The organism is Streptomyces sp. TSRI0281, assembly GCF_001905125.1.
Classification (GTDB): Bacteria; Actinomycetota; Actinomycetes; order Streptomycetales; family Streptomycetaceae; genus Streptomyces.
In genome coordinates this window covers 230687-288357 of sequence record NZ_LWLE01000023.1, presented here as the reverse complement: position 1 = coordinate 288357, position 57671 = coordinate 230687, and the positions used below count along the sequence as shown (strand labels likewise).

General features: G+C 71.2%; 50 protein-coding genes and 2 pseudogenes (1 of these 52 cut by a window edge). 27 read left to right on the top strand and 25 right to left on the bottom strand.

From position 1 onward, the window contains the following. Positions 1-28: 28 nt before the first annotated feature. The 7 genes from A6A29_RS26285 to A6A29_RS26255 form a co-directional block, all read right to left on the bottom strand. A complete protein-coding gene (locus tag A6A29_RS26285) occupies positions 29-361 on the bottom strand; it encodes a hypothetical protein (protein ID WP_073723446.1) in 333 nt (110 codons plus the stop codon). Positions 362-486: 125 nt separating this feature from the next. Further along, positions 487-1905 (bottom strand): DUF6177 family protein, encoded by a 1419-nt coding sequence (locus tag A6A29_RS26280; RefSeq protein ID WP_073723444.1) that lies wholly within the window; start codon positions 1903-1905, stop codon positions 487-489. Positions 1906-1954: 49 nt separating this feature from the next. Next, the gene (eccCa, locus tag A6A29_RS26275) at positions 1955-5962 is read right to left on the bottom strand and encodes a type VII secretion protein EccCa (protein ID WP_073723442.1); all 4008 of its coding nucleotides are present in this window, start codon (positions 5960-5962) and stop codon (positions 1955-1957) included. A gap of 79 nt (positions 5963-6041) precedes the next feature. After that, positions 6042-6944 (bottom strand): MinD/ParA family ATP-binding protein, encoded by a 903-nt coding sequence (locus tag A6A29_RS26270; RefSeq protein WP_198953254.1) that lies wholly within the window; start codon positions 6942-6944, stop codon positions 6042-6044. Between the two features lie 355 nt (positions 6945-7299). Continuing rightward, complete coding sequence (eccD, locus tag A6A29_RS26265; RefSeq protein ID WP_073723440.1) at positions 7300-8640, bottom strand: type VII secretion integral membrane protein EccD; 1341 nt, start codon at positions 8638-8640, stop codon at positions 7300-7302. 162 nt (positions 8641-8802) lie between these two features. Further along, on the bottom strand, positions 8803-9093 hold the full coding sequence (locus A6A29_RS26260) for a hypothetical protein (protein WP_073723439.1): 291 nt from the start codon (positions 9091-9093) through the stop codon (positions 8803-8805). 101 nt (positions 9094-9194) lie between these two features. After that, entirely contained in the window at positions 9195-10697 is a 1503-nt protein-coding gene (locus A6A29_RS26255; RefSeq protein WP_073723438.1) for a PucR family transcriptional regulator, read from the bottom strand. 124 nt (positions 10698-10821) lie between these two features. Here A6A29_RS26255 and A6A29_RS26250 point away from each other — a divergent pair, with 124 nt between their 5' ends. The 3 genes from A6A29_RS26250 to A6A29_RS26240 all read left to right on the top strand — a co-directional run bounded on the left by A6A29_RS26250 (position 10822) and on the right by A6A29_RS26240 (position 14034). Further along, the gene (locus A6A29_RS26250) at positions 10822-11025 is read left to right on the top strand and encodes a hypothetical protein (RefSeq protein ID WP_073723437.1); all 204 of its coding nucleotides are present in this window, start codon (positions 10822-10824) and stop codon (positions 11023-11025) included. Between the two features lie 343 nt (positions 11026-11368). After that, positions 11369-12355: an agmatinase gene (gene speB / locus A6A29_RS26245; RefSeq protein WP_073723436.1), complete on the top strand. Its 987-nt coding sequence runs from the start codon at positions 11369-11371 to the stop codon at positions 12353-12355. Continuing rightward, complete coding sequence (locus A6A29_RS26240; RefSeq protein ID WP_073723435.1) at positions 12352-14034, top strand: thiamine pyrophosphate-binding protein; 1683 nt, start codon at positions 12352-12354, stop codon at positions 14032-14034. The genes speB and A6A29_RS26240 overlap by 4 nt, the downstream gene beginning before the upstream one ends. A gap of 86 nt (positions 14035-14120) precedes the next feature. Here A6A29_RS26240 and A6A29_RS26235 read toward each other — a convergent pair whose 3' ends face one another. Beyond that, positions 14121-14486, bottom strand: coding sequence for a hypothetical protein (locus A6A29_RS26235; RefSeq protein ID WP_073723434.1), 366 nt, complete (start codon positions 14484-14486; stop codon positions 14121-14123). 189 nt (positions 14487-14675) lie between these two features. Between A6A29_RS26235 and A6A29_RS26230 the strand changes: the two genes are divergently transcribed. The 4 genes from A6A29_RS26230 (at position 14676) to A6A29_RS26215 (ending at position 21670) form a co-directional block, all read left to right on the top strand. Further along, the gene (locus A6A29_RS26230; protein WP_073723433.1) at positions 14676-15635 is read left to right on the top strand and encodes a serine hydrolase; all 960 of its coding nucleotides are present in this window, start codon (positions 14676-14678) and stop codon (positions 15633-15635) included. Between the two features lie 179 nt (positions 15636-15814). Beyond that, positions 15815-19534, top strand: a complete 3720-nt coding sequence (locus A6A29_RS26225; RefSeq protein WP_073723432.1) for an ABC transporter ATP-binding protein — start codon at positions 15815-15817, stop codon at positions 19532-19534. A gap of 175 nt (positions 19535-19709) precedes the next feature. Beyond that, a complete protein-coding gene (locus A6A29_RS26220; RefSeq protein ID WP_073723431.1) occupies positions 19710-20081 on the top strand; it encodes a hypothetical protein in 372 nt (123 codons plus the stop codon). Positions 20082-20185: 104 nt separating this feature from the next. Beyond that, positions 20186-21670 carry a S28 family serine protease gene (locus A6A29_RS26215; protein ID WP_073723430.1) on the top strand — a complete coding sequence of 495 codons (1485 nt, stop codon included), beginning with the start codon at positions 20186-20188 and terminating at the stop codon, positions 21668-21670. 48 nt (positions 21671-21718) lie between these two features. Here the strand turns inward: A6A29_RS26215 and A6A29_RS26210 are convergent, their stop codons facing one another. The 3 genes from A6A29_RS26210 to A6A29_RS26200 form a co-directional block, all read right to left on the bottom strand. Continuing rightward, positions 21719-22333, bottom strand: coding sequence for a hypothetical protein (locus tag A6A29_RS26210; RefSeq protein WP_073723429.1), 615 nt, complete (start codon positions 22331-22333; stop codon positions 21719-21721). 329 nt (positions 22334-22662) lie between these two features. Further along, complete coding sequence (locus A6A29_RS26205; RefSeq protein ID WP_073723428.1) at positions 22663-24489, bottom strand: glycoside hydrolase family 3 protein; 1827 nt, start codon at positions 24487-24489, stop codon at positions 22663-22665. A gap of 123 nt (positions 24490-24612) precedes the next feature. Further along, the gene (locus tag A6A29_RS26200) at positions 24613-25545 is read right to left on the bottom strand and encodes a LysR family transcriptional regulator (RefSeq protein ID WP_073723931.1); all 933 of its coding nucleotides are present in this window, start codon (positions 25543-25545) and stop codon (positions 24613-24615) included. 102 nt (positions 25546-25647) lie between these two features. On the opposite strand from A6A29_RS26200, the gene A6A29_RS26195 reads away from it, so the two are divergent. Continuing rightward, positions 25648-26775, top strand: coding sequence for an EamA family transporter (locus tag A6A29_RS26195; RefSeq protein ID WP_079183042.1), 1128 nt, complete (start codon positions 25648-25650; stop codon positions 26773-26775). 23 nt (positions 26776-26798) lie between these two features. Here the strand turns inward: A6A29_RS26195 and A6A29_RS26190 are convergent, their stop codons facing one another. Both A6A29_RS26190 and A6A29_RS26185 read right to left on the bottom strand, forming a co-directional pair. Beyond that, complete coding sequence (locus A6A29_RS26190) at positions 26799-27587, bottom strand: sugar phosphate isomerase/epimerase family protein (RefSeq protein WP_073723427.1); 789 nt, start codon at positions 27585-27587, stop codon at positions 26799-26801. A gap of 251 nt (positions 27588-27838) precedes the next feature. Then, the gene (locus A6A29_RS26185) at positions 27839-28903 is read right to left on the bottom strand and encodes a LacI family DNA-binding transcriptional regulator (RefSeq protein WP_073723426.1); all 1065 of its coding nucleotides are present in this window, start codon (positions 28901-28903) and stop codon (positions 27839-27841) included. Positions 28904-29035: 132 nt separating this feature from the next. Between A6A29_RS26185 and A6A29_RS26180 the strand changes: the two genes are divergently transcribed. From A6A29_RS26180 to A6A29_RS26155, 5 genes are all read left to right on the top strand, one after another. Then, on the top strand, positions 29036-30187 hold the full coding sequence (locus A6A29_RS26180; RefSeq protein ID WP_073723425.1) for a Gfo/Idh/MocA family protein: 1152 nt from the start codon (positions 29036-29038) through the stop codon (positions 30185-30187). Between the two features lie 127 nt (positions 30188-30314). Further along, positions 30315-31463: a dihydrodipicolinate synthase family protein gene (locus A6A29_RS26175; RefSeq protein WP_073723424.1), complete on the top strand. Its 1149-nt coding sequence runs from the start codon at positions 30315-30317 to the stop codon at positions 31461-31463. Continuing rightward, positions 31460-32293: a sugar phosphate isomerase/epimerase family protein gene (locus A6A29_RS26170; protein WP_073723423.1), complete on the top strand. Its 834-nt coding sequence runs from the start codon at positions 31460-31462 to the stop codon at positions 32291-32293. The genes A6A29_RS26175 and A6A29_RS26170 overlap by 4 nt, the downstream gene beginning before the upstream one ends. Before the next feature lie 314 nt (positions 32294-32607). Further along, positions 32608-34008: an AAA family ATPase gene (locus A6A29_RS26160; RefSeq protein WP_079183018.1), complete on the top strand. Its 1401-nt coding sequence runs from the start codon at positions 32608-32610 to the stop codon at positions 34006-34008. After that, positions 34005-34763, top strand: coding sequence for an HNH endonuclease (locus A6A29_RS26155; protein WP_241838655.1), 759 nt, complete (start codon positions 34005-34007; stop codon positions 34761-34763). Before A6A29_RS26160 ends, A6A29_RS26155 begins: the two co-directional genes overlap by 4 nt. A 31-nt stretch (positions 34764-34794) precedes the next feature. Here the strand turns inward: A6A29_RS26155 and A6A29_RS26150 are convergent, their stop codons facing one another. Next, positions 34795-35019, bottom strand: coding sequence for a DUF397 domain-containing protein (locus A6A29_RS26150; RefSeq protein ID WP_073723422.1), 225 nt, complete (start codon positions 35017-35019; stop codon positions 34795-34797). Further along, positions 35006-35830, bottom strand: coding sequence for a helix-turn-helix domain-containing protein (locus tag A6A29_RS26145; protein ID WP_073723421.1), 825 nt, complete (start codon positions 35828-35830; stop codon positions 35006-35008). The genes A6A29_RS26150 and A6A29_RS26145 overlap by 14 nt, the downstream gene beginning before the upstream one ends. Before the next feature lie 183 nt (positions 35831-36013). Between A6A29_RS26145 and A6A29_RS26140 the strand changes: the two genes are divergently transcribed. Both A6A29_RS26140 and A6A29_RS26135 read left to right on the top strand, forming a co-directional pair. Beyond that, positions 36014-36355, top strand: coding sequence for a hypothetical protein (locus A6A29_RS26140; protein WP_073723420.1), 342 nt, complete (start codon positions 36014-36016; stop codon positions 36353-36355). After that, positions 36352-36711, top strand: coding sequence for a hypothetical protein (locus A6A29_RS26135; RefSeq protein ID WP_073723419.1), 360 nt, complete (start codon positions 36352-36354; stop codon positions 36709-36711). Before A6A29_RS26140 ends, A6A29_RS26135 begins: the two co-directional genes overlap by 4 nt. Before the next feature lie 84 nt (positions 36712-36795). Here A6A29_RS26135 and A6A29_RS26130 read toward each other — a convergent pair whose 3' ends face one another. Next, complete coding sequence (locus tag A6A29_RS26130; RefSeq protein WP_073723418.1) at positions 36796-38037, bottom strand: DUF2254 family protein; 1242 nt, start codon at positions 38035-38037, stop codon at positions 36796-36798. Between the two features lie 312 nt (positions 38038-38349). On the opposite strand from A6A29_RS26130, the gene A6A29_RS26125 reads away from it, so the two are divergent. After that, positions 38350-38535, top strand: a complete 186-nt coding sequence (locus tag A6A29_RS26125) for a hypothetical protein (RefSeq protein WP_073723417.1) — start codon at positions 38350-38352, stop codon at positions 38533-38535. Next, entirely contained in the window at positions 38525-39265 is a 741-nt protein-coding gene (locus A6A29_RS26120) for a hypothetical protein (RefSeq protein ID WP_073723416.1), read from the top strand. The genes A6A29_RS26125 and A6A29_RS26120 overlap by 11 nt, the downstream gene beginning before the upstream one ends. Before the next feature lie 63 nt (positions 39266-39328). Here the strand turns inward: A6A29_RS26120 and A6A29_RS26115 are convergent, their stop codons facing one another. From A6A29_RS26115 to A6A29_RS26095, 5 genes and pseudogenes are all read right to left on the bottom strand, one after another. After that, complete coding sequence (locus tag A6A29_RS26115) at positions 39329-39895, bottom strand: hypothetical protein (protein ID WP_079183017.1); 567 nt, start codon at positions 39893-39895, stop codon at positions 39329-39331. Positions 39896-40049: 154 nt separating this feature from the next. Beyond that, entirely contained in the window at positions 40050-40859 is an 810-nt protein-coding gene (locus A6A29_RS26110) for an SMI1/KNR4 family protein (protein WP_073723415.1), read from the bottom strand. Between the two features lie 27 nt (positions 40860-40886). Beyond that, entirely contained in the window at positions 40887-41594 is a 708-nt protein-coding gene (locus A6A29_RS26105) for a bleomycin resistance protein (protein WP_073723925.1), read from the bottom strand. Between the two features lie 117 nt (positions 41595-41711). Beyond that, positions 41712-41990: pseudogene (locus A6A29_RS26100) on the bottom strand (transcriptional regulator); the annotation flags it as partial. Then, the gene (locus A6A29_RS26095; protein ID WP_073723414.1) at positions 41987-42388 is read right to left on the bottom strand and encodes a hypothetical protein; all 402 of its coding nucleotides are present in this window, start codon (positions 42386-42388) and stop codon (positions 41987-41989) included. The pseudogene A6A29_RS26100 and the gene A6A29_RS26095, both read right to left, overlap by 4 nt. Here A6A29_RS26095 and A6A29_RS26090 point away from each other — a divergent pair. The 3 genes from A6A29_RS26090 to A6A29_RS26080 all read left to right on the top strand — a co-directional run bounded on the left by A6A29_RS26090 (position 42270) and on the right by A6A29_RS26080 (position 46663). After that, positions 42270-42827: a CU044_5270 family protein gene (locus A6A29_RS26090; RefSeq protein WP_241838667.1), complete on the top strand. Its 558-nt coding sequence runs from the start codon at positions 42270-42272 to the stop codon at positions 42825-42827. The genes A6A29_RS26095 and A6A29_RS26090 overlap by 119 nt on opposite strands. 97 nt (positions 42828-42924) lie before the next feature. Continuing rightward, a complete protein-coding gene (recD2, locus tag A6A29_RS26085) occupies positions 42925-45150 on the top strand; it encodes an SF1B family DNA helicase RecD2 (RefSeq protein WP_073723412.1) in 2226 nt (741 codons plus the stop codon). A 214-nt stretch (positions 45151-45364) separates the two neighbouring features. Continuing rightward, complete coding sequence (locus A6A29_RS26080; protein ID WP_073723411.1) at positions 45365-46663, top strand: citrate synthase; 1299 nt, start codon at positions 45365-45367, stop codon at positions 46661-46663. Positions 46664-47317: 654 nt separating this feature from the next. Here the strand turns inward: A6A29_RS26080 and A6A29_RS26075 are convergent. Continuing rightward, a complete protein-coding gene (locus tag A6A29_RS26075; protein ID WP_073723410.1) occupies positions 47318-49684 on the bottom strand; it encodes a heavy metal translocating P-type ATPase in 2367 nt (788 codons plus the stop codon). Positions 49685-49799: 115 nt separating this feature from the next. Further along, positions 49800-50108: a heavy-metal-associated domain-containing protein gene (locus A6A29_RS26070; RefSeq protein ID WP_073723408.1), complete on the bottom strand. Its 309-nt coding sequence runs from the start codon at positions 50106-50108 to the stop codon at positions 49800-49802. A 165-nt stretch (positions 50109-50273) separates the two neighbouring features. Between A6A29_RS26070 and A6A29_RS44325 the strand changes: the two are divergent. Further along, a pseudogene (locus A6A29_RS44325) lies at positions 50274-50504 on the top strand (alcohol dehydrogenase catalytic domain-containing protein); the annotation flags it as partial. Positions 50505-50565: 61 nt separating this feature from the next. Here A6A29_RS44325 and A6A29_RS44320 read toward each other — a convergent pair. Next, positions 50566-50757, bottom strand: coding sequence for a helix-turn-helix transcriptional regulator (locus A6A29_RS44320; RefSeq protein WP_073723923.1), 192 nt, complete (start codon positions 50755-50757; stop codon positions 50566-50568). Positions 50758-51010: 253 nt separating this feature from the next. Between A6A29_RS44320 and A6A29_RS26055 the strand changes: the two genes are divergently transcribed. Then, complete coding sequence (locus A6A29_RS26055; protein ID WP_198953244.1) at positions 51011-51541, top strand: DinB family protein; 531 nt, start codon at positions 51011-51013, stop codon at positions 51539-51541. Positions 51542-51600: 59 nt separating this feature from the next. Here A6A29_RS26055 and A6A29_RS26050 read toward each other — a convergent pair whose 3' ends face one another. Then, on the bottom strand, positions 51601-52527 hold the full coding sequence (locus A6A29_RS26050) for a sugar phosphate isomerase/epimerase family protein (protein ID WP_073723404.1): 927 nt from the start codon (positions 52525-52527) through the stop codon (positions 51601-51603). A 179-nt stretch (positions 52528-52706) separates the two neighbouring features. On the opposite strand from A6A29_RS26050, the gene A6A29_RS26045 reads away from it, so the two are divergent. From A6A29_RS26045 to mmsA, 5 genes are all read left to right on the top strand, one after another. After that, the gene (locus A6A29_RS26045) at positions 52707-53801 is read left to right on the top strand and encodes a 5-dehydro-2-deoxygluconokinase (RefSeq protein WP_079183015.1); all 1095 of its coding nucleotides are present in this window, start codon (positions 52707-52709) and stop codon (positions 53799-53801) included. Continuing rightward, positions 53798-54721: a Cgl0159 family (beta/alpha)8-fold protein gene (locus A6A29_RS26040; protein ID WP_073723402.1), complete on the top strand. Its 924-nt coding sequence runs from the start codon at positions 53798-53800 to the stop codon at positions 54719-54721. Before A6A29_RS26045 ends, A6A29_RS26040 begins: the two co-directional genes overlap by 4 nt. A gap of 72 nt (positions 54722-54793) precedes the next feature. After that, the gene (iolB, locus tag A6A29_RS26035; protein ID WP_073723919.1) at positions 54794-55690 is read left to right on the top strand and encodes a 5-deoxy-glucuronate isomerase; all 897 of its coding nucleotides are present in this window, start codon (positions 54794-54796) and stop codon (positions 55688-55690) included. Continuing rightward, positions 55585-57585 carry a 3D-(3,5/4)-trihydroxycyclohexane-1,2-dione acylhydrolase (decyclizing) gene (iolD, locus tag A6A29_RS26030; protein ID WP_079183013.1) on the top strand — a complete coding sequence of 667 codons (2001 nt, stop codon included), beginning with the start codon at positions 55585-55587 and terminating at the stop codon, positions 57583-57585. The genes iolB and iolD overlap by 106 nt, the downstream gene beginning before the upstream one ends. Positions 57586-57604: 19 nt before the next feature. Further along, positions 57605-57671: the beginning of a CoA-acylating methylmalonate-semialdehyde dehydrogenase gene (gene mmsA / locus A6A29_RS26025; RefSeq protein WP_073723398.1), read on the top strand. Its footprint extends 1436 nt past the window's final position; 67 of the gene's 1503 nt are visible here — the first part of the coding sequence; the start codon lies at positions 57605-57607; its stop codon lies beyond the right edge, outside the window.

Here is a 57671-nt window from a genome sequence, read left to right as displayed (position 1 = left end):
AAAACGAAAACCCGCAGATCGGCCGGTGTCAGCGGCCCGAGAAGCGCGCCGCGTCGAAATTCGCGGACGCCATCTGCGTCCGTGCGTTCTCGCCCTGCTCCTGGTCACCCGAACCGAACGCCGCGTCCATCCCCGACTGACCGCCCAGGATCCCGGAGAGCGAAGCGTTCAACGCCGCCGTGATCTCGTCCGAGCGGTTCTTGAAGTCGTCGAACGCCACCTTGCCCGCGCCGTTGAACTTGCCCTCCAGCGGCTCCGCGGCTGCGATCAGCTGCCGGATCAGGGCGCCGAGGTCCGTACTCGCTCCCTGCGACTGCGACAACAGGTTCGAGAGGACCGACGCCCCCATGTCGAACTTCATCAGTTTGCCCCGCCACGTCGAAAGATCGTCTGCACGTTCATATCTATCAACCTCCGCATCGCTACTGCAATCTGCAATCGGCCAGAGTTGAGCAGTGACCGACTCATGACATCCGGCCGAGTCCTCTAGGCGCCTCTGAGATGGCGCATCAGGCGTTCGAAGTCCTGCCAGCCCGACAGGTCCGAAGGGTCGCCCGGCAACGGGTAGTACAGGGCAGGCCGGGACTTCGGGCCGAGCGGGACGGGCGGTTCGGGCAGGGGCGTGCGGCGTGCGCGGTCTCCGGGCAACTCGCGCACCTCCTCCGAGCCGAGGACGAAGGCCAGCGGAACTCCCGGGCCCTCGAAGCGCGCCGGTACGGACACATCGCGTCGGGCTTTGCGAACTTGTACGAGCATCGACTGAAGGCGGTGCCGGGTGGCAAGCGTCTCGGCGACCCCGGGAAGGGTTTCCACCGGAGGTTCCTCGTCGGTCCCGTAGCCGAACGCCAGCGTGACGTGTTCCTCCACGCCCGCCTCCGTACGGGTGATGCGCACCGTGGCGATGCCCGGCCGGTCTCCGTTGCCGACCACGACCAGCCAAGTGGGCTCCGGAGCCCTTCCGTACGCGAGGTCGGTCAGCCGGCGCGGCGACCACGGCAGGTTCGCCGGCTCGGCCGTGCCCCATCCGGCAGGCGGCTTCCCGGTCAGCTCCCGCCACACCGACTCCAGCCCGCCGCCCAGAACCAGCCGCTCGTCCGCCGGGTGGACCATCCGGAAGGTCAGGGCGAGCTGGCGCTCACCCGTGTCCGCGCCCTCCTGGTAGGTGGCCGCCACCGGGGTGTGCGGATCGTCGTCCGTCGCCGACGGGGAGGCGACCGGCGCGAACATGGCGCCCTGCCAGCGCAGTACGGCACCCGTCAGGCCGTCGTAGTACCCGTCCCGCTCGTCCTGCACGATCCACCGCGACGGCGGGCCACCGAGGCTGTCGCGTACGGCGGGGGAGAGCGTGGTGCCCGCCGGGCTGACGATCTGGAGTCCCAGCCCCGCCCCGGCCGCCGCCCGGAACGCGTCGGAGAGCCAGGCCGTCATCGCGACCACAGGGCGGTCCTGGATGACGACGGCGACCTTCTCGGTGAGTACGTCGATGGCGGGCTGCGCGGCGGCGGGCGACGGGGCCACGCTCACCCCGTCGGTCTTCACCACGGCGAGCGAGTCCGCGGCGTCCGCGGGCCAGGCGGAGCCGCCCACGAGCGCGGCGAGCCGCGCCGCGAACGTGCCCGCGAGCTGTTCCGCCTCCGCGACCCCCGTGGTGGCGCGGGCCTCCGTCCACCAGTACGGCACCGGCGGCGGCGTGGCCCCGAGCAGCCGCTCCGCCTCACCCTCCACGGCCACCAGCAGCGGTGCTTCGACGGAGACGAGCGGGCGCCCCTGCGCATCGCAGAGCTGCACCACGGCCCCTTCGCCCCGCGTGCCGACCAGCTTGTCCGGGCCGCCGGAGAGCAGACCCGCGAGCACGCTCCACGGATCGGGCATGCGGGTGGTGAGTGCGATGACGTCCTTGGTCATGGGGTCGTCCGGTCCTTCGTCGTTCGGCGATGGTGGCTCATCGTGTGCTTCACCCCGGTGAGCGCACGGTCTGGATCAGCCGGTTCGGTTGACCCCTGCGAATGAACACGCCCCGGCCGGGAGCCTGTTGCGACGCGTACACCCCCGGGAACAGCTGGCCCTCGCTGCGGTCGCCCGCCATCAGCAGCGCCGACGCCCCCGACTCCCGCAGCCCCTGCACCAGCGGCTCGTACATGCCGCGCGAGGCACCCGCCACGCGTCGCGTCAGGACGAAGTGGAGGCCGATGTCGACCGCCGAGGGGATATACGGGAGGAACGCGGCCAGCGGCGACTGACCCGCGGTCGTCAGTACGTCGTAGTCGTCGACCAGCACCACGATGCGCGGCCCCTTGCCCCAGCTGCCCGGCTCCAGGTCCTCCAGGCGCGCGTTCTCGTCGGGCAGCCGCTTCTCCAGCTCGGTGGCGATTCCGGCGGAAAGGCCCGCGCACAGCTTGGAGTTGTACGCGTAGCCCCCGTTGAACTCCTCCGGAACCGCCCCGCGCAGGGAGCGCCGGGGGTCCATCACGGCGAACACCAGATCGTCCTCGCCGTAGCGGTCGATGAGGCCGTGCGCGACCGTCCGCAGCAGGTTCGTCTTGCCGCACTCGCTGTCCCCCATCACCAGCAGGTGCTGGTCGTGGTGGAACAGGTCGAGCAGGACGGGCGCCAGCGCGCTCTGGTCGAGTCCGATGGCCACCCGTCGGGGCTCGGCCGCCGGCCCCGGCAGCAGATGCGGCTCCAGGGTGTGCGGCAGCACCCGTACCGGCTGGGCGACGTCACCGTTCCACGTGGCGCGGAGCGTTCGGGCGGTGCGCTCCAGGACCGCACCCAGGTCCGCCGTGTCGGTCACCCCGTCCGTACGGGGAAGGGCCACCTGGGCGAAGAGCTTTCCGTCGGTGAGGACCCGGCCGGGCTCCTCGGGCGACAGCGTCCCGGCGAGCTTGCGGTCGATGCTCGACTCACCGGAATCGTTCAGGCGCAGCTCCATGCGGGTGCCGAAGTTCGACTGGATGGCGATACGGACGTCGTTCCAGCGCAGCATGCCCGCGACGACGTGGATGCCGTATCCGCCGCCGCGCTTGAGGATGTCGCCGATCGCGTCGTCCATTTCCTCGAAGTCGTCGCGAAGCGCGCCGAATCCGTCGATGACGAGCAGGATCTCGGCCGAGGCGAGCTGCGGCAGCCGGCCGGCCGCGTGAAGGGTGCGCAGTTGCTCGACCGAGTCGATCCCGTGCTCGCGGAAGAGGTCCTCGCGCAGCGCGAGCATGGTCCGGACCTCCTCGACGGTGCGCGCCGCCCGCTCCCGGTCGGCACGGCCCGCGATGCCGCCGACGTGCGGCAGGTCCGACAGCGCCTGCAGGCCGCCGCCGACGAGGTCGAGCCCGTAGACGCCGACCTCCTGCGGGGTGTGGGTCAGCGCGAGGGAGAGGACGAGGGTGCGCAGGAGTGTCGTCTTGCCGGACTGCGGGCCGCCGATCACGGCCGCGTGGCCCCCGGCCACCGTGAGGTCCAGGAACCACCGGCCCTGCCACTGCTTGGCCGGGTCGTCCAGCAGACCGAGCGGTACGAGGAGGGGGCCCTGCCGACGGGCACCGGCCCGGCCGCCGTCCGCCCGCGCCCCGGCGAGCCGCATACCGCGCGGGCCGATGTCCAGCGGACCGGCCACCGTGTCCAGGGCGGTGGCCGCGGGCAGCGGGGGCAGCCAGATGCCGCGTACCGGCGGGGCGGCACCGGTCAGCTGCGCGACCATGACGCCGAGTTCGGTCGGCCCGGTCTCGCGACGGCGGGACGCGGGTTCCTGCGGCTGCGCCGCGTCCGGACCGGCCAGGGTGTTGAACGCCTCGTACGCCAGCGCGAGGGGGCCGGTCTCCTCGTCCTCGGAGTGCCGCACGGGGCCGCGGTAGCCGCCGGACACATAGCCCGCCTTGAACCGGGCGTAGTGGCTGGTGTCGACCTTGAGATAGCCGAAGCCGGGCAGTGGCGGCAGGTGGAACGCGTCCGTGGTGTCCAGCACCGTGCGGGACTCGTCGGCGGAGAAGGTCCGCAGACCGAGCCGGTAGGAGAGATAGGTGTCCAGGCCCTTGAGCTTGCCGCCCTCGATGCGCTGGCTGGAGAGCAGCAGGTGGACACCGATGGAGCGCCCGATCCGGCCGATGGACAGGAACAGGTCGATGAAGTCGGGCTTGGCGGTGAGCAGTTCACCGAACTCGTCGATCACCACGAAGAGATGCGGCAGCGGGTCCAGATCCGGCCGCTTCTCGGCGCGCAGAGCCGCGTAGTCCCCGATGTCGGCGACGTTGCCCGCGTCCTTCAGGGCCTGCTGGCGGCGTTTGACCTCACCGGCGAGGGAGGAGTGGACCCGCTCGACGAGGCCCGCCTGGTTCTCCAGGTTGGTGATGACGCCCGACACATGCGGCAGGTCCGCGAACGGGGCGAAGGTCGCACCGCCCTTGTAGTCGACCAGGACCAGCGCGAGGTCCTCGGGCGGATGCGTGGCGACCAGGGCGAGGACGAGGGTCCGCAGCAGCTCCGACTTTCCGGAACCGGTGGCGCCGACGCACAGGCCGTGCGGGCCCATCCCCAGTTCCGAGGACTCCTTGAGGTCCAGGAGCACGGGCTCGTGCGAGTCGCTGATACCGATCGGGACACGCAGGAACGCCCGCTCGCCGCGCGGCGCCCACAGCGCCGGCAGATCCAGTTGTGCCACGTCGTCGATGCCGAGCATCGAGGCGAACTCGACCGGACCGGACAACGGGGCGTCGACCAGGGACTCGGCGGACAGCCGCAGCGGCGCGAGCATCCGTGCCAGGCCCTCGGCGAACGGAATGCCGACCTCGTCCACGGTGCCGCGGGCCTCTATGGGCTCCCCGGCCCGCAGGTCCTCGATGGTCACATCGGGCCCGTCGACGGTGATGCGTACGTTGACGTGCCCCGGTTCCTGCACCCGCTGTTCGAGCAGATGAAGGACGGTGACGCCCATCTCCCGCAGACCGACCGCGTCGTCCGGGCGCGGCAGGTCGACGGCGTCCTCGCCGTGTCCGTCGGTGACCACCAGCAGCCGGGAGTTCATCGACAGCGCGTCCTTGCCGGCCAGGCCGCGCCGGACCTCGGCCGCGTAGGACGCCCGGCGGCGTAGTTCGGCGCCGAGCTGCCGGGCCAGCTGGGGCGCGGACGGAGCGATGCGGCGGGCGGCGACCGGACCGTCGAACCGCTCCGGGTCGAGCAGATGAGGCAGCCACTTGGCCCATTCCCAGTCCGCGATCCGGTCACCCGGCGCCGCGACGGCGAGGGCCACGTCGTCGGGAGCGTGCAGGGCGGCGGCCTGGACCAGCAGGGCGCGGGCCACCCGCAGACAGTCGGCGCGCGGACCGATCACACTGATGTTGCCGACCCGGTCGAGCGGGACGGTGAGCGGCAGTTCGGTGCCGTTGCGGAAGCGGTTCGTCAGCGCCGACGCCTCGTTGAGCATGAAGAGGTCGGGCGGCGTGAGGACCGATGACCCCTGCTCGGCGATCCGCAGGTCCCGTACGGGCATCTCGCCGGTGCCGACCCGCACCCGCAGGAAGTCGTCGTCCGCCCGACGGCGCTCCCAGAGCCGGGCCGGATCGCGCACGATGTCGTACAGGGCGTACGGCGAGGGGTTGAGCACGTCGGCACGCTCGCGCCGCTCCCGCTCCTCGGACGACAGTTCCTCCCGCAGGTCCTCCACGTAGGCGAGGTACGCCTCGCGCTGGGTGCGCCGGGTGCGCTGGGCCTTGCCACGCTGCGAGAAGAGCAGGGCCACGGAGCCGATGATCGTGACCACGAGGATGATCGCGCCGAGTGCCGCGAACTGGCTGTTGCGGACGACCGTCATCATCACGACGGACGACATGACCCCGGCGACGGGCAGCAACGACATCGCGATGTTGCCCGCCTTCCCCTCGGGAAGGTTCGGCGGGGCCTCGATGGTGCGGGGCGCGGACGTGGCGGGCGGGCGGGTGGTCCGGGCGGGGCGGTGGATCAGTCGGGTGCTCATCGGCGTCGTCCGTCGTTCACGTGCAGCTCGTGCAGCTCGTGCAGCTCGTGCGGCTCGTGCGGCTGGGGAGGCATCGGGATCACCGGCGCTTCTGGGAAAGCTGGAACACGTCGGCGGCGAGCCGGGTGGCAGCCAGACGTGTCGGCCGGGAAAGCAACTCGGTGCGCAGCGCCCCACCGGCTGCCAGGTGCCGGTCGTAGGGCAGGACATGGACGCCCGCTCCGGTGGACCTGAGCGTCTCGGCCGCTGCTTCGACGTCGATCCCGGGGCGCGCCATCATGCTGGAGAGGACGACGACCGTACCGGCGATCATGTGCGGGGGCAGTTCCCGCATCCACTGCAGTACGGCGTACGTGCTCGTGACGCCGTCCAGCGTGGCGGGGGCGGCCAGCACCCGGGCCTGGGCGGCGGAGAGCGCGACCCGGGCGACCTCGGCGGGCAGCGTCTCGCAGTCGACCACGGTCACCCCGAAGTAGCGGCGCAGCGCCACCATCACCCGTCCGTACGTCGCCGTGTCCAGCATCGCCCCGATCTGGCCCCGGCTGCCGGGCAGCAGCCAGGCGTTGTCGGGCAGCTGGACGAGATAGCCGGTGACGTCGAGCAGGGACATCTGCGGCTCAACGATGTCCGCCAGATCGGCCGTGGTCCACCGCAGGGTCTCGGCGCCCAGCCGCAGGGGCAGCGATCCGAGCGCCGGGTCGGCCTCCACGAGGAGGACCGGGTCCTGGCGGTAGTGCGCGTACGCCGTGCCGAGCAGGGCGGCCACGGTCGTCTTGCCCGCGCCGCCCCGGATGGAGGTGACGGCGATCTGCCGACCGGTCGTCACCGGCTGCTGGAGCGTCTCGGCGGTCCGGGTGATCTCGGCGACCTCGCGCGCCGCCGACGAGGCGACGATGCGGCACAGCGCGCGCGAGGCACGTGCGGCGAGCGGTTCACCGTGCCGCGGGCGGCGGGCCGTTCCGGCCAGCGCGCTGTCCACCACGGCCCGTGAATCGGGGGCGTGGGAAGGCCGGGTGATCGGTGAGCGCGTGGGGGGTGTGGGCGTGGGGGCGGCCGAAGCCTGCCCCGGTGGTTGTGCTGGTGCAGGCGCCGGTGGTTGTGCTGGTGCCTGCGCCTGTGGGTGCTCCTGTGTCTGTGGCTGCGCCGTCTGTTCGTGAAACCCCGTCCGGGTGGGCGTTGTTGACGCCTGTCCGCCGTGAGCCACCGCGTTCTGCGGGGGCGCGCCCCTCAGGTCGCGCAGTACATCGCCCTGCCAGTTGTCCGCGTGCGGCATGTCTGCCCTTCTTCTCCGCTTCGATGCCCCGCCCGGAGCGCCCGCGCATGTGATGTCAGAGATGTCAGAACTTGTTGAGCAGCTGTCCGTAGATGCCGAACACGCCGATGGCGAGCGGGAAGAGCCCCACCATGCCGATGGACTCGATCAGATCGGCGGTCCGCCGCAGCCGGACCCGTACGTGCTCGGGCGGCTCCACCATCAGGGCGAGCAGGGGCAGCAGCGCCGCCGCGCAGAGTACGGAGATGGGTCCGGCGCCACCGGCCTGTTCCATCCAGAGCATCACGAGCCGGACGAGGAGAACCGCTGCGGCGGCGAACAGTGCCACCACCTCGGCCACCAGCGGGAACGCGCGTGCCCGCGACAGGAGCACCACCGCGACCAGCGAGGGCAGCAGGACGGTCCACACGGTCGGGCGTGCGGCCAGGGTGAGGAGCCAGCCCGCCGCGGCCGCAGACACCGACGTGACGAGCGTCGCGAGGGCGAGGCCGCGGTGCGTTGCGGCCAGCGCGTTGCCCACGTCGTGACGGCTGACGGACACCCCGCCCGAGCGGCGGTCGTCGAGTGCGGTGAGCCCCGACGCCATCAGGGCGAGCCGGGGCAGCGTGCCGAGCAGGACGACGGAGAACACGGCCATGACGGCACCGAGCCGGGCCGGTTCCGACTCGACAGCGGCGACGCCCTCCCACACCGCGGTGACGGCGGCCGTGGCCACGGCGCCGATGAGACCACCGCGGCCGAGCGGGGAGAAGAAACCGAGCAGTGTCATCGACAGGGCCACCGCCGCGGCCACGGCGGCGAGCCGCACAGGCCCGGACCAGTCGTGCGCGTCGGCGGCGGTCCAGGCCGTCAGGACACCGAGCGCGCCGGAGACGGTCAACAGCGCGGTTGCCGGACCGCGGTTGCCCTGCCCGAGCCGGGCGACGAGCGCTCCGGCCACCAGAAGGACGGTGGTGACAGCCGCCAGGACGCCGGCCAGGGCGGCGAGCGGAAACTCGCGGCGGGCCAGCAGCGCCGCGATCACCGCGAAGACCACGGCCGTCGCTCCCGCGCCGACCCGCCGTGCCGCCGGACGCCAGCGCCAGGCCCGCAGGCCGAGGTTGTCGGCCACCTGGTCCGTGACGTCGTGGACCACCGGGGCGGGAGGAGCGGCGTGAGTCCTGACGAGCCGCAGCACGGCGCCGTCGCTGATGCCCGCCGATGCCAGCGTGCTGTCGTGGGGCAGCGCCGAACCGTCGGAGGTGATCAATTGCCGGGTCAGCGGGCGGGATGCGGCCCGGTCGTCCAGCAATTGAAGGATGTCCGGAAGAAGTTGACCGAGGGGAGTGTCGGAGGGAAGAACGATGTCGGCCCGGCGTCGCTCACCGACCAGGGTCACGCGGCTCAGTTCCGCCCGGGAAGTCATTGCTGTGCTCACCACTTACGGAACCTATCATCGCGACTTTCCGAAATTTCGGGCCAATTGGGCACATGTGCGCCGGGTGTTCTTCCGTATTCCTGGGAGCAGGCCACATCTCGCCCGCAACGGAGCCCGTGAATTCCCGGCGGCCCGTCGCTCCGCACCGGATTATGGCTGCTTGTCCGTGCCGGACGAATTCTTCGGCTCTTCGTACTGCTGGGCCTGTTGCTGCTGTTTCTGCTGCTCCGCCTGCTGTTTGTCCAGAGTGTGCTGGAGGAAGGACCAGCCGACGCAGCCGGCGCAGAGCACAGCGGTGATCGCGATGCCCGCGAATACTTTTCCGAGCCGCTCGTCCGCCGTCCGCCGAGTGCGTTGCGCTCCGAACAGCAGGGCATCTCGCATCCTGCGTCGCCGTACGCCGACCGACTCCAGCAGCTGACTGTCGTAATCCCGTGCCATGCGCTCCCCCTTTGCCACTGCAACATAGGCCATGGGGCGGTGAGGGGTACACCTCAGGGGCGCCCGAGTGGGGCGGATCCGGCCGTTTCCGCGCCCCGGTCTCACGTCCGCCGCAGTGCGAACCACAACTCCGTGCGTACGTCCATGTCGTCCAGGTCCACGGCCAGCAACTCCGCGCACCGCCCGATGCGTTGGCGGACGGTGTTGCGGTGGACGGACAGGGCCACCGCCGTGCGGTCCCAGCTGCCGTGCAGGGACAGCCAGCAGCGCAGGGTGTCGGTCAGCGGTGGGGTGAGCGGGGCGAGGAGGGTGCGGGCGTGGGCGGCGGCCCGGTCCGGGGGGATCAGGGCGGCGAGGCCGGAGGCGGTGGAGTGGACCTTCAGGGGGGTGCGGGTCGCCTCGGCGTGGCCCAGGGCGCGGGCCGCCCGGGTGTCGGCGGCGTCGAGGTCCGTGACGGGTACGGGGTCGGAGGCGCCCAGGGTCCAGCCCGGTTGCGGGGTGAGCGGGGCGGGGGCGGTGAGCAGGACCCGTACCGCGTCACGGCCCCTCCCCGCGTCGACCAGGGCCGAGCCGAGGGACGCGCCCAGGACCCCGGCGGTGAGCGGGTCGGCGGTGGCGCCGTCGCTGCGGCGGGCGTGCACCACGGTCCAGGGGCCCTCGCCGCCCAGCAGCGGGGTCACGTCCTGCGGAGTCGCGCCCAGCAGCATCCGTACGAGCGCCGCCGAACGGCCCGCCGCGTCGGCGCCCTGGTGCGGGGCGGCCAGCAGGGACAGCAGGACGACCGCGATTCCGGCCACCATCCGGTCGCCCGCCTCGCGCTGCCGGGACGCGAGGGTGAGGACCAGCCCCTGACCGCCGCCGAGCGCGTACGCGGACAGCTGCGCGTCGCCGCACGTGTCCGTCGCGGAGGTGGGAGCCGGGGACAGGGGAACGGGAGGGGGCGGGGGTGCGGACAGGAGGGAGGAGGGAAGGGGGGCCGGTCCGGCCGGGGCGACCACCCCGGCCAGCCGCGCCAGCGCCTCCCGTACCTCCGGGGCCGGGCGGCGGCCCGCCGTGTGCAGGACCTCGCCCTCCGCCGTCAGCAGCGCGGCCCGGCCCGCGAGCTGGGCGGCCAGCTGGTGCAGCACCGCGGGCACCGGGTCCGGGCGGGCCGCCGCCGTCGCCAGGGCCTGCTGGGCGCGGGTCACCCGGCGCAGCTCGCGATGCCTCGCCTCGGCCATCAGGCGCCACACCGCCCGCGCGATCGCGGTGAACGGTGTGTCCGGCGGCACCTCCAGCAGCGGCAGCCCGTGCCGGTCGCACGCCTCGACCAACGCCTGCGGCACCGTCTCGTGCACCGGCCGCACCCCGAAACCCAGCGCCGCGGCCCCCGCCTCCACCAGCCGGGCGACGTAGCGCTCCGGGTCCGTGAGCAGCACCCCGGCACTCAGCAGCAGCTCACCGCCGAGCAGATACGGGTACGGGTCGGCCATCTCCGAGGTGTGCACCCACAGCAGGTCCGCGTGGTCCGGTCCGGCGATCCGGCGCAGCCCCAGCTCCTCCCTGGCGAGCAGCTCCGTCAGGGGGATGGGCGGGGTGGGCGGCCCGGCGGGGGAGTCCGGCATGGGTGATCCATCCAATCAGCGAGTAAAGAATGGATGAAACGTACACTTCAGCGCCGCTTCCCGGCCACCTACCGTCTTCACCACGCACGAACCCGAACCTGCTGAACGAGACGGAGGGAAGCCCATGGCTGTCGACTACGCCGTGATCGTCGTCTACCTGGCCGGCATGCTCGCGCTGTCCGTCTTCTTCTCCGCACGGCTCGCCCGGCTGAAGGTCTACACCGTCTCCGAGATGCCGGACCTGCTGAGTGCGTGGCGGGAGCGGGTGGCGGGGCGGGGGGTCGGTGAGCCGGATGCCCTGGCGCGCGAACCGGCCACCGCCACGTAGGCCCTCGTCCTCAATCGCCGGACGGGCTCCAAAGACGTCCTCAATCGCCGGACGGGCTCCAAAGGCGTCCTCAAGCGTCGGACGGGCTTGGTTTGCCGCCTGAGCTCGATTTGCCCCCGGGGCTTGATATTTCAGCCCGTCCGGCGCTTGAGGACGGAACCCGTTCGGTGGGGGGCGTTGCCTCTGTGGCGTCGGGGGCGTCATGATCCAGCCCGTCCGGCGCTTGAGGACAGGAAGCGGCTGCCGGACGACCCCGGCACCCCCCGCACCCCGCACCCCGCACACTGAATAACGTACTAACGCCCACAAAGCGCGCATCACCCGAAGGAAAGGCACTCCACCCATGAGCAGCAACGAATCGCCGCGCGGCCCCGTCGACTCCTCCCGCGTCCCGCGGTACGCCGGGCCCGCGACGTTCGCCCGGCTGCCCCGGCTCGACGAGGTCGGCACCGCCGATGTCGCCGTCGTCGGCGTGCCCTTCGACAGCGGGGTCTCCTACCGGCCCGGCGCCCGCTTCGGCGGCAACGCGATCCGTGAGGCGTCCCGGCTCCTGCGCCCGTACAACCCGGCGCAGGACGCCTCGCCGTTCGCCCTCGCGCAGGTCGCCGACGCCGGTGACATCGCCGCCAACCCGTTCAACATCAACGAGGCCGTCGAGACGGTCGAGGCCGCCGCCGACGATCTGCTCGGCACCGGCGCCCGGCTCATGACGCTCGGCGGCGACCACACCATCGCGCTGCCCCTCCTGCGGTCCGTCGCCAAGAAGCACGGCCCGGTCGCGCTGCTCCACTTCGACGCCCACCTGGACACCTGGGACACCTACTTCGGCGCCGAGTACACCCATGGCACCCCGTTCCGGCGGGCCGTCGAGGAGGGCATCCTCGACACCTCGGCCCTCTCCCACGTCGGCACCCGCGGCCCGCTGTACGGCAAGCAGGACCTGACCGACGACGAGAAGATGGGCTTCGGCATCGTCACCTCCGCCGACGTCATGCGGCGCGGCGTCGACGAGATCGCCGACCAGCTCCGGCAGCGGATCGGGGACCGGCCGCTGTACATCTCCATCGACATCGACGTCCTGGACCCGGCGCACGCCCCCGGCACCGGAACCCCCGAGGCCGGTGGCCTCACCTCCCGCGAGCTGCTGGAGATCCTGCGCGGTCTCGCCTCCTGCCACCTGGTCTCCGCCGACCTGGTCGAGGTCGCGCCCGCGTACGACCACGCGGAGATCACCTCCGTCGCCGCCTCCCACACGGCGTACGAGCTGACCACGATCATGTCCCGCCAGATCGCGGCGGCCAGGACGGCGGACGGGGCCGGAGCCAAGTGAGCCACGACCACGACGACCGGCCCCGGCTCACGCCCGCCCAGGCCGAGGCCGCGCTGAACCCCCCGCCGGGACGCAACGGCGGCGACCTGGTCGTCGAGTCCCTCCAGGGCCTCGGCGCGACCACCGTCTTCGGGCTGCCCGGCCAGCACGCGCTCGGCATGTTCGACGCGCTGCGCCGCTCCTCCCTCTCGTACGTCGGCCTGCGCGTCGAGAACAACGCGGGCTTCGCCGCCGACGCCTACGGCCGGATCACCGGGGAAGTGGCACCCCTGCTGCTCTCCACCGGCCCCGGCGCGCTCACCTCCCTCGCCGCGCTCCAGGAGGCGGCCGCCGCGTCCGCCCCGGTGCTCGCGATCTCCAGCCAGATCCCGACGGCCGGTCTGGGCGGGGGCCGGCACGGCTATCTGCACGAACTCCGCGATCAGCAGGCGTCGTTCCGCGACATCGTGAAGTCTGTGCACACCGTGCGTACGGCGTCGCAGATCCCGTCCGCGATCGCCGCCGCCTGGGAGTCCGCGCTGACCGCCCCGCACGGCCCGGTCTGGGTGGAGATCCCGCAGGACGTGCTGCTGGCCGAGACCGTGCTGCCGGTCGTCAGCGCGATGGACGCCACCCCGCGCGAGCTGTACCCGCGCCCCGAACTGACCGTGGCCGCCGCCCGTCTGCTGTCGAACGCCGAGCGCCCGGCGATCATCGCGGGCGGCGGAGTCGTACGTTCCGACGCGACCGGCAAGCTGCGCGCGCTCGCGGAGCGGATCAACGCCCCGGTCGTCACCACGTTCGGCGGCAAGGGCGCGTTCCCGTGGGAGCACCCGCTCTCGCTGCGGTCCTGGCTGGAGGACCGGCACACCACGGACTTCCTGGAGTCCGCCGATGTGCTGCTCGTCGTCGGCTCGGGCCTCGGCGAGCTCTCCTCGAACTACCACACGTTCACCCCGCGCGGCCGGATCATCCAGATCGAGGCCGACGCCGGGAAGCTGGAGTCCAACCATCCCGCGCTCGGCATCCACTCCGACGCCCGCGAGGCGCTCGGCGACCTCCTGGAAGCGGTCGACGCCCGTGCGGACGCCACCGCGCCCGAACGGGTCCGTGCGGTGCTGGAGAAGGTCCGGGCCCGGATCGACGGCCAGGACCTCACCCTGGAGCAGCAGGTCCTCGCCTCGGTCCGCGAGGCGCTGCCCGACACCGCGCCCAGCTTCTGGGACATGACGATCCTGGCCTACTGGGCCTGGTCCGCCTTCGACGCCCGCCACCCGAACACGATGCACTCGGCCCAGGGCGCGGGCGGCCTCGGCTACGGCTTCCCGGCGGCCATCGGCGCGGCGGCGGCCGACCCCACGCGGCCGGTGCTCGCGGTCTCCGGTGACGGCGGTGCGATGTACTCGATCGCCGAACTCGCCACCGCCCGCCAGTACGGCCTGCCCGTCACCTGGCTGATCGTCGACGACGGCGGCTACGGCATCCTGCGCGAGTACATGACGGGGGCCTTCGGCGAGGCCACGGCGACGGAACTGGCCCGGCCGGACTTCGTCGCGCTGGCCGAGTCCTTCGGCGTCCCCGCCGTCCGTACGACACCGGAATCACTGGCCGCGGACCTGACGAAGGCCCTGGCCGCCTCCGGCCCGTCGGTCGTCGTGCTTCCGGCCCTGCTGAGGATGTTCGAGCCGACGCACCTGTAGCCGAACCGGCCGGGCGGGCCCGCTGTCCCTGCGGCGGGGGAGAGCGGGCCCGTTGTCCTTGTGGCGGGGGAGAGCGGGCCCGCCCGTCACGCGTCCTGGAGCGCCTTCACGATCTCGGCCGTCTGCTCCTTCACACCCTCCTGGAAGCGCTCCTGCTTCTCGACGGACCGCAGATCCCCCGGAAGCTCGCGCCGCTCCGGCAGCAGGTCCGGGAGCATCCGGAAGACGACGGCCGCCGCCTGGCCCTTCTCCCGGTTCTTCGCGTCGAGCAGATACTTGCCGGCCCTCTCCAGATGCTCGGTCAGATGCTTCCTGGGTTCCTTGGCGACCTGCTCCTTGAGGCCCGAGCTTCCCAACGAGTGATGCGTGCCCGTGCCGAGCTTCTGCAGCTCGGCGAGCGCGGCGTACAGCCGGCCGCAGCGGTACGCCTCCGTGAGTAGGTCGTTGGTCATGTCCGTAACCCGTCCTGGTTCGTCCGTCCCGTGCCGGCCCGTTCGCCTCCGGCCGTCCTCCACTACCCGCCCCGCACCGTTCCAGAACACCTCACGGAGCCGCGTACAACTATTCGGCCGGTCAGCAGTCGTCTGTTTCGGGTGCGCCGGGGGCGCATCAGTACGTATCACGCAGGGACGGGAACTCTCATGACCACACACCGCATCCGGATGTCCCGGGGCATACTCTCCGCCGCGCTCGCCACCGCCGTGCTCGCGCCCATGGCCGTCGCCGCCACTCCCGCCGCGGCTGCCACACCCGCCGTGAGCTGCACCTCCGGCAAGACGCGGCTGGCCGTCAAGCTGACGAGGGACATCACCGCCGCGCTCAAGGGGCGCAAATCGACGGCGGCCGTGGCGCTCTACGACCGGACCACGAACACGTCCTGCACCCTGCGCGGCACGCAGACGTACGACTCCGCGAGCGTCGTGAAGGCGACGGTCCTGGCCACCCTGCTCTGGGACAGCCAGAAGAAGGACCGCTCCCTGACCAAGCGCGAGAAGAGCCTCGCCACATCCATGATCACCAAGTCCGACAACGCCGCGACCACCGCCCTGTGGAAGCAGCTCGGCGCCACCAAGGTCAAGGCGTTCCTCAAGGCGGCCGGGATGACCCGCACCGTGCCCGGCTCCGACGGCTACTGGGGTCTGACCCGGATCACCGCACAGGACGAGCTGCGGCTGCTGAACCTGCTGACCACCAAGAACACGGTGCTCACCGACGCCTCCCGCGGCTACGAGCTCGGCCTGATGCGCAAGGTCGTCGCCGCACAGCGCTGGGGAACCCCCGCCGGGGCCCCCTCGGGGGCGGCCGTCCAGGTCAAGAACGGCTGGCTGCCGCGCGCCACGCACGGCTGGCGGGTGCACAGCATCGGGGCCTTCACGGGGAAGGGCCACGACTACGCCCTCACCGTGCTCACCCACGACAACAAGACGATGAACGACGGCATCGACACCATCCAGGCCGTCGCCCGCGCCGTCCACCGCGATCTGAACCCGACCACCAAGTCCTGGCGCTCCTCGACCCTGCCCATGGCCCCGCAGGAAGCCGTCCCCGCGGTGCCCGAGGCCCCCGCCGTACCCATGCTCACGGCGAAGCCGCAGTCGTAGGACCTGCCGCCCACCGGGCCCGGTCCCCGGGACCCACCCGTACGCCGTGGGTCCCGGTTCCGCCCCGTTCGGCCTCCGCCATGGGGCCCCCTTTTGTTGCGGCGGGATGAAATCCACTGCTCGCGGCGTTGGTGCCTTCCGGTAGATCAGGCGAACATGGGGTCGAACGGGAGGCATCGGTGACGGGCGCAGACCAACAGGGGTGGGGCCGGCGGCTGACCGGGTACGCATGGCGGTACCGGCGCAATGTCATGCTCGCGCTCGGCTCCTCGCTCGCCGGAATGGCCGTGATGGCGCTCGTCCCGCTGATCACCAAGGTGATCATCGACGACGTCGTCACGGACCACACCCGCTCCCTGGCCGTCTGGACCGGCCTCCTCATAGCCGCGGCGGTCCTCGTCTACATCGCCACGTACATCCGGCGGTACTACGGCGGCCGCCTCGCCCTCGACGTACAGCACGATCTGCGTACGGAGATGTACGCGACGATCACCCGCCTGGACGGAAGGCGGCAGGACGAACTGTCCACCGGCCAGGTCGTCGGGCGCGCCACCAGCGACCTCCAGCTGATCCAGGGCCTGCTCTTCATGCTCCCGATGACCATCGGGAACGTCCTGCTCTTCCTCATCTCCCTGGGCATCATGGCGTGGCTGTCGCCGCTGCTGACGCTCGTCGCCCTCGCCGTCGCCCCCGCGCTCTGGTTCATCGCCCACCGCTCGCGCAACCGCCTCTTCCCCGCCACCTGGTACGCCCAGAGCCAGGCCGCCGCCGTCGCCGGAGTGGTCGACGGCGCCGTCTCCGGCGTCCGGGTCGTCAAGGGGTTCGGGCAGGAGGAGCAGGAGACCGGCAAACTCCGCGAGGTCGGGCGCAAGCTCTTCGCCGGGCGGCTGCGCACCGTACGGCTGAACGCGCGCTACACCCCCGCCCTCCAGGCCGTGCCCGCGCTCGGCCAGGTCGCGATGCTGGCCCTCGGCGGCTGGCTGGCGACGAAGGGCGAGATCACCCTCGGTACGTTCGTCGCCTTCTCCACCTACCTCGCCCAGCTCGTCGGCCCCGTCCGGATGCTCGCGATGGTCCTCACCGTCGGCCAGCAGGCACGGGCCGGTGTGGAGCGGGTCCTGGAGCTGATCGACACCGAGCCGACGATCGACGACGGTACGAAGGAGCTCCCGGCCGACGCCCCGGCGAGCATCGAGTTCGACGACGTACGGTTCGGCTACGACCACGAGCGGCCCGTCCTCGACGGCTTCTCGCTCACCATCGAGCCCGGCGAGACCGTCGCCCTCGTCGGCGCGTCCGGCAGCGGCAAGTCCACCGTCTCGCTCCTGCTGCCCCGCTTCTACGACGTGACGCACGGCGCCGTCCTGGTCGGCGGCCACGACGTCCGCGAACTCACCCAGGCATCGCTCCGGGCCGCCATCGGCCTCGTACCGGAGGACAGCTTCCTGTTCTCCGACACCATCCGCGCCAACATCGCGTACGGCGCCCCGGACGCCACCCAGGAGCAGATCGAGCAGGCCGCCCGCGCCGCCCAGGCCGACCGGTTCATCGCCGAGCTGCCCCGCGGCTACGACACCACGGTCGGCGAGCACGGGCTCACCCTCTCCGGCGGCCAGCGCCAGCGTGTCGCGCTCGCCCGCGCCATCCTCACCGACCCCCGGCTGCTCCTCCTCGACGACGCCACCTCCGCCGTCGACGCCCGCGTCGAGCACGAGATCCACGAGGCGCTCAAGCAGGTGATGGCGGGCCGCACCACCCTGCTCATCGCCCACCGCCGCTCCACCCTCGGCCTCGCCGACCGGATCGCCGTCCTCGACGGCGGACGGCTCGCCGACATCGGTACGCACGAGGAACTGGAACAGCGCTCCGCCCTCTACCGCCGCCTGCTCACCGACCCGGACGAGCTGGGCGGCACCTCGCCGGGCCACCTGCCCGTGGACACCGGTGCGACGGCCGAGGACGACCGCGCGTTCCAGGAGGAGCTGGACGCCGAGTTCGACGCCGAGCGGGGCATCACCCCCGATCTGTGGATCCGCAAGGAAGTACCGCGCGACGCGGCGCTGGCCGGCATGCCCGCCACCCCCGAGCTGCTCGCCCAGGTCGACGCGCTGCCGCCCGCCACGGACATTCCCGCCATCGACGAGGCACGCGCCGTGCAGGCCGAGGAGTCCTACGGGCTGCGCCGGCTGCTGCGCGGCTTCGGCCTTCCGCTGCTCGTCAGCCTGGCGCTCGTCGCCGTCGACGCGGGCATGAGTCTGCTCCTGCCCGTACTGATCCGGCACGGCATCGACGAGGGCGTCAACCGGCTCGCGCTCGGCGCGGTCTGGGCGGCCTCCGCGATCGCGCTGCTCGTCGTACTCGTGCAGTGGGTGGCCCAGGTCGGCGAGACCCGGATGACGGGCCGCACCGGCGAGCGGGTGCTCTACTCCCTGCGCCTGAAGATCTTCGCGCAGCTCCAGCGGCTCGGCCTCGACTACTACGAGCGCGAACTGACCGGCAAGATCATGACCCGGATGACGACGGACGTGGACGCGCTGTCCACGTTCCTCCAGACCGGCCTCGTCACCGCCTTCGTCTCCGTCGTCACCTTCTTCGGCATCATGGTCGCGCTGCTGGTCCTCGACGTCCAGCTGGCCCTGGTCGTCTTCGCGACGCTGCCGGTGCTCATCATCGGAACCGTCTTCTTCCGCCGCAAGAGCGTCCAGGCCTACGAACTGGCCCGTGAGCGCATCAGCGCCGTCAACGGCGACCTCCAGGAGTCCGTCTCCGGACTGCGGATCGTGCAGGCGTTCGGCCGCGAGCGGGACGGTGTCCGGCGGTACGCCGAGCACAGCGACCACTACCGCGAGGCCCGCGTGCGCGGCCAGTGGCTGATCTCCATCTACTTCCCGTTCGTCCAGCTGCTGTCCTCGGTCGCCGCGGCGGCCGTGCTGATCGTCGGCGCGGGCCGGGTCGACAACGGCACGCTGACCACCGGTGCGCTGGTCGCGTACCTCCTCTACATCGACCTGTTCTTCGCCCCCGTGCAGCAGCTCTCCCAGGTCTTCGACGGCTACCAGCAGGCCACCGTGTCGCTCGGCCGCATCCAGGAACTGCTCCAGGAGCCCACCTCGACCGAGGACCCCGACGAGCCGATGGACGTGCTGTCGCTGCGCGGCGAGATCGCGTTCGAGGACGTGTCCTTCGCGTACGGCGGTGAGGAAGAGGCCCTGACCGGCATCGACCTGCACATTCCGGCAGGTCAGACGGTGGCCTTCGTCGGGGAGACGGGCGCGGGCAAGTCGACCCTCGTCAAGCTCGTCGCCCGGTTCTACGACCCCACGGGCGGCCGGGTCACCGCCGACGGCACCGATCTGCGCAAGCTCGACATGACCGCCTACCGGCACCGCCTCGGGGTCGTACCGCAGGAGGCGTACCTCTTCGCCGGTACGGTCCGCGACGCCATCGCCTACGGGCTGCCCGACGCCACCGACGCACAGGTGGAGGCGGCGGCCAGGGCGGTCGGCGCGCACGACATGATCGCCACGCTGGACGGCGGCTATCTGCACGAGGTCGCCGAGCGGGGCCGCAACCTCTCGGCCGGCCAGCGCCAGCTCGTCGCGCTCGCCCGCGCCGAACTCGTCGACCCGGACGTCCTGCTGCTCGACGAGGCCACCGCGGCCCTGGACCTGGCGACCGAGGCCCTGGTCAACCAGGCCACCGACCGGCTCACCGGCCGCCGCACGACGCTGGTCGTGGCCCACCGCCTGACCACGGCCGCCCGCGCCGACCGGGTCGTGGTGATGGACCACGGCCGGGTCGTCGAGGACGGCACGCACGACGAGCTGCTGGCCAGGGACGGGCAGTACGCCCGGTTGTGGCGCACGTTCATCGGCGAGGACGAGCCGGCGGGGGTCTGAGGGCGGGGGCGAACACACCGCCCGGCACGCGTCACGTGGCGTGCCGCGTGCAACCGTTGGGCGGTCTCCCGCGTCGTACGCGTATACGCGCATGTGGCGGGTGGAGATACGTATGTTCGATGGGGTGGTGAGACCGCTGAGTACGTCGAAGCCGTCCGGACGGGGGAGCAGGCCGATGCTCGTACGGCTGCTCGTCCTGCCGCTCCTCGCGGCCGTGGGCCTGGTGCTCGGCACCCCCGTGGGCCCCGCCGCGCACGCCGCCTCGTCCTGCTCCGGACGCCCGGCGAAGACGGTGGCGTTCGCCAAGGGGGAGCTGCGCGTGTACAAGAGCCGTGCGTACGCCTGCGCCGTCACCGTCGCCAAGAAGCCGGGGAAGCGTCGGGCGATGAGCGTCTCGCTCCAGCCGCGCGGCGGCCGGGCGGTGACCGACAGCGGCACCTACACCAAACTGGCGGGCCCGGTGACGGTCCATGCGCTGAACCGCTGCGTCCGGGCGACCGGCTCGGTCGGGGGCTCATCGGCCTCCACCGGATGGATCCTCTGCTGACGTTCTGCGGGGACCCCGTGAAGTATGTGGTCAGTCAGGTCTGGCGTGGCGCGTGTTGCCCCGGCTAGGTTCACGGCGAATGTCGTGAAACTAGGGGAGGGTGCATGCGCAAGGCGCTCAGAGGGGTTCTGTCGCTCGCGGTGCTCATAGGCACAGTGAGTGCGACGGGGGCCTCGGCCGGTGCGGCCACCGCCGCGGAACCGACCGCGAAGCAGGGCAGCAGCGTTGCCGGAAGCAGTGATTCCAGCAGCGAGGACATCAAGGACCGCATCCTGGCCATCCCGGGAATGAGTCTGATCGAGGAGAAGCCGTACCCCGGTTACCGCTTCTTCGTCCTCAATTACACCCAGCCGGTCGACCACCGGCACCCGTCCAAGGGCACGTTCCAGCAGCGCATCACCCTGCTGCACAAGGACACGAGCCGCCCGACGGTCTTCTTCACCAGCGGCTACAACGTCTCGACCAACCCCAGCCGCAGTGAGCCGACGCAGATCATCGACGGCAACCAGGTCTCCCTGGAGTACCGCTTCTTCACCCCGTCCCGCCCGGCGCCCGCCGACTGGTCCAAGCTCGACATCTGGCAGGCCGCCAGCGACCAGCACCGGGTGTTCAAGGCGCTGAAGAAGCTCTACTCGAAGAACTGGCTGACCACCGGTGGCTCCAAGGGCGGCATGACCGCCACGTACTTCGAGCGCTTCTACCCGAAGGACATGGACGGCGTCGTCGCGTATGTCGCGCCCAACGACGTCGTCAACAAGGAGGACTCGGCGTACGACCGGTTCCTGGCGAACGTCGGCACCAAGGAGTGCCGCGACAAGCTGAACGGGGTCCAGCGCGAGGCGCTGATCCGCCGCGGTCCGCTGGAGAAGAAGTACAAGGAGTACGCCGCCGCGAACGGCCTCACCTTCAACACGGTCGGCTCGCTCGACCGTGCCTACGAGGCCGTCGTCATGGACTACATCTGGGCGTTCTGGCAGTACAGCCTGCTCGCCGACTGCGCCGACATCCCCGCCAACGCGCGGAACGCCACCGACCAGGCGATCTGGGACTCGATCGACGGGATCTCCGGCTTCTCGGCCTACGCCGACGAGGGCCTGGAGACGTACACGCCGTACTACTACCAGGCGGGTACGCAGCTCGGCTCGCCCGACATCAAGCAGCCGTGGCTCGGCAACCTGAGCCGCTACGGCTACCAGCCGCCCCGCAACTTCGTGCCCCGCACCATCCCGATGAAGTTCCGGCCGTCGGTGATGCGGGACGTGGACACGTGGGTGAAGCACAACGCCAAGCGGATGATGTACGTCTACGGGCAGAACGACCCGTGGGGTGCGGAGCCCTTCCGCCTCGGCCACGGCGCCCGTGACAGCTACGTCTACACGGTGCCGGGCGGCAACCACGGTTCCAAGGTCTCCGGTCTCGTCGCCGACGAGAAGGCGAAGGCCACCGCCGCCATCCTGCGCTGGGCGGGGGTCGCCCCGGCGGCCGTCGACGCGGACCCGGCGAAGGCCAAGCCGCTCGCGAAGTTCGACGCGCGGCTCGACCAGCGCAACGGTGAGGTCGATCGCGGTCAGGGCACCCTGCGCCCGTAACCGCGGCTGATCACCGAAACAGTGGGCTGTGCCCGCCGGTTCCGTACCTCAGATCCGGCGGGCGCAGCCCACGGCCCTGTCGCCGCCCAGCGTGACGACGAGGTCCGTGGTGTCCGGGCAGCGCGCGCGCAGCCGCACCGCCGACATGACCTCGAACTCCGGTGCCCGCGCGCCCGATCCGTCGCACGCGGTCTCCTCCACCTCGCCCACCACCTCGCCCGTGTCCTCACCCCCGCCCGTGCCCCCGCGTGAGTGCCGGACGCAGTCACCGACGCGCGTCAGCGGTCCGCCGCCCTGCCCCGGGTCGCCCGGATGCGGCGGCTCCAGATTGCGCATGCAGGCGTAGCCACGGGTGAGGCGGCTCCGCGCGCTGTCGCCGGTCTCCGAGATGTGCAGGACGAAGTCGGTCGGGGGAGGGCAGGACGGGCCCGCGGTCGCGGCTCCGAGATGCCGGGCCAGCACCCGGGCCATGGCCTTCTCGCTGCGGCAGGACACTTCACGTACCTCGGCACCGCGCGAACTGCAGTCGGCGGGCCCGAGGAACACCACCCCGTACGCCGTCGGCGCGGAGCCGCCCCGCGAAGACCCCCGGTCGTCCGGGGTGTCGACGGGCTGCCCGCAGGCGGTCAGCGAGAGCGCGGCGGCAGCGGCGGCCACCAGCATCAGCAGGGGTACGCGTGCGGGGCGCGCCCCTCGCCCCACCGCGGAGGAACGGCGCCCGTGGCGTCGCTTGTGCGTGCTGTGCATGAGAGGAACCCCCGATACGTCCCGTCAAGACGTACACCCGGCGTGGTCCGCCGGAGCGGGAACACGCCGGGTGCCGAGGGAACTTGGCGTCGGCCGCGTCGTGCGCGTCGGTGCGCGTCGGTGCGCGGTGGCGCGACCGGCGTGCGGAGGTGGTGCGGATCGACGTGCGGAGGGGGCGCGACGGCAGCCCGGCCGTCGTGCGCGGTGGCACGACCGTCACGCTGCCGTCGTCGGGCGAACGCCTCCTAGTAGGACAGCCCGTAGCCGACCGGGTACAGCACCCGGGCCGGGTCGTCCGCGCGCTGCACCGGGACCGGGAGCCTGCCCTCCGGTTCGGCGCGGCCCGCGATCACCCGTACCGCCGCCCGCAGTTCGACGTCCGTCCAGGAGTACGCGGCCAGGCTCGCAGCGACGCCCGTACCGGTCAGCTGGGCGATGTCGTACGGGTTGCGGATCGCCACGGTGACGACCGGGACGCCGGTCGCCACGAGGGCCTTGACCAGAGCGAGTTGGCTGCTGGTCGCCGAGAGGTTGTACGTCCCGACGATCACCGCGTCCTTGCCCCGCGCGGCGGCCACCGCCTCGGCGATCTTCGCCGGGTCCGGGGCCGTGCCGGTGGACAGGGCGGTCGCCGTGTACCCCAGCTCGCCGAAGGCACCGGCGAGCGTGGTGGTCGGCGGGCCCGTCGTGCCGGACGGCGAGGCCGGGTCGGCGCCGACCACGAGGAGCTTCCGGTGGGAGCGGCGGGACAGCGGCAGCAGCGCACCGGGGTTGGTGAGCAGCGTGGTCGTACGCTCGGCGATGCCGTCGGCGGCGGCCAGGTGCGCGCGGGTGCCGACGGTGCGGTCGACGCCCCGGTGGGTGACGAACGGGTCGCGGAACAGGCCCAGTTTCGTCTTCAGCCGCAGGATGCGCAGGATCGATTCCTCGATCCGGGCCTCGCTGATCTCCCCGCTCCTGACGGCCGCCAGCACGGCGTTCCAGGCGACGGCGAGGTTCGGCGGGTTCAGCAGCTGGTCGACGCCCGCCCGGAGCGCGAGGACCGGGACGCGGTCGTCGCCGTACTTCTCCCGTACGCCCTTCATGTCGAGCGCGTCGGTGACCACGACCCCGTCGTAGCCCAACTCCTCGCGCAGGACGCCGGTGAGGATGGGCCGGGACAGTGTCGCGGGGTCCTCGGCGGCGTCGAGCGCGGGCACCACGATGTGCGCGGTCATGATCGAGTCGATGCCCGCGGCGATCGCGGCGCGGAAGGGCGGGGCGTCCAGCTCGGCCCACTGCTCCCGGGTGTGGTGGATGAACGGCAGCCCGCTGTGGCTGTCGGTGTTGGTGTCGCCGTGGCCGGGGAAGTGCTTGGCCGTGGCGGCGATCCCGGCTCCCTGGTACCCCTTCACCTGGGCGGTGGCCATCCCGGCCACCGACCGCGGGTCGGAGCCGAAGGAGCGTACGCCGATCACCGGGTTGGCCGGATTGACGTTCACGTCGGCGTTCGGCGCGTAGTTCTGCACGATGCCCAGGGCGGCCAGCTCGTCGCCCGCGATCCGGGCGGCCCGGCGGGTGTCGGAGTGCGAGCCGCCCGCGCCGAGCGCCATCGCGCCCGGCAGCAGGGTGGCGGGTTCGCCGACGCGGCAGACGATGCCGTGTTCCTGGTCGGTGGAGATCAGGAGCGGTACGGAGTGGGGGCCGGCGAGACCGGCGCGCTGGATGCCGTTGGAGAGGTCGGCGATCTGGTGCGGGTCGCGGGTGTTGTGCGCCCAGACGAAGTAGATGATGCCGCCGACGTGGTACTTGTCGATCAGCTCGGCGGCGGTGCGGACCCCGATCTCCTTGAGGTTCGCGTCGATGTCCGCCTGGTCCGGGTCGGTGGCGGAGTGCCCGTACACCCGCATCACGAAGAGCTGGCCGACCTTCTCCTCCAGGCTCATCCGACTGATGAGCCGCTTGAGCCGGCGGTCGGTGGAGGCGCTCGCGGACTGCGCGGCGGCGGGGACGGCGACGACGCCGGTGGCGGCCGCGGCGGCGGTGGCCGCGGTAGCCGTGAGAAGAGTGCGCCGGGAGGTGCGGTGGTGCACGTGGGCTCCTTCCTGGGACTGAAAGAAACTTCCAAGAAGGTACGGATATATGGAAAGTAACTACCGGTCAAGGGGCCCCGCCCGGCCACCTTCGGTGAAGGGTGCCGATTGAGGGGCAAACCGTCATGTGCCGGCGCGCGCGGGGGCTCGGACCAGCCCCGCCGCCATCCCGTGCGCCTGGAGCGCCGAGACCGCCGCGGTGATCGCGGGCCGACGGGCCGCCTCCGTACGCCACAGCGCGTACAGCCTCCGTACCGGTACGGGATCGAGAGGCACCGCCACCACCCCTGCGGGCAGTGGCCCCCGCCCCAGCCGGGGGATCATCGCGACCCCGAGCCCGGCCGCGACCAGGGCGAGCTGGGTGTGGTTCTCCTCGGCCCGGTGCCGGATGTCCGGCTCGTAGCCCGCCGCCCGCAGTGTCCGTACGAGCCAGTCGTGGCAGACCGTCCCCGGCGGCTGGCAGATCCACCGCTCCTTCGCCAGCTCCTCCCGCCGCACCGCGTCCCGACCGGCGAGGGCGTGCCGCCCGGGCACCAGGAGATCGCACCGGTCGTCCCCGATCACCGCCTGTGCCACCCCCTCGGGAGCGGGCAGCGGCGCGATGTCCCAGTCGTGCGCGACCGCCAGATCGACGACGCCCTTGGCCACCAGGTCGACCGAGAGATGCGGGTCCACCTCGGTCATCCGGACCTCCAGCGCGGGGTGGTCCCGGTCCAGCTCCGCCAGCACCCCCGGCAGCAGGCCGCGCGCCGCGGAGGCGAAGGCGCCGATCGACAACCGCCCCGTGGGCAGCCCCCTGCGCTCCTCCAGCGTCGTCTCGGCCCGCTCCACGATCGCGAGCAACTGCTGGGCCGCGGTGACCAGGTGGAGGGCCTCCTCGGTCAGCGAGACACCGCGCCCGCGCCGCTCCAGCAGGGTGGTCCGGGTCTCCCGCTCCAGCTTGGTGATCTGCTGCGAGACCGCCGACGGGGTGTAGCCGAGCGCTGCCGCGGCGCCCGCGACGGAGCCGTGGACGGAGACGGCGTGCAGGGCGCGCAGCCGGGACAGATCGAGCATCGTGACCTCGCGGGAGCCGGTCGGAATCATTAGTGATGCTCAATTCCACCATGAAGAAATCCGCGCTGGTGCTACATGGTCCTCGCGGCCGATGCTCGATCCATGCGTCCCCTCCACATTGCCCTGGCCGCGCTCGTCGCCGCCGTCTGGGGTGTGAACTTCGTCGTCATCGAGATCGGTCTCGACCACTTCCCGCCGCTGCTCTTCTCCGCCCTGCGATTCCTGGCGGCCGCGCTCCCGGCCGTCTTCCTCGTCGGCCGGCCCAAGGTCGCCTGGAAGTGGATCGTGGGGGTCGGGCTCGTCCTCGGAGTGGGGAAGTTCGGCCTGCTCTTCCTCGGTATGGACCGCGGGATGCCCGCCGGACTCTCCTCCCTCGTCCTCCAGGTCCAGGCGGTCTTCACCGCCCTGTTCGCGGCCCTGGCGCTCGGTGAACGGCCGGGAAGGACCAAGGTGTGGGGGATGGGCGTCGCCCTCGTGGGCATCGGGGTGGCCGCGGTCGACGAGGGCGCGAGCGGGCCGGTGCTCGCCTTCGTCCTCGTGATCGCGGCGGCTGCCTGCTGGGGCGTGTCGAACGTGCTGACCCGCAGGGCCGCCCCGCCCGACCCCCTCAACTTCATGGTCTGGGTCTCGGCCGTGCCCGTGCTCCCGCTGCTCGGCCTGTCCCTGGTCTTCGAGGGGTGGGACCGCGACGCCGAGGCGCTGGCCGCGCTCGACTGGAGCGGCGCCGGGATCATCCTCTACGTCGCCTGGATCACCACGGTGTTCGGCTTCGGCGCCTGGAGCTTCCTGCTCGGCCGGTACCCGGCCTCGTCCGTGGCCCCGTTCACCCTGCTCGTCCCGGTCTTCGGGATGTCCTCGGCGGCGCTGCTGCTCGGCGAACCGGTCGGCCCGCTGCGCTGGTGCGCGGCGGCGCTGCTGGTCGGCGGGGTGGCGCTCACCTCACTGGCGGGCACCCGCCGCACGCCGACCGCTCCGGCAGATCCGACCGGCCCGACCGATCCGGCAGGCGCGACCGCTCCGACCGCTCGGGCAGGCGCGACCGATCGCGTGGCGCCGACCGCTCCGACCGGTCAGGCGGATGCGACCGGTCCGGTGGCGCCGACCGCTCCGACCGATCCGGTGGTGCCGACGGGGCAGCAGATGGATCAGCCGGAGCGGCCGGAGCGTGCGGAACGGCCGGAGCGTCCGGAGCGGCCGGAGCGGAAGCCGGACGCGCTGGGGGCCCGGTAGGTCGTCGGCGCGTCCGCGCTCCCCTACTGCTTCGGCGCTCCGAGCCGCAGCAGGTGCTCGCGCCCTGCGCTCAGCAGCCCCGCCAGCTCCGGCGCATCCGGGTGCCAGCGCTTCTCGTACTCCCAGCACACCCAGCTGTCCGGGTCCAGCGTGTCCAGGCACGCGCGCAGCGGCAGCACCCCGGCGCCCAGGCCCAGCGGCGCGATGTCCTCCGCCGACGCGATGTCCTTCACCTGGACGTAGCCCAGGTGGGGGGCCAGGACCGCATGGCTCGCGACCGGCTCCTCGCCCGCCAGCCACGTGTGCATGATGTCCCAGAGCGCACCGATCTGCGGGTGCCCGACCGTACCGACGACCCGGGCCACGTCGACGCCCGCCCGGTGCGAGTCATGGGTCTCCAGCAGGATGCGCACGCCCATGTCCGCGGCGTCCGGCGCGGCGGCCCCCAACCTGCGGGCGGCGGTCGCGTCGGCCACGTCCTGGTCCTGGCCACCGCCGCCGGGGAAGACCCGGACGTTCTTCGCACCCAGGTCGCGGGCGAGCTTCATCAGCTCGGCCAGCTCGGCCAGGACCGGCTCGTCGTCACCTGCGGACGCCACCCGTACGTATCCGGCCAGGGTCAGGATCTCGACCCCGCCCGCCTTGAACTCCTCGACCACATCGGCGCGTTCGAGCAGCGAGAGCCCCGGGTGCACCGGCTCCTCCGGGTGGGTGCGCAGCTCCACCCCCTGGTACCCGTGCTCATTGGCGAGCCGGATGACCTCGGCTATCGGCATCCCCGGCACTCCGAGGGTCGAGAAAGCGAGCTTCACGTGCGTGTTCCTTCCACATCGGTACGTGCCACCGCCCCGGGCGACACGAGCGGCGACGCCCACATCATCGGCCCGGGGTGTCCCGTACACCTACCCCTGCTCAGGGAGCCGACGCACGTGACAACGCCATTGGAGCAGTGCGGCGGGGTGGCGGGGCGGCGGGACGGCGAGGGCAGCGGGGCGGCCAGGGTGGCGGGACACCGGGACGGCAGGGTCCCGCCCCGGCGGGGCCTTCGTGGGGTTACGGAGGGTCACGCCCGAGGCGGTGCCGTCGACCCCCGCACCATCAGTTCGGCCGCGATCGTCGCGACGCCGCCGGGCGGCGGGGTCTCCTTGCCCATCGCGAGCCGGCCCGCGCGGGCACCCGCCTCGAAGAGCGGCAGCCGTACGGTCGTCAGGGCCGGTACGGCGTCCACCGAGAACGGCAGGTCGTCGAAGCCCGCCACCGAGACGTCCTGGGGGATGCGCTGCCCCCGGTCCCGTACCGCGGCACTGGCGCCCAGCGCCACCGTGTCGTTCGCGGCCACGATCGCGGTCACTTCCGGTTCGCGGCGCAGGAGTTCGAGGGTGGCCTCGTAGCCGGAGCGCCGGTCGTACGGGCCGTGGACGGTGAGGCGGTCCTCGTCGCCGGTCAGCCCGGCCGCGCGCATCGCGTCCCGGTGGCCTTCCAGGCGGTGGCGGGTGGTGGTCCGCTCCAGCGGGCCCGCGACATAGCCGATCCGCCGGTGGCCGAGCGAGATCAGGTGCTCGGTCAGCCGTCGCCCGCCGCCCCGGTTGTCGAAGGCGAGGGCCGCCAGCACCGCGTCGCTGTCCGGCAGCGGGGGCCGCCCGCAGAACACGATCCGGGTGCCCGCGTCCGCGAGCTTGGCCAGCTTCGCGGACATCGCGGCCCGGTGGGCGGGGCTCTCCACCGCGCCGCCGGTGAGCACGACGGCGGCGGCGCGCTGGCGCTGGAGCAGGGTGAGGTAGGTGAGCTCGCGCTCCGGGGAGCCGCCGGTGTTGCAGACGACGGCCAGCTTCTCGCCGCCCGCGCGGCCCGAGCCGTCGCCGGGCCCGCCGATCTCGGTCTGGGCGGCTCCCGCCATGATCCCGAAGAACGGGTCGGCGATGTCGTTGACCAGGATGCCGACCAGATCCGAGGTGGCCGCCGCGAGCGAGCTGGCCGGCCCGTTGAGCACGTAGTCCAGGTCGTCCACGGCGCGCAGGACCCGTTCCCGCGTCGACGCGGCCACCGGGTAGTTCCCGTTCAGTACGCGGGAGACCGTGGCCGGGGACACCCGGGCGCGGGCCGCCACGTCCGCCAGGGTGACTGTCATCACTGTCCTCCGAGAGGTCACGGGGAGATACCGAGGAGTTATCGGCGCGTCCCCTCTTGTCCGGGCCGCTGTCGGCAGGCTAGCGTCATCCTCGATAGAAAGCGCTTGCTACGGCTGTATGGAGGGAACTTCGTGACACGCAGGACAGTGCGCATCGCCATGAACGGCGTCACGGGTCGCATGGGATACCGGCAGCACCTGGTGCGCTCGATCCTCGCGATCCGCGAGCAGGGCGGCCTCGACCTCGGCGACGGCGAGGTGCTGTGGCCCGAACCCGTGCTCGTCGGCCGCAGGGCCCACGCGCTGCGGGAGCTCGCCGAGCGGCACGGTCTGACCGAGTGGTCGACCGACCTGGACGCGGTGCTGGCCGACGACACCATCGACATCTACTTCGACGCCCAGGTCACCTCGGCGCGCGTCGAGGCGATCAAGAAGGCGATCGCGGCGGGCAAGCACATCTACACCGAGAAGCCCACCGCCACGGATGTCGAAGGCGCCCTGGAGCTGGCCCGGCTGGCCCGTGACGCCGGGATCAAGCACGGCGTGGTCCAGGACAAGATCTTCCTGCCGGGCCTGCTGAAGCTGAAGCGCCTCATCGACGGCGGCTTCTTCGGCGAGATCCTCTCCGTGCGCGGCGAGTTCGGCTACTGGGTCTTCGAGGGCGACTGGCAGGAGGCCCAGCGCCCGTCGTGGAACTACCGCGCCGAGGACGGCGGCGGCATCGTCGTCGACATGTTCCCGCACTGGGAGTACGTGCTCCACGAGCTGTTCGGCCAGGTCACCACGGTCCAGGCGCACGTCCAGACGCACCTTCCGCAGCGTTGGGACGAGCAGGGCAAGCCCTACGCCGCGACCGCCGACGACGCCGCGTACGGCATCTTCCAGCTGGCGGGCGGCGCCGTCGCACAGATCAACTCCTCCTGGACGGTACGCGTCAACCGCGACGAGCTGGTCGAGTTCCAGGTCGACGGAACCCACGGCTCCGCCGTCGCCGGACTCCGCAACTGCCGGGTCCAGCACCGCTCGGCCACGCCCAAGCCGGTCTGGAACCCGGACCTCCCGGTCACCGAGTCGTTCCGCGACCAGTGGCAGGAAGTCCCCGACAACGCGGTCTTCGACAACGGCTTCAAGGCCCAGTGGGAGCTGTTCCTGCGCCACGTCGCGCTGGACGAGCCCTACACCTGGGACCTGATGGCCGGCGCGCGCGGCGTGCAACTGGCCGAGCTGGGCCTCAAGTCGTCGGCGGAGGGCCGTCGCTTCGACGTCCCGGAGCTGACGCTGTGACGCCCGGCGCCGTGTACGCGGGCGCCGGACCGGCGACGACCCGACCTCCGCACCCGGCGTTCCGGGGCTCCGGAGCCGCCACCGCTGACGCCGCGACGACCCACCCTCCGCACCCGGAGCTGACCCCATGAGCACCATCCACCTCCCGCAGGGCCCCTACGAACCCCGCGCCACCCCGCTCGACCTGGCCCCGGGCAAGGCCCCGCTCGCCTCCCGTACGGTCTTCTCCGCCGCCCACGTCGTCGCCGACCCGTACGCGGACGTCAGCGCCGACGACCCGGCGGCCGTCGACTGGGACGCCACCCTCGCCTTCCGCCGCCACCTGTGGTCGCACGGCCTGGGTGTCGCCGAGGCGATGGACACCGCCCAGCGCGGCATGGGCCTGGACTGGGCGGGCGCGGCCGAACTGATCCGCCGCTCGGCCGCCGAGGCGAAGGCGGTCGGCGGGCGCATCGCCTGTGGTGTCGGCACCGACCAGCTCCCGGCCGGCCCGGCCACGCTCGCCGAGGTGCGCGCGGCGTACGAGGAGCAGCTCGCCCTGGTCGAGGAGAGCGGGGCCCAGGCCATCCTGATGGCCTCCCGCGCGCTCGCGGCGGCGGCGAAGGGCCCCGAGGACTACCTGGAGACGTACGCACACCTGCTGCGCCAGGCAGTCGAACCGGTCGTCCTGCACTGGCTCGGCCCGATGTTCGACCCCGCGCTGGACGGCTACTGGGGCAGCGCGGACCTCGACGCCGCGACCGACACGTTCCTGAAGGTCATCGCCGAGCACCCGGACAAGGTGGACGGCATCAAGATCTCCCTCCTGGACGCGGAGCGCGAGATCGACGTCCGCCGCCGCCTTCCCGGCGGGGTCCGCTGCTACACCGGCGACGACTTCAACTATCCGGAACTGATCGCGGGCGACGACCGGGGCTTCAGCCACGCGCTGCTCGGTATCTTCGACCCGCTCGGCCCGCTGGCGGCGCACGCGGTACGGGTACTGGACACCGGCGACACCCAGGGCTTCCGGGATCTCCTGGACCCCACGGTCGAGCTGTCGCGTCACCTGTTCCGGACCCCCACCCGCTTCTACAAGACGGGCGTGGTCTTCCTCGCCTGGCTGGCGGGCCACCAGGAGCACTTCACGATGGTCGGCGGGATGCAGTCCGCCCGCTCGCTGCCGCACCTGGCGAAGGCGTACGAACTGGCCGACCGGCTGGGCCTGTTCCCCGACCCCGAGCTGGCCGAGTCCCGGATGCGGGCCCTGCTCGCGGTCCACGGAGGAACCCGATGAGCGACGACCTCGCCCGCCTCTCCCTCAACCAGGAGACCATCAAGCAGTGGTCGCTGCCCGAGCTGACGGAGGGCTGCGTCAAGGCGGGCATCGGCAAGGTCGGCCTGTGGCGTGCGCCGGTCCAGGAGTACGGCGTCGAGCGCACGGCGAGCCTGCTCAAGGACGCGGGGATCTCCGTCACCAGCCTGTGCCGGGGCGGCTTCTTCACCGCGCTCGACCCGGCCGAACGGGCCCGCGCCCTGGACGACAACCGGGCGGCGGTGGACGAGGCGGCAGCCCTGTCCACCGACACCCTGGTCCTCGTCTCGGGCGGCCTCCCGCCCGGCAGCCGCGACCTGCACGGCGCCCGCGAACGCATCGCGGACGCCCTCGCCGAACTGGGCCCGTACGCGGCCGAGCGCGGCGTACGCCTCGCGATCGAACCGCTGCACCCGATGTTCGCCTCGGACCGCTGCGTGGTCTCCACGCTCGGCCAGGCCCTCGACATCGCGGAACGCTTCCCCGCCGACCAGGTCGGGGTCGTCGTCGACACGTACCACATCTGGTGGGACGACCAGGCGCCCGCGCAGATCGCACGGGCGGGGGAGGGCGGCCGTATCCGCTCCTTCCAGCTGGCGGACTGGATCACCCCGCTTCCGGCGGGCGTTCTGGTGGGCCGCGGCCAACTCGGCGACGGCAGCGTGGACTTCCGCGCCTGGCGACGCCTGGTCGAGGCGGCGGGCTTCGACGGACCCATCGAGGTCGAAATCTTCAACGAGGCCCTGTGGGCCCGCGACGGCGCCGAAGTCCTCGCCGAAGTCGCGGCCCGATACCTGGAACATGCCTGTTGAGAGCCCTGTGAACGGCCCAGGGTAAAGAGGTCGCAAAGGGATGCAACCTTTACGTACCCTGCCGGGTCACACAGGGCGTCGGGACTTCCGGGGAGGGGTCCGGGGGGATCGGGAAGCCCGACGGGAGGGGAGAGCGAGGGGGGTCCGGCCGCGAGGCCGGGCCCCATTCCGTTTATCCGGGGGCGCTCTTCCCCGGCCCGTCCGCACCGGATCGAGAGCCGTCCGTACCGTACGGTGGTCGAGGAGCGCTTCGAGGGCCGGCCGCTGCGCAGCGACTTCCGCCCCGCCCCTCCCCATGGACGGAACAGCCACCCATGTACGTCTCCCGTGTGCGCGTCGAGAACATCAAGTCGTTCCACGGTCCGCGCGTCGTCGACCTGACACTGACCCGCCCGGACGGCTCGCACGCCGGCTGGACCGTCCTCGCGGGACGGAACGGCTCGGGAAAGACGACGCTGCTCCGGGCGCTGGCGCTGGCCCTGAGCGGACCGGTGGCGGCACGGGGCCTGGTCCAGGGGTTCGAGAACTGGATGTCGCGCGGGGCCGACCATGCCACTGCGGAGGCCGAAGTCGTCAGGGATGCTGCCCTTGACAGGTTCACGGCCTCGGGGCGTACCCAGAACACGTTCTGGGCGGGTCTGCGGTGGACAGCCCCCGCCGACGGAACGGGAGCACGCAGGGGCGCTCAGCCTGCGCTGGAGGGGATCAGACCCCACCCCAGGGTCAGCAGCGCCAGTCCTGCTCAGCGCGGCCCCTGGGCCGACAACCCGGTGGGCTGGTTCTGCGCCGCCTACGGTCCGTTCCGGCGCATGGCCGGAGGATCGGGCGAAGTGCAGCGGCTGATGCTGGCCTCCGGACCGGTGGCCCGGCAGGCGAGCCTGTTCCACGAGGACGCCTCACTGGCCGAGGGCGTCGCCTGGCTGATCGAGCAGCATCTGCGCGCGCTCGAAGGCCGGGAGGGCGCCGCAGCGCTCAAGTGGGCCGCGCTTTCCGTCCTGGGCGACGGACTTCTTCCTGACGGCTACCGGGTGGAGGACGTCGACTCCGAGGGGCTGTGGGTCACGCGCGACGGCCACCGGTTCCCGCTGCGGGAGATGAGCGACGGCTTCCGCACGGTGGCCGCGCTCGTTGTCGACCTGCTGAAGCAGATTCACGACACCTTCGGCGACGAGGCGTTCGCCGGAGAGGGGAACGAGGACGGACCAAGCCCCCTCCAGGTGCCCGGTGTCGTGATCATCGACGAGATCGACGCCCACCTCCACGTGTCCTGGCAGCGCCGCATCGGCCCCTGGCTGACCTCGCACTTCCCCCACATCCAGTTCATCGTGACGACCCACAGCCCGTACATCTGCCAGGCGGCCGACCCCGGCGGCCTGATCCGGCTGCCAGGTGTGGAGGAGGACGTAGCCCCCGAGGTGGTGTGGGAGGACCTGTACGAGCGAGTGGTTTACGGCAGCGGTGACGACGCGGTCCTCTCCGAGCTCTTCGGACTCGATACTCCGTACTCGGAGCGGGCCGAACACTTGCGGGCGGAGTTCGTCGCCCTGGAGTCCAAGGTGTACGAGGGCGACACCTCACCGGATACCGTCGCGCGCTACAAGGAACTGAAGGACCTGCTCGCCAGTTCCCCGGCGGCACGGGTCCATGAGATGTCCGCCCAACTCCACCGCATCGCTGGAGAGATCAGGGACGGAGAGGGTGGCGAGGCGCAGTGATCCGGCTGGAACGCACCGACTTACCCCCGGACACGGCGGCACACCTCACGACGTACACCCAGCAGATCGAGCAGGCCGCCGAGACCGATCGCAAAGCCAGGGCGGCTGACCTGTGGGCCCACACCACCGTCCGCCGCCGCGTTCGCGACGGTCTCCTCGCCTCCCTCGCGGACATGGCCCCCGGCCACCAGCGCTGCATGTACTGCGGCGACGGTCAGGGCACGGACATCGATCATTTCGAGCCGAAGAGCCTTGCTCCACTGCGTACCTTCGAGTGGCTCAACCACCTGCTGGCCTGCTCGTACTGCAACAGCAACCAGAAGCGGGACGGCTTCCCCCGCTCCGAGGGGGACGGCAGCCCGCTGCTCCTCGACCCCACGCTCCAGGACCCGTTGGAGCACCTGCGGCTGGTCTTGCCCCTGTGTACGTACAAAGGGCTGACGCCTCAGGGCGACGCGTGCATAGAAGTGTTCGGCCTCAACTCGCGCGGAGTCCTCGTCGATGGGCGCAGGACGGCGTACGGGGCCGCCAGGCATGCGGTCGAGTTCTGGAGCATCGCCACGGGCCGGGGCCAGCACAGCAAGGCGGCGGAGGTCGTCCGGGTCGCCTGGAACCGACCGCTCGCGGACGTCCTGGCCGCGATGTTCCACCAGTCCGGCCACCCGGCGGCGGACCTGCTCTTCGACGGCGAGGAGGAGACCCTTGGTTTCCTCCGTGACCGGGCCTTGCGTGCGGCCTTCCTGGCACGGGCATGACGTCGCCCCGGCGTACGGGGTTCGGTGTGGGTCAGGCGGTGAGGTGGCCGTTCTTGATCGCCGTGACGAAGGATGACCAGCCGTCGGGGGAGAAGAGGACGGCTGGGCCGGTGGGGGCCTTGCTGTCGCGGACGGGAGCGGAGGCGTAGCCGACGGCGACCTCAAGACACTCGCCTTGATCTCCGCCGCTGTAGCTGGACTTGAACCACCCGGAGAGGGTGGTCGAGTCCGCAACGCTCCGCTTACTGGTGACCATGTTCGTGTTCCTCTGCTGCCGCCCGCACAAGGGCCAGTGATTCCTGGTGCGACATCGCATCGCTCAGGGCCAGATCGTAGGCCGTGCGGCTGGAGGCCACCAGGCCCGGATCGTCCATCAAGTTGCCTGTCTGGAAGCCTTCAACGTACGCCACCGGCGCGGAGTCCGCGAAGCTCAGCAACGTCAGCAGGCTCTGTTGGAGAGAGTGAGCTCCCACGCCGAATGGCAGCACATGCAGCCGCAGCCGCCCGTTCTCGGCCATGTCCGCGACCTTGTTCAGCTGCTCCGCCATGACCTGAGGCCCGCCGACCCTGCGCCGTAGCACCGCCTCGTCCAGCATGGTCCACAGGACTGGCTTCAGAGGGCCGTCAAGGACGCGGGCACGCTGTGTTCGGATGACGACGTCCTTGTCAATCTCCTCCCGGAGGTGGTTGGGCCGGTACGCCTGGAACAGTGCGCGTGCGTAGCCGTCCGTCTGGAACAGTCCCGGCACCAGCGAGAGCGCGAACTGCTGGATGAGAGTCGCCTGCGTCTCCAGCTCGGCCACGGCGGCGAAGTGGTCCGCGTACTTCGTGTCCAGGTCCTCCAGCCACCGTGCGAAGAACCCGTCCGTCCCCAGGGCGCGGTCGATCCGCTGGGCGTCGTCCGGGCTCGGCAGTCGCCGACCCGCCTCGAAGTGGCTGATCAACGTGGGCGAGCAGACCACCAGTTCTGCCAGAGCCTCCTGCGTCAGCCCGGCCGCCAGCCGTCGAAGCCTCAGCTCCTCGCCGTACTTCTCCCGCGGCGTGCGCGGCCTTCGGTTCGTCCTCATGCAAGCCCAACTCCCTGACTTGACCAGCGTGCTGTCATCCCCGACCCCCTGGAATCGTAGCGACTCGTGACCCCACTCTGTGATGGGTTGGCTACGGAAAGAAGTGGCGCCGACGCATGAAGAGACCCCCGCGACCGACGCAACCGGTCCGGGGGCTTGGTCATCCCGAGAGAGCAGGCTGACATGAAGCACGCTATCGCCCGGTTCATGGAGCCGGTGCTGCGATTGCTGATCCCCGTACGGCACCAACGGCACCCGCTGGACACCTACGCGTACGTCCACCCCTACTCCTGCGACTACGTCGGCGGGCCGACCGCCTACCGCACCGGCGAGCGTCCCCCGCGCGGGGAGGACAGCCCGCTGGTACGCCCGTACTTCGTCGCGTACGAGAGGGAGCAGGCCGAAGGGCTGGCGGCTGAGCGGCGACGGCAGCGCGTCCGTCGCGGGGGACCGCTGGTCGCCGTACACGGTGTGGACATCGGGCCCCAGCTCCAGCCTCCTCACCGGGGCGGGGCCGCCGCGTGAGCGGGGAGAGGGAGCAGGGCGAGCACCACACGTTCAGGCTGCTGCCCTGCACGGGGGCGGAGGGCAAGCCGAGTTACGTCCTGGGCGATGGCACGGGCTATGTGTCACGGATGGCGGACGACATGGAGTACGTACAACTCGATATGGCGGACGACCTGCTCGGGCACGCCGCCGACCTGCTGGCGGACCAGAGGGTCACCGGAGCGGAGCTTCATTTCCTCGCCAGCCGACTGAGCGAGTCGCTGGAAGAGGTCAAACGCGTCGCGGAGAGCCGGGGTTCGCGACTGAGTGCGATCGGCTCTGGTGCGGACAACGGCCCACCGGGGCATCGAGAACCGGACGTCGGGATCCGGTGAGTCGGCCGACGGCCTGACGAGTCCCCGGGCTGTTACCGGCTCCCGCCCATCTCCGGGGCACGGGGCACGGGGTACGGGGCCGGTTCAGGTCCTGCCGGGCGGCTCCGGTGAGGTTTCCCGCCACAGCACGGGGAACCGGTCGGCCATCTCGCGCTCCACCCACGCGCGTCGCCGGTTCAGCAGGTCCCGGCCGTGAGGGTGGGCGCCGGGTTCCAGATCCGTCAGCAGGGTGCGGAGGCGGGTGAGGACCAAAGGGGAGTTCAGCGCGGCCACGACGACGTCGTCGATGCCCGTACGCATGAAGTCCTCCCACGTGGGCCGCGGGATCACGACCCGCACCACACCGTCGGGGCCGGTGACCCGCAAAGGGCCGGCGTCCCTCGCACGGCTCGCGGCGGAACCGCTGAGCAGATCCTCCACACCGTCCAGGGCCTGCACGGCGGTCGCGGGGTCGTTGATGCTGGAGGAGAGGGCCCTGAGCGCGATGTCGGCCAGCAGGCGGAAGGCGAGCATCGGGTCCTGCTCGAATGTCGGCTCCAGCCCGGTGGCCAGCGCCCCCAGGACCGTGGCGTCCACCACGGCGGAGCCGTACACGTCGGCGATCTTCGCCCCTCGGTGCAGGGTGGCGCCCGGAGCCTTGTCCAGCACGATGATCGCGCCCGCTTCCCGGGCCGACTCCCGCAGCTCTTTTACGTCGATCTGCTGAAGCACCGCCGTGGGTTTCGGCCAGCTGACGGTGGCAGCCGGTGGGCCCTCGGTCACAGGGCGATCCGAGGCCGCCGGCGTGGCTCCCGAGGGGTAGAGCGTGTCCAGGGCGGCAGTCCCCCGCTCAATGATCGAGTGCAGGACCGGGGCGAGCTGGATCGAGGCGAGAGCCCGCAGCAGCAGGGTCCGCAACAGGGTCAGCATCGCCAGCAGCAGAATCGCGGTGACGACCGGAACGGCGACCGTCACCTTTGAGCTGTCGCCGATCGTCAGCGCGGCCGTGACACAGAAGACCGCCAGGCCGATCGCCAGGGCGAAGGTCCTCCAGACGATCGGGGACCGACGGAACAGGGTCAGGCGGGGGGTGAAGCTGGTGTGCGCCCATTGCACCACCAGGAACAGCAGCGAGAAGATCACGGCCGTCGTGCCGAGCACGCCGAAGCCCAGAGTCAGCAGCAGATCGGCCACCTGGCGCGCGGGCATGTCCGGACCACCGGTGATCCTCGGAACGAACAGGCCCAGGGCCACCCCTGACAGGGCGCACAACAGCTGCACCAGTCCGGCCCGAGCCTGTCGGCTGCGTCGCAACGGGGCAGGCCCGCCGCCGGGGATCGCGCTCATCGTGCCGGTCCTCTCACGCCCGTCACCTGTGCTGCCTTCCGCCGCATGAGGACGGCTGCTCCCCGCACGGAGAACAGAGCGGTCCGCATAGGGACAGTCTCTCCCCACGAAGGCCGGACGGCCTCCCGGCGCACATGAGCGGCGGCGCGAAACGACCCCGGTGCGAGCGGCCACCCCGGTATCCCCGGGTTCGTGCGGCGGGTTACGGGTAGCGAGTTGTTGGGCCCCGTGAGGGTGACATTTCGCTGGGGCGGCAACACCATTGTCAGTGGGCCCTGCTTCACTGAGGCCATCGACACCGGGGAGCGAGTTATGCCGACTGTGATCCACAAGACGCGTGATCAGCTGGAGACTCAGCGCGCACAGCTGCTGGCCGACGTGAACATGAGCTACGACCAGCTCGCCGAACGCGCCGCCATGTACAGCCTCAGCATGGACGAGTTGGACGTGTGGCACACCATCGAAGGTCTCGACTACCTTCTCGAAGGTGACAGCTGAAGAGGCGAAGGCCCTTGTTGAGCTGGCGGCCGGGTTCGCCGACCAACTGACCGACCTGACGCGGGGCGTCCTCGGTGCGGACACCCCGCGTTTCCACGCGATCAACATGGGTTCCAAGATCAGGGTCTCGCCCATACGTGACGACGAGGTCATGCAGCGGATCCCGGTCAGCATCGGCGGCGAGCCCCGGCTCAGCCTCATGGCCCGCTTCTACTGCTGCTGGGACGGTTCGAGCACGTTCATGGCGACCGACCAGGCGGATGTCCATGTCTTCTACGAGGGGGTCCCGGATCCTCTCCTGCGGTACGAGTACGTGCGCAACAGCAAGGAGCCGCCGGGCGCGCACGTACAGGTCCACGCGCACCGGGACGAGATGGCGTACCTCCTGCGCCTGGCGGACCGGGGGCGGCCGAAGCAGGGGCTGAGGCGGGACAAGCTGCCCCGGCTGTCGGAGATTCACTTCCCGGTCGGCGGTCACCGGATGCGCCCTTCGCTGGAGGACGTGCTGCTGTTCCTCCACCGTGAGTTCGCGATCGACACCGCGCCGGGCTGGAAGACGGTGATCGAGAGGCATCTCCGCATCTGGCGGACCATGCAGCTCAAAACAGCGGTGCGGGATGCCCCCGACGTGGCTGCCCGGGTGCTGCGTCAGCTGGGATACACGGTGACCGAGCCGACCATTCCAGCCGCGCGCCCGGCCACGGACGACGTGAAGCTGTACTGGCCGTAGGGGAACGCGTAACACCGGTCGCTGCACCTGGAGTTGTCCCGGCCTGGCGGCATCGACGCCGCGTCAGGCTGCGGAGCCCGAGGGGGCGGAGGCGTCTCCCGGATCGGGCAAGTACTCATGCCCGTACCGCAGTTCGTAGGTGCGGCGCTGCCGGTCCTGGCGGAATTCCACGACCCAGATCGCCACGTTCACCACCAGCACCGAGGCCGCGATGAAGCTGAAGATGCCCACGAGCTGCCATACGGGCGCGGCCGAAGGGTAGGCCCAGCCCTCACCGGCGAAGACGGTGTCCCCCTTCACGACCGACGAGCTCGGGACGGTGCCGCTGCTGGTGTGACCGTCGGGGAATTGCCAGGTCGCGTGGCAGGAGGGCGGCGGTCCCGCGTGGCCGCCGCCCTCGCGGCACCCGCCGGCGCCGATGACGGTCGCGGTCTGTCCGTCGCGCAGTTCCTGGACGTGGGACTCGGCGAAGAGCCACAGAACGCCCAGGAGCACGACAGGAGTTCCCAGAATCACCAGCCACTGCTGGGCGGACGGCCAGGTGCGCGGAGCTTCCGGCAGCGGGTTCGTTCTTTCCTTCAGGCCGACGTCGTCCCTGCCATCGTTCCTGTCGTCGTCCCCCGTGCGCATACCGCCGCCTCCGCTCAGTCACGGAATACCCCGCTGCTGTTCCCGACGGCACGGCGGATGCCGACGGTTCCCATGATCGCCCGGTGCGCCGGACGGGGGGCAGCGTGGCCCCCCGTCCCCCTATCCCCGCCTCCCGGCCCCGTCCGCGTCCGCGTCAGAACGGAGAATCCGGGTCACCGGCCGACGATCTGAGCCAGCCGAGCAGGTCATCCGTCACCAGTTCGCCGTCCGCCTCGACATCCGGGCCGATCGCGCCCAGATCGAGGTGGAACACGCGGGTCCGGTCGCGGCCGTGGCGCCGCATGAGCAGCCCGCCGCCCCCGCTGTCGTCCCCGACCAGTACCCACTCGGGCGCGTAGTGGGCCACCTCGAAGGTCTCGTTCCGCTCCTTGATGGCCTGTGGACCGTAGGCCAGGATGCCGTTGTCGAGCAGTGCGCCCGGCGTCGACCTCCACAGACGGGCGACATCGGGGTTGGGCCCGTCACCGAGCCCGCGCAGGCGAGCCGCCCGGACAGCGAGGAACCCGGCGAAGGACTCCGCCACCTGCTGCTCGTCTCCGTCGAGACCGTCACGGCACACCACCGGGTACTCGCCGTCCCCGCACTCGCCGCTGCGGTCGAGGGCGAAGGAGTAGGTGTCACCGCAGTCGGGCTCGACGCCGAAACACAGCCGGGCGCCGTCCCTCCGCCACCCGGCGGTGATGTCCTCGTACGCAGCGTCGACGAACCCACCAGGCGCACCAGGCGCACCAGGCGCGCCCGGCCCGACCGTCGCGATGTCCGCGTCACCGGCTCGGCCGTGCCCGAACTCGGCCAGCCACCACCGGTACGACGGCGGCAGCGGGCAGCCGATGCGTGCCTCGGCAGCGCGGATCGCCGCGTCCGGTACGGCGACGGCCGGTCTGCGGCCGAACTCCGGTGACGCTTCGACCAGCTCGCGCAGTTGTGTCAGGTCAGGTTTCACGAAACCGAGTCTGCCAGGACGCGCCGGTCAGCCCAGAAGCTCCTGGAGCCGGGCCAGATCGTCGCCCACCGACTGCCGCTCCTCGTCGTCCAGTTCCACCGCCGCCGCCTGTTCCAGCAGAACCCGTGCCGCTTCCGCGTCGCCGAGCCGTTGCGCGATGTCGCCGCGCAGCACCAGCAACCGCAGCCGCTGTACGGGAGTGGGGCGTTCGTCCGTCAGGTTCAGCACCCGGTCGATGATCCGCGCGGCCCCCGGCAGGTCCTGCTTGGAGTCGGCGAAGAGGTCCGCCATGTGCAGCGCGCGGGCGAAGGTCTCCTTGGGCACGGGCCGGAGGCTCGGGTCGTCGCTCATCGGCTGTCCGATCCGGACCGTGTTGCCCGTGGGGTCGGTCATCAGGAACTGCCGTACCCCGTACGACATGTCCTTGAGCGGCCCGATGCGGGGCAGCCCGCGCGTCGGAATCCTGCCGTACGCGGCCTTGAGCCCCGCCCGGAACGCGGCGTGCAGGCCGTCGACGTCCTCGGTGAGGACATAGCAGCCGGAGTGCGAGGCGGCGGGGTCGTACTCCTTCATTCCGTAGAACTGGAGCTCGACCGCCCCGCGTTCGACCACCGCGTAGGTGTACGGGCTGGTCTGGAGGTACGTCGTGTCGAAGCCCAGGGCCGTGTAGAAGTCGACCACCGGCTTGATCAGCTGTGTCCGACAGGGCAGGAGCGGGATGGTCTTCTCGGTCATGCCCGCAGAGTAATAAAATTTGACTAGTACGGTCAACGGCCAACGGTCTCCGGCGGGTGCGGTGGCTCCCGCATCCGCGCCCGCCTGCCGGGCCGTGGCGGCGATGCCCTGGAGTGCGGCGATGTGCAGCGCCAGCGCCTGTCTGCCCTCGGGTGTGAGGGACAGCCAGGTCCGGGGGCGCTTGCCGACGTAGCCCTTGCGGACGGCGAGGTATCCGATCCCCTCCAGGGCGGAGGCGATCTTGCTCAGCATCGAGTCGGACACCCGGCAACTGCCGCGTACGGAGGCGAAGTCGGCCTCGTCGCACGCGGAGAGGAAGGCGACGACCGCCAGCCGGGTGGGGTGGTTGATGGCCGCGTCGATCGCCGGCTGTTCAGGCGTGGAGGCTTCGCTCATCCGATGTCCCGGAGCTGCCGCCCGATCGACGCGTTCCGGGCGGCGAACACCGCCCAGGTGCCGAGTCCCAGGACGGTGAACAGTGCGATCTTGGTGACGGCGCGATCGGCCCCGAACAGGTGGCACAGCCCCCATGTCGCGAGCCCCGCGGCGAGGAGGGCCGACAGGGGAACCGCTGCCCGGCGCAGCCGTGCGGGCAGGGTCCTGGTCACCGTCACGCCCGCCCGCCGCCGGGCGGCGTTGACGAGGACGAGCACCACGGCCAGGCCCGCGAGCGCGATCGCCAGGGAGAGGGCGGCTCCCCAGCCGCCGCGCTCCTCGGCACCGGGCGCCGTCTCCGACGGGGAGGAGCTGGAGCGCGCCCCCGCTCCCGGCGGGCCCGGCCATGAGCAGAGCACCCGCTACCGACACCTCCAGACCCTGCCCACCACCCCGGACGCGATGCTCACGTGGCTGCGTTCCCAGGGGGAGAAGGGGAACGAGGAACGCGATCCCGACCAGGACGCGTTCGTCCTCGCCGCCGGTCTCCTCAACGAGTCGCTGATGCCGCCGGACGTCAGCGCCGGGCTCTTCCGCGCCACCGCGAAGATCCCGGGGGTGGTCGTGGTGCCCGACGCGGTGAACGCCGCCGGGAAGCACGGAGTGGCCGTCGCCCGCTACGACGCGTACAACCCCGGTCTGCGCGATGAGTTGATCTTCGACAGGAAGACCCTGGAACTCATCGGCAGCCGCAGCGTCGCCACGAAGGCCACCGACAGCATCGAGGCGGGCCAGGTGCTGTCCACCTCGGCCGTCCTCGAACGCGCGGTGGTGGACACGAAGGGCCGACGGCCGTAGGACCCGCGGCCGTAGGAGGAGGCGTGCGGTCCGTCCGGGGCCGGCGGAGTCGGACCGGGCCGGACCGCTTGTCAGTAGGACCCGGTAGCGTCGGCACATGTCCAACATGGCCGTCCTCGAAGGGGTCCTGGAGCGGATCACGTACGCCAACGAGGAGAACGGGTACACGGTCGCCCGCGTCGACACCGGGCGCGGAGCCAACGATCTCCTCACGGTGGTCGGTGCGCTGCTCGGCGCGCAGGTCGGCGAGTCGCTGCGGATGGAGGGCCGTTGGGGGTCGCACTCCCAGTACGGCAAACAGTTCACCGTCGAGAACTACACGACGGTCCTGCCCGCCACTATCCAGGGCATCCGCCGCTACCTCGGCTCCGGTCTGATCAAGGGCATCGGCCCCGTCATGGCCGACCGGATCACCACGCATTTCGGCGTCGACACCCTCGACATCATCGAGCAGGAGCCGAAGCGCCTCGTGGAGGTCCCCGGCCTCGGGCCGAAGCGGACGAAGATGATCGCCGCCGCGTGGGAGGAACAGAAGGCGATCAAGGAGGTCATGGTCTTCCTCCAGGGCGTCGGCGTCTCCACCTCCATCGCCGTCCGTATCTACAAGAAGTACGAGGACGCCTCCATCTCCGTCGTGAAGAACCAGCCCTACCGGCTGGCCGCCGACGTCTGGGGCATCGGTTTCCTCACCGCCGACCGGATCGCGCAGGCGGTCGGCATTCCGCACGACAGCCCGGAGCGGGTCAAGGCAGGACTCCAGTACGCCCTGTCCCAGTCCTCCGACCAGGGGCACTGCTTCCTCCCCGAGGAACGGCTCATCGCGGACGGGGTCAAGCTCCTCCAGGTGGACACGGGCCTGGTCATCGACTGCCTGGCTGCTCTGGCCGACGACCCGGAGGGCGTCGTACGGGAGAAGGTGCCGTCGGCGGAGGGCGGGGAGCCGATCACGGCGGTGTACCTGGTGCCCTTCCACCGCGCCGAGATCTCGCTGGCCGCGCAGGTCCGGCGGCTGCTGCACACCCCGGAGGACCGGATGCCGGCCTTCCGGGACGTGGCCTGGGACAAGGCGCTGGCCTGGCTCGCGACGCGTACGGGGGCGACGCTGGCGCCCGAGCAGGAGGCGGCGGTACGGCTGGCGCTCAGCCGGAAGGTCGCCGTCCTGACCGGCGGACCCGGCTGCGGAAAGTCGTTCACGGTCCGCTCCATCGTCGAACTGGCCCGCGCCAAGCGCGCCAAGGTGGTGCTGGCCGCACCGACCGGGCGGGCCGCCAAGCGGCTGTCCGAGCTGACCGGAGCCGAGGCGTCCACCGTGCACCGGCTGCTGGAACTGAAGCCGGGCGGGGACGCGGCGTACGACCGGGACCGTCCGCTGGACGCCGACCTCGTCGTCGTGGACGAGGCGTCGATGCTCGATCTGCTCCTCGCCAACAAGCTCGTGAAGGCGGTGGCACCCGGTGCCCACCTCCTGCTCGTGGGCGATGTCGACCAGCTCCCCTCGGTGGGCGCGGGCGAGGTGCTGCGCGATCTGCTCGCGGACGGCGGGCCCGTCCCGGCTGTCCGGCTGACCCGGATCTTCCGCCAGGCCCAGCAGTCCGGCGTCGTCACCAACGCCCACCGGATCAACGCGGGACAGCCGCCCCTGACCGAGGGCATGAGCGACTTCTTCCTCTTCGTGGAGGACGAGACCGAGGACGCGGGGGTGCTCGCCGTGGATGTCGCGGCGCGTCGCATCCCGGCGAAGTTCGGCCTCAACCCCCGCCGTGATGTGCAGGTGCTCGCTCCGATGCACCGGGGCCCGGCCGGTGCCGGCCATCTCAACGGCCTGCTCCAGCAGGCCATCACCCCCGGCCGCCCCGACCTGCCCGAGAAGCGTTTCGGCGGCCGGGTCTTCCGCGTCGGCGACAAGGTCACGCAGATCCGCAACAACTACGACAAGGGCGAGAACGGCGTCTTCAACGGCACGGTCGGCGTCGTCACCGCCCTCGACGTGGACGAGCAGAAGCTGACCGTCCGCACCGACGAGGACGAGGAGATCGGCTACGACTTCGACGAGCTGGACGAGCTGTCCCACGCGTACGCCATGACGATCCACCGCTCCCAGGGCAGCGAGTATCCGGCCGTCGTCGTTCCGGTCACCACCAGCGCCTGGATGATGCTCCAGCGGAACCTGCTGTACACGGCGGTGACGCGGGCCAAGAAGCTCGTCGTACTGGTCGGGTCGCGCAAGGCGATCGGCCAGGCGGTACGCACGGTTTCCGCAGGCAGGCGCTGTACGGCACTGGATTTCCGGCTCAGGGGCGCCGGCGGCGAAGACTTCGCGTGAGCCTCGGACAAAAATGATCGATCAAATCGGTGGGAAACATCACGGAGGTCTTCCGGAACCGGATTCAAGGGGGCAGGATGAGTAAGTTGGCGGCACTCAGTGCCGCCAGTAGGTCCAATGGACGACCCCGAGTGCACTCTCCTGAGCCAAATGGGGGAGGGTGGAGACAGTCAGGGCACCTCGAAGAAGAGGCACTACGTCGGTGAGGGATGACGTGAGCGAGCACACCAACAACGCTGTAGTACTGCGGTACGGCGATGACGAGTACACCTACCCGGTGATCGACAGCACCGTCGGCGACAAGGGCTTCGACATCGGGAAGCTCCGGGCCAATACCGGCCTGGTGACGCTGGACAGCGGATACGGCAATACCGCCGCCTATAAATCCGCCATCACGTACCTCGACGGTGAGCAGGGCATTCTGCGCTACCGCGGATACCCGATCGAGCAGCTCGCCGAGCGCTCGACGTTCCTTGAGGTCGCGTACACGCTGATCAACGGTGAGCTTCCCAAGGTCGACGAGCTGTCGACCTTCAAGAACGAGATCACCCAGCACACGCTGCTGCACGAGGACGTCAAGCGGTTCTTCGACGGCTTCCCGCGCGATGCCCACCCGATGGCCATGCTGTCCTCGGTCGTCAGCGCGCTGTCCACGTTCTACCAGGACAGCCACAACCCGTTCGACGAGGAGCAGCGCCACCTCTCGACGATCCGGCTGCTGGCCAAGCTCCCGACGATCGCGGCGTACGCCTACAAGAAGTCGATCGGTCACCCCTTCGTCTACCCGCGCAACGACCTCGGGTACGTCGAGAACTTCCTGCGCATGACCTTCTCGGTCCCCGCCCAGGAGTACGAGCTGGACCCGGTCGTCGTCTCGGCCCTGGACAAGCTGCTCATCCTGCACGCGGACCACGAGCAGAACTGTTCGACCTCCACCGTGCGTCTGGTCGGCTCCTCGCAGGCGAACATGTTCGCCTCGATCTCCGCCGGTATCTCGGCGCTGTGGGGCCCCTTGCACGGTGGCGCCAACCAGTCGGTGCTGGAGATGCTGGAAGGCATCCAGGCCAACGGTGGCGACGTCGACTCCTTCATCAACAAGGTGAAGAACAAGGAGGACGGCGTCCGCCTGATGGGCTTTGGCCACCGGGTGTACAAGTCCTTCGACCCGCGCGCCAAGATCATCAAGGCCGCGGCGCACGATGTGCTGTCCTCGCTCGGCAAGTCCGACGAGCTGCTCGACATCGCGCTCAAGCTGGAGGAGCACGCGCTCTCCGACGAGTACTTCGTCTCGCGCAACCTCTACCCCAACGTGGACTTCTACACGGGTCTGATCTACCGGGCCATGGGCTTCCCCAGCGAGATGTTCACCGTGCTTTTCGCGATCGGCCGGCTTCCGGGCTGGATCGCCCAGTGGCACGAGATGATCAAGGAGCCGGGATCCCGCATCGGCCGCCCGCGCCAGATCTACACCGGTGAGGTCCTGCGCGACTTCGTCCCGGTCGAGGGTCGCTGAAGCCGAACCCCGGCCCCACCGAGCCGCCTTCGCGGTTCACGCTTGTCGTAGGGCCCGTTTCGCAGGGCCCGCTGTGTGCAGGTCCGTTTTGCCTCTCGTGGCCGACGTTCACCACGTGACTCCGTAGTACCCGGCCTCTTCGGCCGACTGCCTTCGCCCCGCGTACCGCGCTTTCGCACAGAGCGCGGTGTCCGGGGCGATTCGGCGTTCCGGGGGCGGATGTCCGTGTTCCGGGGCCCGGTCGGAGAGGGGGGCGGGCCGGAGAGGGGCCCTCTCCAGAAGGAGAAGCGGTCCGGAGGGAAGCGGTCCGTCCGGCAGATGGTGCGAGAAACGCCCCGCCGCCGATCCCCCCACGGGTCGACGAAACGGGGCGCTTCCCATATCCCGGAGCGGATTCCCCCCACGGGATCCGGCCGGGCGTCTGAAGGGAGCCGAAGCTCCCGTTGTTGTGCTGCGGTCTGCCGGGGAACGTACGCACGGGAGGGCCGCTCAAAGCTCCCCGGTGCACGCGCCCCGGCCAACGCTTGCCAGGAGCGTCCCCCAAGACACTCCATCGGACGTCCCCCAAGACATCCTTGGCATCGCACTCTTAGACTCTCGAACCCACCGGATGGTTACCCCTGAATCGGTGTGATCTAGATCTCTTTGTGGAAGTTACGTGAAGGAGCGCAACCGCAGGCTGTTGGTAACGACGAACACGGACGAAAACGCCATGGCGGCTCCCGCGATCATAGGGTTGAGCAGGCCAAATGCAGCCAGAGGCAACGCAGCGACGTTGTACCCGAAGGCCCAGAAGAGGTTGCCCCTGATGGTGGTCAGCGTACGCCTGGACAGCCGGATTGCGTCAGCCGTCACCTTGAGATCTCCACGAACCAGCGTGAGGTCGCTCGCCTCGATCGCCGCGTCGGTGCCCGTTCCCATCGCCAGCCCCAGGTCCGCGGTGGCCAGCGCCGCGGCGTCGTTGACGCCGTCGCCGACCATCACGACCGAACGGCCCTCGGCCTGGAGCCGCCGGACGACGTCCACCTTGCCCTCGGGGAGCACCTCCGCGTAGACCTCGTCGATCCCGACCTCACGCGCCACCGCGTCGGCCACGGCCCGGTTGTCGCCGGTCAGCAGGACGGGCCTGAGGCCCAGTCCGCGCAGCTCGGCGACGGCGTCCGCGCTGCCGTCCTTGACCGCGTCGGCGATCGTGAGCACGGCCCGCGCCCCGCCGTCCCAGGCGACGGCGATGGCGGTACGTCCCTGCTCCGCGGCGTCCGTCAACGCGGTGAACAGGTCCGGCGGGAGGGCGATCCCGGCCTCGGCGAGCAGTTTCGGGCGGCCGACGAGGACGGAACGACCCTCGACGATGCCCTGGACTCCGAGTCCGGGGACGTTGGTGAAGTCCTCGAGGGTGGGGAGTTCGCCGACCTGGGCGGTGGCTCCGGCGGCGACGGCTTGGGCGATGGGGTGTTCGGAGGAGTGTTCCAGGGCTCCGGCGAGGCGCAGGACGTCGGTTTGGGTGGTGCCTTCGGCGGTGTGGACGGCGAGGAGTGTCATTTTGCCGGTGGTGACGGTGCCGGTCTTGTCGAGGACGATGGTGTCGACGCGGCGGGTGGTTTCGAGGACTTCGGGTCCCTTGATGAGGATGCCGAGCTGGGCGCCGCGTCCGGTGCCGACCATGAGGGCGGTCGGGGTGGCGAGTCCGAGGGCGCAGGGGCAGGCGATGATCAGGACGGCGACGGCGGCGGTGAACGCGGCCGTCACATCGTCGGTGATCAGCAGCCAGGCGATCAGCGTGCCCACGGCGATCACCAGCACCACGGGGACGAAGACGGCGGAGATCCGGTCGGCGAGGCGCTGCACCTCGGCCTTCCCGTTCTGGGCGTCCTCGACCAGCTTCGCCATCCGGGCGAGCTGGGTGTCGGCGCCGATCCGGGTCGCCTCCACGACGAGCCGGCCCGAGACGTTCACCGTGGCCCCGGTGACGGAGTCGCCGACGGCCACGTCGACGGGGACGGACTCCCCGGTGAGCATGGCGGCGTCCACGGCGGACCGGCCGTCGACCACGGTGCCGTCGGTGGCGATCTTCTCGCCGGGGCGGACGACGAAACGGTCCCCGACGACGAGCCGGCCGACCGGGACACGTACCTCCCTGCCGTCCCTGAGCACCGCCGCATCCTTGGCGCCCAGGTGCATCAGCGCCCGCAGCGCCGCACCGGCCTTCCGCTTGGAGCGCGCCTCCAGATAGCGGCCCAGCAGGATGAAGGTGACGACCCCGGCCGCGACCTCCAGGTAGATCGTCGAGGACGCGTCGGCGCGCGAGACGGTGAGGTCGAAGCCGTGCCGCATGCCGGGCATGCCGGCCTGCCCGAAGAACAGGGCCCACAGCGACCAGCCGAAGGCGGCGAGCGTGCCGACGGAGACCAGCGTGTCCATGGTGGCCGCGCCGTGCCGCAGATTGGTCCAGGTGGCGCGGTGGAAGGGGAACCCGCCCCAGAGGACGACGGGGGCGGCGAGGGTGAGGGAGAGCCACTGCCAGTTGTCGAACTGGAGGCCGGGGATCATGGCGAGCAGGACGACGGGGAGGGCGAGGACGGCGGAGACGACGAGGCGCTGACGGAGCGAGGCCAGGGCGGCATCCGCCGCATCGGTGGTGTCCGGGGCATCCGCGGAGCCGTCGGGCTCTCCGGCCGCATCGCCGGCCCCACCCGTCCCTCCGGACTCCTCGGCCTCATCGGTGCGGGGTGCGGCCGATGGTGACGGGGCGGGGGCGGGAGCGGGGGCCGTCGTCCGGGTCGGGAGGGCGGTGTAGCCGGTCTTCTCGACCGTGGCGACGAGGTCCGCCACCTCCGTCCCCTCGCCGAAGGTGACGCGCGCCTTCTCGGTCGCGTAATTGACCGTGGCGGTGACGCCGTCCATCCGGTTGAGCTTCTTCTCGACGCGGGCTGCGCAGGACGCGCAGGTCATTCCGCCGATCATGAGCTCGGCCTCGGAGGCGTCCGGGGTCGGAGCCTCGGGGGCTGTGGTGCTGGCCATGTCCGCACTCCTGGGTCACGCAGGTCGGGCCGTACCCCACCAGTATGTGCTGGTGGGCCCGGCCCGACGGCAATGCGGTGGTGGGCGCCCCGGGAGGCGCCCTGCGGCGCCCATCTCAGGCGGCGGTGCCGACCAGCTCGTAGCCCGCCTCGTCCACGGCGGCGCGGACGGCGTCCTCGGCCAGCGGGGCCAGGGAGGAGACGGTCACCCGGCCGGTGGAGGCGACGGCCTTCACCGAGGTGACACCCTCGATACCGGAGATCTCCTCGGCGATGGAGCCCTCGCAGTGGCCGCAGGTCATGCCCTTCACCTGGTACACGGCGGTGACCGCACCGGCCTGAACGTCGGACGCTCCGTCGTTGCGGGTCCCGGCGGGCGTGCAGCAGGAGCCGGTGGCCTGGGGGGTCTCGGTCTCGGCAGACATGACGTTCTCCTCTTCGGTAAACACAAAGGACGTGACATGAGGGGCCACCGGGAAACCCGGTGTCCTCATGCACCTACACTATACCCCTAGGGGGTATAAATGCGAGCCTCGTGTCCTCGGCGTGAACTCCGTGCCCGTGAGCGCAGCCAGATCAGGGCGGCCACGGTGATCACCGTCGAGGAGTTCGGGCAGGAGGCTCGGATACGGGAGCTGCCGGATCCCGTCCCCTCCGCGCAGGGAGTGGTGGTGCGGGTCGAGGCCACGGGGCTGTGCCGCGGCGACCGGCACGGCTGGATGGGCCACGACCCGGACATCCCCCTCCCGCACGTACCCGGACACGAGCTCGCCGGAGTGGTCGAGGCCATCGGTGCCTCCGTGGTCAACTGGCGCCATGGGCACGGCGCGTGGGGCGGGCGTGACGATCATCGAACCGGCGGCGGGCTGAGGGGGCCCGACGTCAGCGGCTCCGGTTGCGGGGGCGGGCGGCGATCCAGGCGTGGACGGTGTCCCCGTACCAGTAGGGCTTGCCGTTCCGCACATGGTCGGGCGCGGGAAGGAGACCGTGCTTGCGATACGAGCGAACGGTGTCCGGCCGGACCTGGATGTGCCCGGCAATGTCCTTGTAGGACCACAGTGTTCTGTCCGTCATCAGTGACACCTCTCTGTACTGCTCCGTGTTTTCTCGGTGCGCCCCCGCGCTTTCTCCCAAAGCCTGTGGCTCGTTGAACGCCGTTGAGCGGCAGGTGGGGTGGGTCTGTTGAGCACTTGTGACGAAACACCCATGTAACGGAGATATGTATGACGAATGGGAATTTCTGTGGCGGAATGACGCGGACTCCCCGGACTCTCCGGATTCCCCTGGTCGGAGGGCGTTGTCGGACCCGCGTGCCAGGCTGATGACCATGAGCACATCCGAACGCCCCATGCCCCCCATGGACGCCGATGAGCGGATCTCCCTGGAGAGCTGGCTCGACTTCTACCGCACCACGCTCGCCCAGAAATGCGACGGTCTGGACGAGGAGCGGCTGCGGGAGGCGTCCACGGCGCCCTCTCCGATCACCTTGCTCGGCCTCGTCCAGCACATGGCGGAGGTCGAACGGAACTGGTTCCGCCGGGTCCTGGCCGAGGAGGACGCGCCGCCGGTCTTCACCTCGCAGGCCGAGGCCGAAGCCAAAGCGGACGGGCAGGGTGCCGACGGCGGCTTCGTCCTCGACGAAGGGGCCACCTATGAGCGGGCGTTGTCCGCATGGCAGGCCGAGATCGGCCGCGCCCGGGAGAACTGCGCCGCCCGTGCGCTCGGCGACACCAGCCCCTTCATGGGCGGGCGGGTCACGCTGCGCTGGATCTACACCCACATGATCGGCGAGTACGCCCGCCACTGCGGCCACGCCGACCTCGTCCGCGAGCGCATCGACGGCCGTACGGGGGTCTGAGCCGCACCGGAAGCGGCCCCCACGGCCCCGGACCGTGGGGCGCTACCCGCGACGGGGTGTCAGAGGGGGCGCCGGGGCGTGCCGCAGGAGCGGAGGTAGTCGCGGGTGCGGCGCGCGATCGGGAACGGCTTGTCCGGGGGGCACGGATACATGTCCTGCTCGACGATCGCGAACAACTCGGCGTCCAGCGTGCGGGCAGCCTCCAGGACCGGCCCCAGCGCGGGCACCCCGCCCGGCGGCTCGCACATCACGCCGCGTGCCACGGCCGGGCCGAACGGCACCTCGTCCGCCACGACCACGGCCAGGATCGCGGGGTCGACCTGCTTGAGGTGGAGGTAGCCGATGCGCTCCCCGTACGTCTCGATGAGCTTGACGCTGTCCCCGCCGCAGTACGCGTAATGCCCCGTGTCCAGGCAGAGCGAGACCAGATCGGGGTCGGTGGCGTCGAGGAAGCGGTTCACGTTCTCCTCGCCGTCGATATGGGTGTCCGCGTGCGGGTGCACGACGATCCGCAGCCCGTAGCGTTCCCGCACCTCGCGGCCCAGCCGCTCGGTCTGGGTGGTGAGATCGCGCCACTGGGCCGCGGTGAGGGTGCGGTCCTCCAGCACCTCGCCCGTCCGGTCGTCGCGCCAGAAGGACGGGATGACCACCAGATGCTCCGCGCCCATGGCCCGGGTGAGCGCCGCGATCTCCGCGACATGCGCCCAGGTCCGGTCCCAGACGTCCGGCCCGTGGTGCAATCCGGTGAAGACGGTGCCCGCCGACACCGAGAGCCCGCGGCTGCGGGTCTCGTCCGCCAACCGGGCCGGATCGGTGGGCAGATAGCCGTACGGCCCGAGCTCGATCCACTCGTAACCGGCCTCGGAGACCTCGTCGAGGAAGCGGTGCCAGGGCACTTGCCGTGGGTCCTCGGGGAACCACACCCCCCAGGAATCGGGTGCCGAGCCGATACGGATGCGGGCCGGAGACGGTGCGGAGGCGGTCATATCGCCCACCCTCCGGCCCTCGCGCAAAGGTGTCAAGAGTTCGTCCGAATGTCCGGACAAAATGTTGACAGGGCTCCGGGGGAGGGCTAGACCTGGGACCAGCCGTCCGGTCGCGGCCGGACGGCGGCGGGACAGGGCGGGTGCGGTCGGAGCGGGTGCAGCGGGCCGAAGGGATACGTATGCCTGAGCCGTACGACGTGATCACCATGGGGCGGATCGGGGTGGACATCTACCCGTTGCAGACCGGCGTATCACTCGCGCGGGTCGACACCTTCGGGAAGTTCCTCGGCGGCTCCCCGACCAACGTCGCCGTGGCGGGCGCGCGCCTGGGCCGCCGGACGGCCGTGATCACCCGTACCGGGCAGGACGCCTTCGGCGAGTATCTCCACCATCAGCTGCGGGAGTTCGGCGTCGACGACCGATGGGTGAGCGCCGTCGAGGAGTACCCGACCCCGGTCACATTCTGCGAGATCTTCCCGCCGGACCACTTCCCGCTCTACTTCTACCGGCAGCCCAAGGCGCCCGATCTGGAGATCCGGGAACCGGAACTCGACCTGGACGCGGTGCGCGATGCCCGGATCTTCTGGATGACCGGCACCGGGCTCAGCGCCGAACCGAGCCGCGCCTCGACCCTCGCCGCGCTGCGGGCCCGCAGCGCGGGTGCGGACGGCGCGGGTGCGGACGGCGGACCCGCCCCCGCCTCCCGTTCCCGTACGGCCACCGTTTTCGACCTCGACTGGCGCCCCATGTTCTGGGACGGCGGCGACCACAGTTCCGTCGCGCCCGCCCGCTACCGCGAGGCGCTCGCCCACGCCACCGTGGCCGTCGGCAACCTCGACGAGTGCGCCGTCGCGACGGGTGAGCGCGAGCCGTACGCGGCGGCCCGCGCCCTGCTCGCGGCCGGGGTGGAACTCGCCGTCGTCAAGCAGGGCCCGAAGGGTGTCCTCGCCGTGCACCGCGACGGGACCACCGCCGATGTCCCGCCCCTGCCCGTACGGGTCGTCAACGGCCTCGGCGCCGGGGACGCGTTCGGCGGGGCGCTGTGCCACGGGCTGCTCGCCGGATGGGAGATCGAACGCATCATGCGGTACGCCAATGCCGCCGGGGCCATCGTCGCCTCCCGCCTCGCCTGCTCGTCCGCGATGCCGTACCCGTACGAGGTGGAACAGGCCCTGGCCGACGGCGCGGTCGGAGCGCCCGGCGCGCTTCCGACCGAACCGCCTCCGACCGAACCACCCCCCACCGGCGCATCCCCCACCGGAGCCACCCCATGACGCCGCCCCCGAACCCCGCCACTCCCGCCGGCCCCACCGCGTCCGCCGCCTCCGTCTCCGACCTCGTGCGGTTGCGGGCGCACCACCCCGAGGCGGTCGCCGAGGCCGCCGCCCGGCGACTGCGTCGCCCCCTCATCCGTACCGGCGGACGGCTGATGATCATCGCCGCGGACCATCCGGCACGCGGCGCCCTCGCCGTCGGCAACCGCGAACTCGCCATGGCCAACCGTTTCGAGCTCCTCGAACGGCTCTGCCTCGCGCTCTCCCGGCCGGGAGTCGACGGGGTCCTCGCCTCCGCCGACGTCCTCGACGACCTCCTGCTGCTCGGCGCCCTGGAGGACAAGGTCGTCATCGGTTCCATGAACCGCGGCGGGCTGGCGGGCGCCGCCTTCGAGCTGGACGACCGTTTCACCGGCCACCGCCCCATCGACCTGGCACGGCAGGGATTCGACGCGGGCAAACTGCTGCTGCGCATCGACCACGACGACCCCGGCTCCCTCGACACCCTCCACACCGCCGCCCGCACCATCGACGCCATGGCCGCGCACCGGCTGCCCGTCTTCGTCGAACCGTTCCTCTGCCACCGCGTCGACGGCAGGCTGCGCACCGACCTCGCCGCCGCCGCCGTCACCACCTCCATCGCCATCGCCTCCGGGCTCGCGGGCACCTCCGCGTACACATGGCTCAAGGTCCCGGTCACCGAGAACCCCGACGACATGGCCCGGGTGATGGAGACCTCGACGCTGCCCGCCGTCCTGCTCGGCGGCGAGGTGGGCGACGACCTCGACGCGGCGTACGGGAAATGGCGCACGGCGCTGCGGCTGCCGACCGTGCAGGGGCTGGTGGTGGGGCGTTCACTGCTCTACCCGGTCGACGGCGACGTGGCCGCGGCCGTCGACACGGCCGTATCGCTGCTGTAGACGGGTGCCGAAGGGTAGGAACCGGGCATGACGACGACGCACCGCGACCACGACCGGCACCACGACCCCCAGATGCACGACCCCCAAGCGCACGACGGCCAGGTGCGCGATCTTCATGTGCGGGCCGGCAGCGCGGCGCGCGGCCCCTACGCCCTCGACATCGACCCGAAGAGCGCCGGCTGGGGCTGGTCGAGCCTGCGGGTACTGGAACTGGAGCCCGGAGGTGTTCACACGCTTGTCACCGGGGAGAGCGAATGGATCGTTCTGCCGTTGACCGGTGGCTGTACGGTGCAGACGGCAGGTGAGATCTTTGAACTGCTGGGCCGGGAAAGCGTGTTCAGCGGTGTGACCGATTTCGCGTATCTACCGCGTGACGCCCACGCACAGATCGCCTCCGGCGCAGGAGGCCGCTTCGCCCTGGCAGGAGCGAAGTGCGAGCGACGACTCCCCGCTCGCTACGGCCCCGCGCCGGAGGTACCCGTCGAACTGCGCGGCACCGGGAACTGCTCGCGCCAGGTCAACAACTTCGCCGCGGCCGACACGTACGACTGCGACCGGCTCATCGCCGTCGAAGTCCTCACACCCGGTGGCAACTGGTCCTCGTACCCACCCCACAAGCACGACGAGCACCGGCCGGGCGTGGAGTCGGTGCTGGAGGAGATCTACTACTTCGAGGTGGAGAAGGACGGGCTCGGCTACCACCGGGTGTCCCCGTCCCGCGAGGGCGGTACGGACGTCCTGGCCGAGGTCCGCAGCGGCGACGCGGTCCTCATCCCCGACGGCTGGCACGGCCCGTCCATCGCGCCCCCCGGCCGCACCCTGTACTACCTGAACGTGATGGCGGGTCCGGGGCAGCAGCGCGAATGGCTGATCCGCGACCACCCCGACCACGGCTGGATCCGGGACACCTGGCCGGACCAGCCCGTGGACCCCCGACTCCCGCTCTACGGCCCGGAGGATGCCCAGTGACGTCACGGAGCGACCGCAGCACCCGCAGGCTGACCACGGCTCAGGCCCTGGTCGCGTTCCTGGCCCGCCAGTACACCGAGCGCGACGGCCGGCGGCAGCGGCTGATCGACGCCACCTGGGGCATCTTCGGCCACGGCAACGTCGCCGGAATCGGCCAGGCCCTGCTGGAGACCGGTTCCCGTATGCCGTACCTCCAGGGGCGCAACGAGCAGGCCATGGTGCACGCCGCCGTCGGGTACGCCCGCCAGTCCGGCCGGCTCTCCGCGCACGCCGTCACCACGTCCATCGGCCCCGGCGCCACCAACCTCGTCACCGGCGCCGCGCTGGCCACCGTCAACCACCTGCCCGTGCTCCTCCTCCCCGGCGACACCTTCGCGACCCGGCCCGCCGACCCCGTACTCCAGCAGCTAGAAGTCCCGCAGGCGGGCGATGTCTCGGTCAACGACTGCCTGCGCCCCGTCTCGCGCTACTTCGACCGCATCACCCGCCCCGAGGCGCTGATCCCCGCCGCGCTCCAGGCGATGCGGACCCTCACCGACCCGGCCACGGCGGGGGCGGTCACCCTCGCGCTGCCGCAGGACGTGCAGGCGCAGGCGTACGACTGGCCGGGGGAGTTCTTCGCGGAGCGGGTCTGGCACGTGCGCAGGCCCGCACCCGACGCGTACGAACTGGAGCAGGCGGTACGGGCGGTGCGCACCGCCCGGCGCCCCCTGATCGTCGCGGGCGGCGGCGTCCGCCACAGCGCCGCCGAGGAGACCCTCGCCGCCTTCGCCGCGTCCACCCGCATCCCGGTCGCCTCCACCCAGGCGGGCAAGGGGTCCCTGCGCCACGACCACCCGGCCGATGTCGGCGGCATCGGCCACACCGGCACCGCCACCGCCGACGAACTGGCCCGCGCCGCGGACCTGGTGATCGGGATCGGCACCCGCTACTCCGACTTCACGACCGCCTCCGGCACGCTCTTCGCCGACCCGGCGGTCCGCTTCCTCAACCTCAACATCACGGGCTTCGACGCCCACAAACTGGCCGCGCTGCCCCTCGTGGCCGACGCCCGCACCTCCCTCGAAGCGCTCGGCGAGGCCCTCGCCGGGCGCGGCTACCGGGTCGACCCGGCGTACGAGACCGCGTACACCGACGCCAAGGAGCGCTGGGAGCACCGGGTGGACGCCGCCCTCGCCACCCCGGCCCCCGGCGCGCGCCCCACCCAGGCCCAGGTACTCGGCCTGCTCGACGCCTTGGTCACCGAGGACGACATCCTGATCAACGCGGCCGGCTCGCTCCCCGGCGACCTGCACAAGCTGTGGCGCACCCGCTCCCGGGACCAGTACCACGTCGAGTACGGCTACTCCTGCATGGGCTACGAGATCCCGGCCGCGATCGGCGTGCAGCTCGCCGCCCCCGGCCGCCCGGTCTGGGCGCTCGTCGGCGACGGTACGTATCTGATGAACCCCACCGAAATCGTCACCGCCGTACAGCTGGGCCTGCCCATCAAGGTCGTCATCCTCCAGAACCACGGTTACGCCTCCATCGGCGGGCTCTCCGAGTCCGTCGGCGGGGAACGCCTCGGCACGGCCTACCGCCAGAAGGACGCCGAAGGCGGCTTCACCGGGGCCCCGCTGCCCGTCGATCTCGCGGCCAACGCGGCCTCCCTCGGGATGCGGGTGCTGCGCGCCGCCACCGTGGACGACCTGCGGGAAGCGCTCGCGGCGGCCCGCGACTCGGACCGTCCCACTTGTGTCTACGTCGAGACCGAAACGCCCGACACAGTGTCGGGCCCCCCTCCGGCACAGGCGTGGTGGGATGTTCCGGTAGCCGAGACCGCGACCCGCTCGTCCGCGGTCAAGGCCCGCGAAGAGTACGACCGCCACGTCGCAGCCCGACGCCGCCACCTCTGAAAGCATGAAGGAGTACGCAATGACGAAGACCGTCGACCACTGGATCGGTGGCAAGACCGTCGAGGGCACGTCGGGCAACTACGGCC

Bases quoted from the DNA above. Each gene is read 5' to 3' on its own strand.
- A6A29_RS26160 (WP_079183018.1), top strand. From the start codon at position 32,608: ATGTACGTCTCCCGTGTGCGCGTCGAGAACATCAAGTCGTTCCACGGT.
- A6A29_RS26250 (WP_073723437.1), top strand. From the start codon at position 10,822: ATGGCTGTCGACTACGCCGTGATCGTCGTCTACCTGGCCGGCATGCTC.
- A6A29_RS26185 (WP_073723426.1), bottom strand. From the start codon at position 28,903: ATGACAGTCACCCTGGCGGACGTGGCGGCCCGCGCCCGGGTGTCCCCG.
- A6A29_RS26105 (WP_073723925.1), bottom strand. From the start codon at position 41,594: ATGACCGAGAAGACCATCCCGCTCCTGCCCTGTCGGACACAGCTGATC.
- A6A29_RS44320 (WP_073723923.1), bottom strand. From the start codon at position 50,757: ATGACGGACAGAACACTGTGGTCCTACAAGGACATTGCCGGGCACATC.
- A6A29_RS26220 (WP_073723431.1), top strand. From the start codon at position 19,710: ATGCTCGTACGGCTGCTCGTCCTGCCGCTCCTCGCGGCCGTGGGCCTG.
- A6A29_RS26040 (WP_073723402.1), top strand. From the start codon at position 53,798: ATGACGCCGCCCCCGAACCCCGCCACTCCCGCCGGCCCCACCGCGTCC.
- A6A29_RS26055 (WP_198953244.1), top strand. From the start codon at position 51,011: ATGAGCACATCCGAACGCCCCATGCCCCCCATGGACGCCGATGAGCGG.
- A6A29_RS26125 (WP_073723417.1), top strand. From the start codon at position 38,350: ATGCCGACTGTGATCCACAAGACGCGTGATCAGCTGGAGACTCAGCGC.
- A6A29_RS26215 (WP_073723430.1), top strand. From the start codon at position 20,186: ATGCGCAAGGCGCTCAGAGGGGTTCTGTCGCTCGCGGTGCTCATAGGC.
- A6A29_RS26230 (WP_073723433.1), top strand. From the start codon at position 14,676: ATGACCACACACCGCATCCGGATGTCCCGGGGCATACTCTCCGCCGCG.
- A6A29_RS26260 (WP_073723439.1), bottom strand. From the start codon at position 9,093: ATGGCACGGGATTACGACAGTCAGCTGCTGGAGTCGGTCGGCGTACGG.
- A6A29_RS26045 (WP_079183015.1), top strand. From the start codon at position 52,707: ATGCCTGAGCCGTACGACGTGATCACCATGGGGCGGATCGGGGTGGAC.
- A6A29_RS26115 (WP_079183017.1), bottom strand. From the start codon at position 39,895: ATGCGCACGGGGGACGACGACAGGAACGATGGCAGGGACGACGTCGGC.
- A6A29_RS26050 (WP_073723404.1), bottom strand. From the start codon at position 52,527: ATGACCGCCTCCGCACCGTCTCCGGCCCGCATCCGTATCGGCTCGGCA.
- A6A29_RS26175 (WP_073723424.1), top strand. From the start codon at position 30,315: ATGAGCACCATCCACCTCCCGCAGGGCCCCTACGAACCCCGCGCCACC.
- A6A29_RS26255 (WP_073723438.1), bottom strand. From the start codon at position 10,697: ATGCCGGACTCCCCCGCCGGGCCGCCCACCCCGCCCATCCCCCTGACG.
- A6A29_RS26170 (WP_073723423.1), top strand. From the start codon at position 31,460: ATGAGCGACGACCTCGCCCGCCTCTCCCTCAACCAGGAGACCATCAAG.
- iolD (WP_079183013.1), top strand. From the start codon at position 55,585: ATGGCTGATCCGCGACCACCCCGACCACGGCTGGATCCGGGACACCTG.
- A6A29_RS26130 (WP_073723418.1), bottom strand. From the start codon at position 38,037: ATGAGCGCGATCCCCGGCGGCGGGCCTGCCCCGTTGCGACGCAGCCGA.
- A6A29_RS26140 (WP_073723420.1), top strand. From the start codon at position 36,014: ATGAAGCACGCTATCGCCCGGTTCATGGAGCCGGTGCTGCGATTGCTG.
- A6A29_RS26150 (WP_073723422.1), bottom strand. From the start codon at position 35,019: ATGGTCACCAGTAAGCGGAGCGTTGCGGACTCGACCACCCTCTCCGGG.
- A6A29_RS26145 (WP_073723421.1), bottom strand. From the start codon at position 35,830: ATGAGGACGAACCGAAGGCCGCGCACGCCGCGGGAGAAGTACGGCGAG.
- eccD (WP_073723440.1), bottom strand. From the start codon at position 8,640: ATGACTTCCCGGGCGGAACTGAGCCGCGTGACCCTGGTCGGTGAGCGA.
- A6A29_RS26210 (WP_073723429.1), bottom strand. From the start codon at position 22,333: ATGCTGGTGGCCGCCGCTGCCGCCGCGCTCTCGCTGACCGCCTGCGGG.
- A6A29_RS26280 (WP_073723444.1), bottom strand. From the start codon at position 1,905: ATGACCAAGGACGTCATCGCACTCACCACCCGCATGCCCGATCCGTGG.
- iolB (WP_073723919.1), top strand. From the start codon at position 54,794: ATGCACGACCCCCAAGCGCACGACGGCCAGGTGCGCGATCTTCATGTG.
- A6A29_RS26070 (WP_073723408.1), bottom strand. From the start codon at position 50,108: ATGTCTGCCGAGACCGAGACCCCCCAGGCCACCGGCTCCTGCTGCACG.
- recD2 (WP_073723412.1), top strand. From the start codon at position 42,925: ATGTCCAACATGGCCGTCCTCGAAGGGGTCCTGGAGCGGATCACGTAC.
- speB (WP_073723436.1), top strand. From the start codon at position 11,369: ATGAGCAGCAACGAATCGCCGCGCGGCCCCGTCGACTCCTCCCGCGTC.
- A6A29_RS26285 (WP_073723446.1), bottom strand. From the start codon at position 361: ATGAAGTTCGACATGGGGGCGTCGGTCCTCTCGAACCTGTTGTCGCAG.
- eccCa (WP_073723442.1), bottom strand. From the start codon at position 5,962: ATGAGCACCCGACTGATCCACCGCCCCGCCCGGACCACCCGCCCGCCC.
- A6A29_RS26195 (WP_079183042.1), top strand. From the start codon at position 25,648: ATGCGTCCCCTCCACATTGCCCTGGCCGCGCTCGTCGCCGCCGTCTGG.
- A6A29_RS26235 (WP_073723434.1), bottom strand. From the start codon at position 14,486: ATGACCAACGACCTACTCACGGAGGCGTACCGCTGCGGCCGGCTGTAC.
- A6A29_RS26200 (WP_073723931.1), bottom strand. From the start codon at position 25,545: ATGCTCGATCTGTCCCGGCTGCGCGCCCTGCACGCCGTCTCCGTCCAC.
- A6A29_RS26075 (WP_073723410.1), bottom strand. From the start codon at position 49,684: ATGGCCAGCACCACAGCCCCCGAGGCTCCGACCCCGGACGCCTCCGAG.